Origin of the sequence: Kribbella qitaiheensis, from assembly GCF_042657745.1 — a bacterium.
Classification (GTDB): Bacteria; Actinomycetota; Actinomycetes; order Propionibacteriales; family Kribbellaceae; genus Kribbella; species Kribbella qitaiheensis.
Window position 1 is genome coordinate 110,733 of the sequence record NZ_JBHSKE010000021.1, and the last position, 57,671, is coordinate 168,403.

47 protein-coding genes (2 of these 47 cut by a window edge) are annotated in these 57,671 nt (G+C 68.5%); 34 read left to right on the plus strand and 13 right to left on the minus strand.

The window, feature by feature from the left end; all coding sequences use genetic code 11:
- Positions 1-557, minus strand: partial view of an ABC transporter ATP-binding protein gene (locus tag ACFPJ1_RS17535; protein ID WP_380105067.1) — the 5' portion only. It extends 343 nt beyond the left edge of the window; 557 of the gene's 900 nt are visible here — the first part of the coding sequence; its start codon is at positions 555-557; the stop codon falls past the left edge of the window.
- Positions 558-720: 163 nt separating this feature from the next.
- On the opposite strand from ACFPJ1_RS17535, the gene ACFPJ1_RS17540 reads away from it, so the two are divergent.
- Together ACFPJ1_RS17540 and ACFPJ1_RS17545 are read left to right on the plus strand one after the other, a co-directional pair.
- A complete protein-coding gene (locus ACFPJ1_RS17540) occupies positions 721-1,611 on the plus strand; it encodes a GNAT family N-acetyltransferase (RefSeq protein WP_380105069.1) in 891 nt (296 codons plus the stop codon).
- 84 nt (positions 1,612-1,695) lie between these two features.
- A complete protein-coding gene (locus ACFPJ1_RS17545; protein ID WP_380105071.1) occupies positions 1,696-2,583 on the plus strand; it encodes a GNAT family N-acetyltransferase in 888 nt (295 codons plus the stop codon).
- 71 nt (positions 2,584-2,654) lie between these two features.
- Here the strand turns inward: ACFPJ1_RS17545 and ACFPJ1_RS17550 are convergent, their stop codons facing one another.
- Together ACFPJ1_RS17550 and fabG are read right to left on the minus strand one after the other, a co-directional pair.
- Positions 2,655-3,110 (minus strand): MaoC family dehydratase, encoded by a 456-nt coding sequence (locus ACFPJ1_RS17550; protein WP_380105073.1) that lies wholly within the window; start codon positions 3,108-3,110, stop codon positions 2,655-2,657.
- Between the two features lie 21 nt (positions 3,111-3,131).
- Positions 3,132-3,890 (minus strand): 3-oxoacyl-ACP reductase FabG, encoded by a 759-nt coding sequence (fabG, locus tag ACFPJ1_RS17555; RefSeq protein ID WP_380105075.1) that lies wholly within the window; start codon positions 3,888-3,890, stop codon positions 3,132-3,134.
- A 222-nt stretch (positions 3,891-4,112) separates the two neighbouring features.
- On the opposite strand from fabG, the gene ACFPJ1_RS17560 reads away from it, so the two are divergent.
- From ACFPJ1_RS17560 to ACFPJ1_RS17575, 4 genes are read left to right on the plus strand one after another with little or no spacing between them, the layout of a single operon-like run.
- Positions 4,113-4,484 carry an acyl-CoA thioesterase gene (locus ACFPJ1_RS17560; protein WP_380105077.1) on the plus strand — a complete coding sequence of 124 codons (372 nt, stop codon included), beginning with the start codon at positions 4,113-4,115 and terminating at the stop codon, positions 4,482-4,484.
- A complete protein-coding gene (locus tag ACFPJ1_RS17565; RefSeq protein WP_380105079.1) occupies positions 4,481-4,903 on the plus strand; it encodes an acyl-CoA thioesterase in 423 nt (140 codons plus the stop codon). Before ACFPJ1_RS17560 ends, ACFPJ1_RS17565 begins: the two co-directional genes overlap by 4 nt.
- 13 nt (positions 4,904-4,916) lie before the next feature.
- On the plus strand, positions 4,917-5,336 hold the full coding sequence (locus tag ACFPJ1_RS17570; protein WP_380105081.1) for a globin: 420 nt from the start codon (positions 4,917-4,919) through the stop codon (positions 5,334-5,336).
- 21 nt (positions 5,337-5,357) lie between these two features.
- The gene (locus ACFPJ1_RS17575) at positions 5,358-5,789 is read left to right on the plus strand and encodes an OsmC family peroxiredoxin (RefSeq protein WP_132297577.1); all 432 of its coding nucleotides are present in this window, start codon (positions 5,358-5,360) and stop codon (positions 5,787-5,789) included.
- Between the two features lie 95 nt (positions 5,790-5,884).
- Here the strand turns inward: ACFPJ1_RS17575 and ACFPJ1_RS17580 are convergent, their stop codons facing one another.
- A complete protein-coding gene (locus ACFPJ1_RS17580) occupies positions 5,885-6,730 on the minus strand; it encodes a mechanosensitive ion channel family protein (RefSeq protein ID WP_380105084.1) in 846 nt (281 codons plus the stop codon).
- 79 nt (positions 6,731-6,809) lie between these two features.
- Between ACFPJ1_RS17580 and ACFPJ1_RS17585 the strand changes: the two genes are divergently transcribed.
- The gene (locus ACFPJ1_RS17585; RefSeq protein ID WP_380105085.1) at positions 6,810-7,805 is read left to right on the plus strand and encodes a hypothetical protein; all 996 of its coding nucleotides are present in this window, start codon (positions 6,810-6,812) and stop codon (positions 7,803-7,805) included.
- Here the strand turns inward: ACFPJ1_RS17585 and ACFPJ1_RS17590 are convergent.
- Positions 7,802-9,292, minus strand: coding sequence for a glycerophosphodiester phosphodiesterase (locus ACFPJ1_RS17590; protein WP_380105087.1), 1,491 nt, complete (start codon positions 9,290-9,292; stop codon positions 7,802-7,804). The two genes, ACFPJ1_RS17585 and ACFPJ1_RS17590, sit on opposite strands and share 4 nt — an antisense overlap.
- Positions 9,293-9,491: 199 nt before the next feature.
- Between ACFPJ1_RS17590 and malQ the strand changes: the two genes are divergently transcribed.
- From malQ to ACFPJ1_RS17620, 6 genes are all read left to right on the plus strand, one after another.
- The gene (gene malQ / locus ACFPJ1_RS17595) at positions 9,492-11,606 is read left to right on the plus strand and encodes a 4-alpha-glucanotransferase (RefSeq protein WP_380105089.1); all 2,115 of its coding nucleotides are present in this window, start codon (positions 9,492-9,494) and stop codon (positions 11,604-11,606) included.
- Positions 11,607-11,868: 262 nt separating this feature from the next.
- On the plus strand, positions 11,869-12,372 hold the full coding sequence (locus tag ACFPJ1_RS17600; RefSeq protein ID WP_380105090.1) for a hypothetical protein: 504 nt from the start codon (positions 11,869-11,871) through the stop codon (positions 12,370-12,372).
- Between the two features lie 402 nt (positions 12,373-12,774).
- Complete coding sequence (gene ctaJ, locus ACFPJ1_RS17605; RefSeq protein ID WP_380105092.1) at positions 12,775-13,056, plus strand: aa3-type cytochrome oxidase subunit CtaJ; 282 nt, start codon at positions 12,775-12,777, stop codon at positions 13,054-13,056.
- The gene (locus ACFPJ1_RS17610) at positions 13,043-13,441 is read left to right on the plus strand and encodes a DUF5130 family protein (protein ID WP_380105093.1); all 399 of its coding nucleotides are present in this window, start codon (positions 13,043-13,045) and stop codon (positions 13,439-13,441) included. Before ctaJ ends, ACFPJ1_RS17610 begins: the two co-directional genes overlap by 14 nt.
- A 103-nt stretch (positions 13,442-13,544) precedes the next feature.
- Positions 13,545-14,141, plus strand: a complete 597-nt coding sequence (locus ACFPJ1_RS17615) for a GNAT family N-acetyltransferase (RefSeq protein WP_380105095.1) — start codon at positions 13,545-13,547, stop codon at positions 14,139-14,141.
- 68 nt (positions 14,142-14,209) lie between these two features.
- A complete protein-coding gene (locus tag ACFPJ1_RS17620) occupies positions 14,210-14,836 on the plus strand; it encodes a response regulator transcription factor (RefSeq protein WP_380105097.1) in 627 nt (208 codons plus the stop codon).
- Here ACFPJ1_RS17620 and ACFPJ1_RS17625 read toward each other — a convergent pair.
- Together ACFPJ1_RS17625 and ACFPJ1_RS17630 are read right to left on the minus strand one after the other, a co-directional pair.
- Complete coding sequence (locus tag ACFPJ1_RS17625; protein ID WP_380105099.1) at positions 14,833-16,305, minus strand: dynamin family protein; 1,473 nt, start codon at positions 16,303-16,305, stop codon at positions 14,833-14,835. The two genes, ACFPJ1_RS17620 and ACFPJ1_RS17625, sit on opposite strands and share 4 nt — an antisense overlap.
- Positions 16,298-18,490: a dynamin family protein gene (locus tag ACFPJ1_RS17630; protein WP_380105101.1), complete on the minus strand. Its 2,193-nt coding sequence runs from the start codon at positions 18,488-18,490 to the stop codon at positions 16,298-16,300. The genes ACFPJ1_RS17625 and ACFPJ1_RS17630 overlap by 8 nt, the downstream gene beginning before the upstream one ends.
- Before the next feature lie 34 nt (positions 18,491-18,524).
- On the opposite strand from ACFPJ1_RS17630, the gene ACFPJ1_RS17635 reads away from it, so the two are divergent.
- Complete coding sequence (locus ACFPJ1_RS17635; protein WP_380105103.1) at positions 18,525-19,586, plus strand: hypothetical protein; 1,062 nt, start codon at positions 18,525-18,527, stop codon at positions 19,584-19,586.
- On the opposite strand, the gene ACFPJ1_RS17640 is transcribed toward ACFPJ1_RS17635, so the two are convergent.
- Entirely contained in the window at positions 19,583-21,151 is a 1,569-nt protein-coding gene (locus tag ACFPJ1_RS17640; protein ID WP_380105105.1) for a hypothetical protein, read from the minus strand. The genes ACFPJ1_RS17635 and ACFPJ1_RS17640 overlap by 4 nt on opposite strands.
- A gap of 198 nt (positions 21,152-21,349) precedes the next feature.
- Between ACFPJ1_RS17640 and ACFPJ1_RS17645 the strand changes: the two genes are divergently transcribed.
- The 19 genes from ACFPJ1_RS17645 to ACFPJ1_RS17735 all read left to right on the plus strand — a co-directional run bounded on the left by ACFPJ1_RS17645 (position 21,350) and on the right by ACFPJ1_RS17735 (position 46,878).
- Entirely contained in the window at positions 21,350-22,009 is a 660-nt protein-coding gene (locus tag ACFPJ1_RS17645; protein WP_132297541.1) for a Pvc16 family protein, read from the plus strand.
- On the plus strand, positions 22,006-24,069 hold the full coding sequence (locus ACFPJ1_RS17650; RefSeq protein ID WP_380105106.1) for an ATP-binding protein: 2,064 nt from the start codon (positions 22,006-22,008) through the stop codon (positions 24,067-24,069). Before ACFPJ1_RS17645 ends, ACFPJ1_RS17650 begins: the two co-directional genes overlap by 4 nt.
- A 28-nt stretch (positions 24,070-24,097) precedes the next feature.
- On the plus strand, positions 24,098-26,596 hold the full coding sequence (locus tag ACFPJ1_RS17655) for an Hsp70 family protein (protein WP_380105108.1): 2,499 nt from the start codon (positions 24,098-24,100) through the stop codon (positions 26,594-26,596).
- 208 nt (positions 26,597-26,804) lie between these two features.
- Positions 26,805-29,294 (plus strand): Hsp70 family protein, encoded by a 2,490-nt coding sequence (locus ACFPJ1_RS17660; RefSeq protein WP_380105109.1) that lies wholly within the window; start codon positions 26,805-26,807, stop codon positions 29,292-29,294.
- A gap of 137 nt (positions 29,295-29,431) precedes the next feature.
- On the plus strand, positions 29,432-33,355 hold the full coding sequence (locus tag ACFPJ1_RS17665; RefSeq protein ID WP_380105110.1) for a phage tail protein: 3,924 nt from the start codon (positions 29,432-29,434) through the stop codon (positions 33,353-33,355).
- A 1-nt stretch (position 33,356) separates the two neighbouring features.
- Complete coding sequence (locus ACFPJ1_RS17670) at positions 33,357-33,638, plus strand: hypothetical protein (protein WP_380105111.1); 282 nt, start codon at positions 33,357-33,359, stop codon at positions 33,636-33,638.
- Between the two features lie 334 nt (positions 33,639-33,972).
- The gene (locus ACFPJ1_RS17675) at positions 33,973-34,545 is read left to right on the plus strand and encodes an eCIS core domain-containing protein (RefSeq protein WP_380105112.1); all 573 of its coding nucleotides are present in this window, start codon (positions 33,973-33,975) and stop codon (positions 34,543-34,545) included.
- Positions 34,546-34,690: 145 nt separating this feature from the next.
- The gene (locus tag ACFPJ1_RS17680) at positions 34,691-35,311 is read left to right on the plus strand and encodes a hypothetical protein (RefSeq protein WP_380105114.1); all 621 of its coding nucleotides are present in this window, start codon (positions 34,691-34,693) and stop codon (positions 35,309-35,311) included.
- Positions 35,312-35,597: 286 nt separating this feature from the next.
- On the plus strand, positions 35,598-37,157 hold the full coding sequence (locus ACFPJ1_RS17685; RefSeq protein ID WP_380105115.1) for a phage tail sheath family protein: 1,560 nt from the start codon (positions 35,598-35,600) through the stop codon (positions 37,155-37,157).
- Positions 37,158-37,186: 29 nt separating this feature from the next.
- Positions 37,187-37,630, plus strand: coding sequence for a phage tail protein (locus ACFPJ1_RS17690; RefSeq protein ID WP_132193769.1), 444 nt, complete (start codon positions 37,187-37,189; stop codon positions 37,628-37,630).
- Positions 37,630-38,097 carry a hypothetical protein gene (locus ACFPJ1_RS17695; RefSeq protein WP_380105116.1) on the plus strand — a complete coding sequence of 156 codons (468 nt, stop codon included), beginning with the start codon at positions 37,630-37,632 and terminating at the stop codon, positions 38,095-38,097. The genes ACFPJ1_RS17690 and ACFPJ1_RS17695 overlap by 1 nt, the downstream gene beginning before the upstream one ends.
- Positions 38,094-38,252: a DUF6760 family protein gene (locus tag ACFPJ1_RS17700; RefSeq protein WP_199240151.1), complete on the plus strand. Its 159-nt coding sequence runs from the start codon at positions 38,094-38,096 to the stop codon at positions 38,250-38,252. The genes ACFPJ1_RS17695 and ACFPJ1_RS17700 overlap by 4 nt, the downstream gene beginning before the upstream one ends.
- A gap of 2,470 nt (positions 38,253-40,722) precedes the next feature.
- Positions 40,723-41,163, plus strand: coding sequence for a phage tail protein (locus tag ACFPJ1_RS17705; RefSeq protein ID WP_380105118.1), 441 nt, complete (start codon positions 40,723-40,725; stop codon positions 41,161-41,163).
- Positions 41,163-41,909: a CIS tube protein gene (locus ACFPJ1_RS17710; RefSeq protein WP_380105120.1), complete on the plus strand. Its 747-nt coding sequence runs from the start codon at positions 41,163-41,165 to the stop codon at positions 41,907-41,909. Before ACFPJ1_RS17705 ends, ACFPJ1_RS17710 begins: the two co-directional genes overlap by 1 nt.
- Entirely contained in the window at positions 41,909-43,660 is a 1,752-nt protein-coding gene (locus ACFPJ1_RS17715) for a VgrG-related protein (protein ID WP_380105122.1), read from the plus strand. Before ACFPJ1_RS17710 ends, ACFPJ1_RS17715 begins: the two co-directional genes overlap by 1 nt.
- A gap of 10 nt (positions 43,661-43,670) precedes the next feature.
- Complete coding sequence (locus tag ACFPJ1_RS17720; RefSeq protein WP_132193759.1) at positions 43,671-43,952, plus strand: PAAR domain-containing protein; 282 nt, start codon at positions 43,671-43,673, stop codon at positions 43,950-43,952.
- 1 nt (position 43,953) lies between these two features.
- Positions 43,954-44,388 (plus strand): GPW/gp25 family protein, encoded by a 435-nt coding sequence (locus ACFPJ1_RS17725; RefSeq protein ID WP_132297512.1) that lies wholly within the window; start codon positions 43,954-43,956, stop codon positions 44,386-44,388.
- 1 nt (position 44,389) lies between these two features.
- A complete protein-coding gene (locus tag ACFPJ1_RS17730; RefSeq protein ID WP_380105124.1) occupies positions 44,390-46,336 on the plus strand; it encodes a putative baseplate assembly protein in 1,947 nt (648 codons plus the stop codon).
- The gene (locus ACFPJ1_RS17735) at positions 46,336-46,878 is read left to right on the plus strand and encodes a phage tail protein (protein ID WP_380105126.1); all 543 of its coding nucleotides are present in this window, start codon (positions 46,336-46,338) and stop codon (positions 46,876-46,878) included. The genes ACFPJ1_RS17730 and ACFPJ1_RS17735 overlap by 1 nt, the downstream gene beginning before the upstream one ends.
- On the opposite strand, the gene ACFPJ1_RS17740 is transcribed toward ACFPJ1_RS17735, so the two are convergent.
- On the minus strand, positions 46,829-49,636 hold the full coding sequence (locus ACFPJ1_RS17740; protein WP_380105128.1) for a winged helix-turn-helix domain-containing protein: 2,808 nt from the start codon (positions 49,634-49,636) through the stop codon (positions 46,829-46,831). The two genes, ACFPJ1_RS17735 and ACFPJ1_RS17740, sit on opposite strands and share 50 nt — an antisense overlap.
- 44 nt (positions 49,637-49,680) lie before the next feature.
- Positions 49,681-51,732 (minus strand): NlpC/P60 family protein, encoded by a 2,052-nt coding sequence (locus ACFPJ1_RS17745; protein WP_380105129.1) that lies wholly within the window; start codon positions 51,730-51,732, stop codon positions 49,681-49,683.
- A 95-nt stretch (positions 51,733-51,827) separates the two neighbouring features.
- On the opposite strand from ACFPJ1_RS17745, the gene ACFPJ1_RS17750 reads away from it, so the two are divergent.
- The gene (locus ACFPJ1_RS17750) at positions 51,828-54,104 is read left to right on the plus strand and encodes an Hsp70 family protein (protein WP_380105131.1); all 2,277 of its coding nucleotides are present in this window, start codon (positions 51,828-51,830) and stop codon (positions 54,102-54,104) included.
- 49 nt (positions 54,105-54,153) lie between these two features.
- Here ACFPJ1_RS17750 and ACFPJ1_RS17755 read toward each other — a convergent pair whose 3' ends face one another.
- From ACFPJ1_RS17755 to pepN, 3 genes are all read right to left on the minus strand, one after another.
- Complete coding sequence (locus ACFPJ1_RS17755) at positions 54,154-54,846, minus strand: hypothetical protein (RefSeq protein WP_380105132.1); 693 nt, start codon at positions 54,844-54,846, stop codon at positions 54,154-54,156.
- A gap of 197 nt (positions 54,847-55,043) precedes the next feature.
- Entirely contained in the window at positions 55,044-55,535 is a 492-nt protein-coding gene (locus ACFPJ1_RS17760) for a hypothetical protein (RefSeq protein ID WP_380105134.1), read from the minus strand.
- Between the two features lie 35 nt (positions 55,536-55,570).
- A protein-coding gene (pepN, locus tag ACFPJ1_RS17765) for an aminopeptidase N (protein WP_380105136.1) crosses the window boundary here: on the minus strand, positions 55,571-57,671 show its 3' portion. 473 nt of this gene lie beyond the right edge of the window; the window shows 2,101 of its 2,574 coding nt (coding positions 474-2,574); the start codon falls outside the window, past its right edge; it ends in the stop codon at positions 55,571-55,573.

Genomic DNA, 57,671 nt, shown 5'->3' on the forward strand with positions numbered 1-57,671 from the left:
GGGATGCCGAACTCGGTGCCGATCCGCCGGACCAGCGTGAGCATTTCGTCCCGCCCGGCCGGGTCGAGGCCGTTGGTGGGCTCGTCGAGCAGTACGAGCTTGGGGTCGTGGGTGAGCGCCTGCGCCAGCTTCACCCGCTGCTTCATGCCGGTGGAGTAACCACCCATCGGGCGGTAGCGAGCCTCGTCCAGCCCGACGTGCCGCAGTACGTCGGCGGCGCGTTCACGGGCGGCGGTGGCGGGCAGGCCGGACATCTGGCCGAGGTGTACGACGAACTCGGTCGCCGACACGTCGGGCGGCAGGCAGTCGTGCTCGGGCATGTAGCCGACGAGCGCGCGGACCGCCTCGCCGCCGGTGACCACGTCGTGTCCCAGCACGATGGCACTTCCGGCGGTCGGGGCGATCAGTCCGAGCAGGATCTTCAGCAGGGTCGACTTGCCGGCGCCATTGGCTCCGACCAGTCCGGTCACGCCGGACCCCACCTCGACGGTCAGCTCGTCCAGGGCCGTCACACGCGGGTATCGCTTGGTCAACGATGCGGTCGCGATCACGGGCACCGGCCAACCCTAAGGCCCGAGGGTGTCTGGGCAGAATCACAGGCACCCCTCGGCTGTTGCGATCACGTCCCAACTGCCGCCGGTACCGCGAAACGCGGCGTGCGCGGGTGCCTGGCGGTAAATGCCTGGCGGGTGGTTGCGGGGGCTCGTTATCGTCCACGTCATGGAGATCAGGCCCGCGGTACCGGACGACGCCGAGGCGGTGTCCGCGCTGCGGCGCGCGACTTTCTCGTACTCCGTGATGTCCCCGGCGAGTACTCGTCACCTGATCGAGGTGCACTCGCCGGCCGAGAAGTTCCTCGGGCTGGTGGCGATCTCCGGCGGTGAGTTGGTGGCCTGGGGAGCGACTGGGCTGAACACCTGGACGAGCGAGGAAGGCCAGGCCGGCATCTCGATCTACGTGCACCCGGAGCACCGGCGACAGGGGATCGCGGACGCGCTGGCGAAGCCGTTGCACGACCACCTCGCCGAGATCGGCGCAGTACGGGTGCGGACGTTGGCCGAGCCGGGCGGGGTGGAGTTCGCGAAGCGGTTCGGGTACGACGGGACGCGGCAGATGCACTACTCCGGCGTCGATCCGCGGGTGTTGCCGGAGCGGCCGCCGGCCCCCGATGGGATCGAACTGGTCACGATGGACACCCTTGATGCGCGGCAGGCCTACACCGCCGACGCGGTGGCGACGCTGGACGAGCCGAGCGACTCGCCGGCCGACGCGATCGACTACGACGACTGGGTCCGCGAGGTGTGGGAGTCGCCGGCACTGGACAAGTCCCTGGGCGTGGCGGCGATGGCCGGCGACGAGGTGGCCGCGTTCTCGGCGATCGAGACCGACGGCGACCGGGCCTGGTCGGCGATGACCGGATCGATCCCGGCGTACCGCGGCCGAGGGCTCGCGAAGCTCGCCAAATGGGAAGCGCTGCGGCGTTGCGCCGACGCAGGGATCGTCGGCGCATTCACTTCCAACGACGACGAGAACGGTCCGATGCTTGCCGTGAACAACTGGCTCGGTTACCGCCGGGTGCAGACCCAGACCGGACTGTTGCGAACCCTCTGAACTACGTAACTTTTTTACCTTCTTCCCCCTGATCGCCCCCGGGGCCGCGTTATCTTCCACAGAACTCGGGTGGAAGGAGTGGGGATGGAGATCAGGCCCGCCGTCGTCGCGGATGCGGAATCCGCCGTCGCACTCTATGAACTCGTCGAGCCGTATCTGGTGTGCACAGTTGGGGGAGTGCGCTCCAGCATCAGCCTGGCCGGCGGATCGCGGGCGCGGGTCAGCCTGGCCGCTGTGCAGGACGGCGAGGTGATCGGGTGGAGTTCCGCCGCGCTGATCGCGGGATCCGATCCGGTCAGCGCGCAACTGCGGGTGCTGGTGCATCCGGAGCACCGGGGGCATGGCGCCGGGACCGAGTTGCTGGAGGCGACACACGCGCGGCTGAAGAACGCGGGCGCGCAGAGTGTGCGGGTGTTCGCGGATCCGAAGTCGGTGGACTGGGCATCACGCTGGGGTTATGTGCAGACCCGGCAGGTGTACTACGCGGGGATCGAGCCGCGGCTGGCTCCCGCGATGCCGGAGGTGCCGTCGGCGGTGCGGTTGATGCCGCTGGCCGAGGTGGATCCGCGGGGTGTCTACGAGGCCGATGAAGTTGCCCAGCGCACCAAACCGGGCGACGCGAAGATCACCAGCCGGCCGTACGACGACTGGCTGGCCGCGGTGTGGAAGGCGCCGGAGATGGTGCTCGACCTGAGTGTCGCGGCGCTGCACGGGGATCGGGTGATCGGGTTCACGCTAGGGAACGGGGATCACCACAAGATCTGGTCGCAGATGACCGCGACGATGCCGGAGTACCGGGGTCGTGGGCTGGCGAAGCTGGTCAAGTGCGCGGCGCTGCATCGAGCGGCCGACGCCGGGGTGGTCGGTGCCTACACCGCGAACTACGACGGCAACGAGCCGATGATCGCCGTCAACGAGTGGCTGGGCTACCACCGCACCACCACCCACTCGGTCCTCGTCTGCCCACTCTGACCCGTTACGTCCGAAGAAGTGGCGAGACGTCTCCGCAGTTCTTCGGACGCAAGGGACGTCAGCGGACGAGGTCAGCGGACTAGGAGTACTACGGTTTCGGCTACGCAGGCGGGTTTGGTGGAGTTTTCCAGTTCTATGACCCATTGGAGGGAGACCTGGACGCCGGCGGGGGTTTCCTGGGCGCCGGCGATGGAGGCGCTGGCTCGGACTCGGGAGCCGACCGGGACCGGGGCGGGGAAGCGGACCTTGTTGACGCCGTAGTTCAGCTTGGCGGTGACGCCCTTGATCGAGAAGAGTTCCTCGCCGAAGCGGGCGATCAGGCTCAGGGTGAGGTAGCCGTGCGCGATCGTCCCGCCGTACGGGCCCTTGGCGGCGCGGGCGACGTCGACGTGGATCCACTGGTGGTCACCGGTCGCCTCGGCGAACTGGTTCACCTGGTCCTGGGTGATCTCGAGCCACTCGGTCTCGCCGAGTTGGGTGCCGACCGCGTGGACGACCTCGTCGACCCCGGTGAAGGTTTGCGCCATGTCGGTCTCTCAGCTCCTAGCTCAGTTGCGGGGGCCGCCGGCGACGTACAGGACCTGGCCGGAGACGAAGCCGGCCTCCTCGCTGCAGAAGAACGACGCGGCGGCGGCGATGTCCTCGGGCTTGCCGGTCCGGTTCACCGGGATGGTGGCCGCGGTGGCCTTCTTGAACTCCTCGAAGTCGACGCCGACCCGGGCCGCGGTGGCCGCTGTCATGTCGGTCTCGATGAAGCCCGGCGCGATCGCGTTCGCGGTGACGCCGAACTTGCCCAGCTCGATCGCCAGGGTCTTCGCGAGACCCTGCAGACCGGCCTTGGCGGAGGCGTAGTTGGCCTGGCCGCGGTTGCCGAGCGCCGAGGTGGAGGAGAGGAAGACCATCCGCCCGTACGCCGCCTCGACCATGTGCGCCTGGCAGGCCTTCGACATGAGGAAGCTGCCGCGCAGGTGCACCGACATCACGGTGTCCCAGTCGTCCTCGGTCATCTTGAACAGCAGGTTGTCGCGCAGCACGCCCGCGTTGTTCACCAGGATCGTCGGCGCGCCTAGCTCGGCCACGACCCGCTCCACGGCGGCGGTGACCTGGTCGGACTTGCTCACGTCACACCCGACCGCGACGGCCTTGCCACCCGCGGAGGTGATCGCCTCGACGGTGCCGGCGCAGGCCGCCTCGTCCAGGTCCAGTACCGCGACCGCGTTGCCGTCGGCGGCGAGCCGCTGCGCCACGGCGGCGCCGATCCCCCGGGCTGCCCCGGTGACGATCGCCACCCTCTGCTGCTCGCTCATCCGCCGAACTCCTTCGCTGCCTCGGTCCACTGCCTTTAACCCACTGCTGCAGGGCAAGTCCTACCACCGCGCCCGGCGGACGCGTCCGGGATGCAGACTACCCACGCCTCGTCGGACACGCTGTGGCACGGATGCGATGATCGCCGTGTGCATGATCACAACGATGATCACAGCGAGCCCCACAACCGACACGTCTATCACTGTCCGCTCCGCTGGGGCGACATGGACGCGCTCGGCCATGTGAACAACGGCCGGTATGTCGACTATCTGCAGGACGCCCGGGTGGACTTCCTTTTCCGCACCGCCAAGGAACTCGGCGCCGACGACCTGGAGACGGGACTGCTGGTGGCCCGGCACGAGGTGCAGTACCGCGCCCCGCTGGTCTTCCGGGCCGAGCCGGTCCGGATCGAGCTGTGGATCAGCGAGATCAAGGCCGCCTCGTTCACCGTCGACTACGAGATCCTCGACGCCGAACCGCGCCGGACGTACGTCGAGGCGCGGACCCGGCTGGTCCCGTTCGACTTCGCCGCGAACCGGTTGCGCCGGATCTCCCCGGTGGAGCGCGAGGCCCTGTCGAAGCTGGTGGGCTCATGAGCTTCACCCATCCGGTCCTCGTCCGCTGGTCGGACATCGACTCCTACGACCACGTGAACAACGTCCGCTACTTCGACTACCTGCAGGAGGCCCGGATCCTGTTCCTGGCCGAGGTGGTCGGCACCGGCGCGGGCGACTACTTCACGGAGTACCCGTGTGTGCTGGTCAGCCAGACCGTCGACTACCTGCGCCCCATCCTGCTCCGGCACCCGCCGTACGACGTGGACGTGTGGGTCGAGGCGATCGGTACCACGTCGTACACGCTGGGCTCGCGGATCGTCGACCGGGGCGGGGAGGCCGAGATCGTCTACGCCAAGGCGGTCTCGGTGATCGTCGCGGTGGACGGCGAGACGCAGGTCAAGCGGCCGCTGGGCGAGACCGAGCGGGCAGCCCTCGGTCGGCACGTTTCGGCGGGTTGAGACACTGGGAGCGATGAGCGAGCCACAGAGTTTCTACGACGCCGTCGGGGGAGCCGACACCTTCCACCGATTGGTGGCCGCGTTCTACCGCGGTGTCGCCGCCGACCCGGAGTTGCGCGCGCTGTACCCGGAGGAGGACCTCGGCCCGGCCGAGGAGCGCTTCCGGATGTTCCTGGTGCAGTACTGGGGCGGGCCGCGGACCTATTCCGAGCAGCGCGGGCACCCCCGGCTGCGGATGCGGCACAACCCGTTCGCTGTCACCCCGAGCGCACGGGACCGCTGGCTGGGACACATGCGAGCCGCCCTCGACGAGATCAAGCTGGAGCCGGACCGTGACCAGGAGATCTGGACGTACATGGTGATGGCGGCACACAGCATGGTGAACACCGACGAACCGCAGTACCCGGGCGCGATCGACGTGTCCGGCAACTGAGCCTTAGGAGAGACAACGAGCATGGCCGCTACCCGCACCGCCAAGGCCCACTGGGAAGGTTCGCTGCTGGAGGGGGCCGGTCAGGTCAACCTCGAGTCGTCGGGCCTCGGCACCTTCGACGTGACCTGGGCCGCCCGGTCCCAGGACAAGGCCGGGGGCAAGACCAGCCCGGAGGAGCTGATCGCCGCCGCGCACTCGACCTGCTTCTCGATGGCGCTGGCGCACGCGCTGGCCGGCGCCGGCCACGCGCCGGAGTCGATCGACACCACCGCCGACGTGACCTTCCAGCCGGGTGAGGGCATCACCGGCATCGTGTTGTCGGTGAACGGCAAGGTCGCCGGCCTGACCGCGGACGAGTTCGCCCAGTTCGCCGAGGAGGCCAAGAAGAACTGCCCGGTCTCCCAGGCGCTGACCGGCACCACGATCACCCTGGACGTCACCTTCACCGCCTGACGTTCCGCCGTACTGCGAACCGGCGCCGGCCCCACTCCATCGCGGAGCGAGGCCGGCGTCGTCGTGTCTGGGGGTGAGTGACCTGGCTGCACGGGTCAGGCGTCTGGTTCGTGGCCTCGGGAGCCTGCGCTGGGCGGCGGCGCGGCAGTGCTGTTGGCGTCCACCGGGCGGGTCTCGCGCGATTCGGTGGGCTGCTGCTCCAGGTGGGGCGGGTTGTCGGCTGCCTCGGCGGCGCTGCCGACGCCGGTGGACGTGGTGGTGGGCGCGTCGGGGTCGCGGGTGGTCAGGTTGCCGACCCGGAGCACCTCGCCGTTGCGGACGTACCAGGTGGTGCCGTCCTCGCCGCGCAGCCGGGTGACGCGCAGGCCGACCGCCTCGACCACGCCGGTGGCCTTCTCCATGTCGATCAGGTCGCCGACGCCGTACTGGTCCTCGAAGATCATGAAGACGCCGGCCAGGAAGTCCTTCACCAGCGTCTGGGCGCCGAAGCCGAGGACCACGCCGATGATGCTCGCGGACGCGACGACCGGCACGATGTTGAAGCCGAGCTCGGCCATCACCATCACCACCAGTATCGCGGTCAGCACGATCGTGACGGTGCTGCAGAGCAATGACGCGATGGTCTCCGCCCGCTGGGTCCGGCGTTCGCTGAGCAGGGTCTGCTCGACGAATTCCTGACCGCGCTTGGACTTGGCCAGCACCCCGGCGACAGCGCCGTTGCCGGGCGGCCGGGCGAACCGGCGGATGGCCTTGTGCAGGACCCAGCGGAGCACGAAGAAGGCGACGATCAGACCGAGGATCCGGGCCGGGACCGTGATGATCTGGTCGGTCACTTCGAGCTTGCCGTCGTTCCCTCTGCGGATGAACGTCGGGAAGCTCTGGGGCACGGAAAGCAGGGGGTGACTGAGCAGGGACACGGGGTAACTGAGCAGAATAGGCATCTCGCCGCCCTACTGTAGTGATCACCGCCAGGATCGCCGCATCCCCAGACCCCGGAAAGCGCGAGGAGGAGAAACGGTCATGCCGAGCCGGCTCGATGACGAGCTGACGAGGCTGGTGAGCGCGGGTGTGCTGCGTCAGTACCAGGCCGACGCGCTGCGATCCGCCGCTGCTGCGGACTTCGACTCCGCTCCCGCCTCCACGCAAGGGTTTTCCGAGCTGACCACCCCCAGGACCTCACGGCAGCCACCCACCGCGACGCACTCGTCGGCCTTGACCGAGGTGCTCGGCTACATCGGTGGTGCCTTGCTGCTCGGCGCTGTGGCCCTTCTCACGGTCGCGAACTGGGGCGAGATGGGCCGAGCGGCCCGGATCAGCACCGGAACCAGCGCCGCCGTCATCCTGCTCGGTGTCGCTGTGGTCCTCGCGTTGCTACGCAGGGGTGAACAACTCAGCTCCGCGCTGGCCTCGCTCGGCTGCTGCGTCGCCGGTTTCGCCGTGTACGTCGCGGTCGAGGGCGTGACGGGTCGTGTCGTCGGAGTAGCCGTGGCGCTGGCCATCGCCGCGCTGGGAGTCTGGTGGCTCGGCGGCTCATCGTTGCTAGTGGCAACGTTCGGGATCCTCGCGGTCGGCGTCCTGGTGATCACCGCGGATCTGCTCACGCCTGCCGGTCAGACGACCACCAACGCGGCCGGCATCGCCGGCACCGGGTTCATCCTGGTGGCGTTCGTGATGGCGATCCTCGGCCTGGTCCGGGATCAGGTGACCGCTTGGTCCCTCGCGGGCGCCGCGATGTTCAGTTCCTCGATCTGCTGGCTGATCCAGGACCGCGGTGAGGTGATGGCCCTTGTCGTCGGCACCGCGGGACCCGCGGCGCTGCTCGTCGCGTACGGCCGCCGCCACGCCTCGGCGTACGCGGTGGTCGGGTGCTCCATCCTGCTGGTCATCTGGCCGACCGCGCTCTACCAGTTGACCGACAACATGGCCGGGGTGGCGATCGGGCTCGTGGTGGCGAGCGCGGTGCTGCTGGTCGCAGTACTGCTGCTGAGCCGCCGCCAACGACGGGTTCCTGGCTAGAGGGTCGACACCTTGAGGCCGCGCAGGGCCAGGACGCCGTCGGTGGAGCCTCGGCCGATGTGCAGGTAGCCGCCGCGGTACGCCCTGTCGATGACGATCACTTTGGGCGGGACCTTGGCGGACTGGTCCAGCCGGGTCCAAGTGAGGTGGGTGGGCGTGACCTCGAGCCGTAAGGACAGCCATTCGCCCCGGAACGGCGCGGCGGTCTTCGTGGTGGCCAGCCTGATCCCTGCGGCCTTGCCCTTGCGGTGCGCGTACAGGCCGAGTTCCCCGTCGGCCTGCAGGATCGCGTGGTAGCCGTTGCCGGTGCCGAGGTGGTGCTCGTAGTACGCGTCGTCCTGATGACCGAAGGCCAGGGTGAGGTTGGCGGTCGGGTCCGCCGGCAAGGTGGCGTAGGACGCCTGAAACTCCACCGAGTAGCTCGGCGCGGTGATCGGGCCGAGGTTGCCGAGGGTGAGGAAGTGCTGTGTCTTCTGGGCGCCGAGGAGGATGGTGCCGTCCTTGCCCCACCCGACCGCGAACCGGTCGTCGTACGGATCGCGGGTGAGCTCGCCGGGCACGACAGCGCCGGTGGCCCATTGGTCGGTGACGTCGACCTTGGTCTTGCCGAGCAGGTAGCCGATGTTCGAGGTGACCGCGCCGGGCATGCCGAGCGCCTTGTAGTGGGTCACGTCCGCGCGCCTGTGCAGGGGATACGGCCAGACCGGTAGGCCTGTGGCCATGGCGGCATCGGCGAGTTCGGGCGCGAGGTACCCGCCCGGGCCGGAGTTCGGCACCACGATGGCGTCGGTGCCCGGCGACAACTTGCTCGCCACCGTCCGGATCGCGTCGACCGTCATCTCGGTCGGCGTGGTGAAGTAGGCGAACACGCCCAGCCCGGCGCCCTTGGCCTCGGTGATCCGCTTGCTCTTGAAGTAGGTCTTCAGCATCACCGACGTCTCGAGCCCGTACTTGGCGATCATCGACATCATCGGCCCGTGCGCCCGGTCGTCCTTGGCCTCGACGCAGAGGATCACCCGGCCGCCGAAGGTTCGCAGTACGTCCTCGAACAGGGGCACCTTCGCTTTGTTCTGCCAGGCCGGGCCGAGCCGGGGGATGTCGAGCCACCCGTCCCGTACGGCGTCGTACGTCGTGGTGCGCAGGTTGCCGGTCAGGGTGGTGGTCCGGTCGAGGGTGAGGTCGTGCAGGCAGACGAGCACGTTGTCGGAGGTGATGCCGACGCTGATCTCCATCGCCTGCGCACCCCAGGCGACCGCCGCCTGGTACGACTCCATGCTGTGCTCGGGGAACACGTCGCCGGCGCCACGGTGGCCGACGAGGTAGCTGTCGCCGCGGTCCGCGACCCAGTGCGTGAGGTTGTAGTCGCCGGTCGCCGAGGTGCTCTTCGCGGACGGGCCCTCGCAGCCGCTGGCGGCGGCCGAGCCCACTGCGAGTGCGCCGAGCCACCCCAGGGTGGTGCGCCTGGTGATCCCGTGCGGCCTCTCCATCCATACCCCCTCTGCTGGCGCGACTGCCCCTTCGCTCACCGAAGGGTAAAGGCTCCCGTCCATCGGACGGCAGCCGCGCTTCGCGTTCGGGCTTTTGAAGGGACTGGGTGTGCTTGGATGCCTCCGCGCGGTGACGGGTTGTGGGTGTACGGCGCGCGCCGTTCGGTGGCTCGGCCCGGGATACGGCAGACTCGCACGCGTGACTGCTCCCACTCCGGCCCTTGTAGAGCTTGCCGTCGCGCATGGAGTGGCGACCGAGTACTGGGACTGGCAGGGGAAACACGTACTGGTCTCCAGCGAGGTCGTCTCCGCCGTACTGGCTGCGCTCGGTGTCGACGCCTCCACTCCCGAGCGAGCCGCCGATGCGCTGGCGGAGTACCAGCTGGCGCGCTGGCGGCGTACGTTGCCCGCCACTGTGGTGATGCGCGAGGGCTGGACGCCGTGGTTCGCCGTACACCTGCCACACGGTTCCACGGCCGAGGTGTGGGTCGACCTGGAGGACGGTGGCCAGCGCCGCGACATCCCGCAGCAGGACCACTGGGTCGAGCCCGAGTGGGTGGACGGCGTACAGATCGGCGAGGCGACCTTCCAGCTGCCCGGGGACCTGCCGCTCGGCTACCACCGGCTGTGCGCACGGATCGGCAGCAACCCGGAGATCTCGGTCAGCACGCTGATCGTCACCCCGCAGCGGCTCGAACCGCAGAAGCTGCACCGGACCTGGGGCTGGGTCCTCCAGCTGTACTCCGTGCGCTCCCGCAGGTCGTGGGGGATCGGGGACCTGCACGACCTCGCCGATCTGGCCGCCTGGTCCGCGAACGACCTCGGCGCCGGCTTCGTGCTGGTGAACCCGCTGCACGCCGCGGAGACCGCCGGGCGGATGGAGCCGTCGCCGTACCTGCCGGCCTCCCGCCGGTTCGCGAACCCGCTGTACCTGCGGATCGAGGACATCGACGAGTACGGCGACCTCGCGCCCGCCGAGCGCGACCGGGTCCGGGCCCTCGGCCTGCAGACCCGCGTGCTGAACGAGGACGCGACCGCGCTCGACCGGGACGGCGTCTGGGCCGCCAAGCGCGAAGCCCTGCAACTGCTCTTCGGCGTCCGCCCGTCGATCGGACGGATCGCGGAGTACGGCGCGTACTGCGACCGCGAGGGGCAGGGGCTGATCGACTTCGCCACCTGGGCCGCGATCTCGGACCTGCACGGGCCGGAGTGGAGCAAGTGGCCGGAGGAGCTGCAGGACCCGGCCGCGCCGGATGTCGTTGCCTTCCGCAATGAAAACCCGGACGCGGTGGAGTTCCACTGCTGGCTGCAGTGGCAGCTCGACGAGCAGCTCGCCCGGACCCAGGCGCGGGCCAAGTCGGCCGGGATGTCGCTCGGGATCGTGCACGACCTCGCGGTCGGCGTACACCCTGACGGCGCGGATGCGTGGGCTCTGCAGCGGGTGCTGGCCGCCGGCATCCACGTGGGTGCTCCGCCGGACGCGTTCAACCAGCAGGGCCAGGACTGGTCGCAGCCGCCTTGGCGCCCGGATGCTCTGGCTGCTACCGGCTATGCGCCGTGGCGGGACCTGGTCCGCGCGGTGATCCGGCACGGCGGTGGCCTGCGGATCGACCACATCCTCGGGTTGTTCCGGCTCTGGTGGGTCACCTCGCCCGAGCGGCCGACCGAGGGCACGTACGTGCGGTACGACCACGAGGCGCTGATCGGGATCCTCGTGCTCGAGGCGTCCCGGGCCGGCGTGGTTGTGGTGGGGGAGGACCTCGGCACGGTCGAGCCGTGGGTGCGGGACTACCTGACCGAGCGCGGCGTACTGGGTACTTCGGTGCTGTGGTTCGAGCGGGACGCGGACGGGAATCCGCTGCCGCCCGAGCGGTGGCGTGAGCTTTGTCTGGCCACGGTGACCACGCATGACCTGCCGCCGACCGCGGGCTATCTGGCTGGGGATCACGTGGAGCTCCGAGACCGGCTCGGACTGCTGACCCGGCCGGTGGCTGAGGAACTGGCCGTGGACGAGGCCGAGCGGGACTCGTGGCTCAACGCACTGCGCGAGCGGCACCTGCTTGGCAACGCGGACGGGGACGTCGAGCGCATCGTCGAAGCCCTGCATCGGTATGTGGCCCACACCCCGGCCAAGTTGGTCGGCGTCTCCCTGACCGATGCCGTGGGAGAGCGGCGGACGCAGAACCAGCCGGGAACGACCGACGAGTACCCGAACTGGCGGATCCCGCTGGGCGGGCCGGACGGTGGGGTGCTGATCGAGGACCTGCCCAACAACCAGCGGCTCCGACGCTTGATCGGGAGCTTGTCGAGCTAGCTTTGTGTAAGCGAGTGCTCACGAACCGTTGACAATAGATTTGAACGGTTGTTATCTATTGTGGACGAAGGTGCCTTCCTTTCTTTCCCCACCGCCCCACTTCACGGGAACCCCGGTCGAGGAGCCGGGCCGACTGCCCTCGGTCCGGCTCCCTCGCCGCCCCTTGTCTGCACCCTCGTCCGGTGATGTTCACGTTTCGTCAATAACTTTCCTGGGCAATCCCCTCCTTGAAACCGTCCGCCCCGAGTTTCAAGGAGTTCCCATGAAATCCTTCGTACGTCGCGTCGTCGTGCCCATCGTCGCCGTGCTCGTCGGGTTGCTGCCCGGCGTGATCGCGGTCGAGCAGGCCTCCGCGCTCACCAAGATGACCCACTCGCAGGCCGCCTCGATCTTCCGCGCGGCCGGCATCACCTGGTCGTCCACCGGCGGTTGCTCCGACTGGAACGTCTCCACCTGCACCTCGTTCACGAACATCAACGACAGCACGGTGTACGGCGCCCGGACCCTGAAGCAGGCGAGCGGCTGCGCCGTGAACATCACCGGCGGCACCGAGGTCGGCCACGCCAGCGGCACCTACAGCCACCGCAACGGCTACAAGGTCGACATCTCCGTCTACACCTGCGTCAGCAACTACATCCGCAACACGTTCACCCGCATCGCCAACCGCGGCGACGGCGCCCAGCAGTGGCGCTCCGGCGCCGGCAACATCTACGCCAACGAAGGCAACCACTGGGACATCACCTACTACAACTGCGGCGGCTGCTGACCCGTCCGCCCACCCCGCGCCCGCCTCCGGCAATCTCCGGCGGCGGGCGCGGGGGCCGCGCAGTTCGTGGTGCGGGTGTGTTGGCCCCGGCGCCGCGGTGTTTTGAAGATGAAGCGCGTTCCGGCAATTGCTGGGGATGGGCGAGAGCTGCGTACGCACTGACAGGAAGTACTGCGTTCCCACTGCGCAGCAACCGAAGCGGTACGCGTGGAGATTGACGCCGCGAGCAACGTCTTCCTGTCGTTCGGTACGGCGGGCCCTGTGCAGAAGCCCGTGGTGGACTTCTCGCAAGGCGAGCCAGCCGCCTGACCACCTCGCGGCGGGCTGATCACTACCCGAGCCGGTGACGGAGGAGTGACGTCGGAGTCTGCGTGGGGAGGTGCACCAGCTAGGGTTCTGGGTGTGATCACTCTGCTTTCCGGCCACACCTTGCTGGTGTTCGTCGGCATCCCTGCGCTGGTCGTCGTGGTGGTGGCGCTGCTCGTCTTCGCGTCGTCGATCGCGAGTGGTCCGCGCTACCGTCCGGGCCTGTCCTGGTGGGCTCCGCCGGTCTGGATCGGCGGGCCGGACGTCAACGCCAAGCCGGACCCGGCCAAGCTGCCCGAGCTCCCCGGCGGCCCCAACTCCGCGATCGCCTCCACCGGCGTCGCCCGCACGACCGGAGGCGCAAGTGCCAGCTGGTGACGCATTCACCCCGGAGCAGCTGTATGACCTCGAGCGCGCGGTCCGGTATGCCGAGGAGGTGTCCGGCCTGCACTTCTCCGTGTACGTCGGCGGTGCCGACTCCGAGACCCGCCCGTTCGCGGTCGAGCTGCTGAACGAGCTGGAAGACCCGGACGGCAGTGTCCTGGTGTACGTCGACCCGGCCGGCCGCCGGCTGGAGATCGTCACCGGCGCCACCGCCAAGCGTCAGCTGTCGGATCACGCGGCCGGTCTCGCGGCGCTCAGCATGCAGACCTCGTTCGCCACGGGCGACCTGACCGGCGGCCTGGTCACCGGCGTCCAGCAACTGGGCGACCACGCACACCAGGCCCCGCTGCTGCACGCCAACGAACCCCACAAGCAGTAGGACCGCTCCGCCTTCGCCCGCTCCCGCTCAACTGCCGGAGCGGGCGAACTGCTGTCCGGATAAATCGCGAGAAGCCCGAAACCAAGTCGGGTAGAAAGGCCGGGTGGAAACAGCTGTGGGCTTGAAGCCGACGCGGATCGAAGTCGACGAGCTCGTACTGCGCCCGCTGGTCGCGGGGGACGAGGCCGCGGTGGCGGTAGCTATGGCGGACCCGGACATCCTCCGGTGGACCGCGGGTTCTGCCGTAGTGCGGACGCCGGCTGATCAGCGGGCGGTGAAGTGGCTCGAGTCGCGGATCGACGGGTGGTCGCGGAACAACGCCGTGTTCGCGGTCGCGGACGCGGCGACCGACGTACTCCTGGGTTCTGTCACGCTCCGCGACGTGAACCGGGTCCCGGACCAGGCGGTCGTCGCCTACTGGGTGAGTCCCGTGGCGAGAGGGCGGCGGCTCGCGGCGCGGGCGCTGGACGCGGCGGCCCGGTGGGCGTTCACCTCACCAGGCGACGGCGGCCTCGGGCTGCATCGGTTGTCGCTCGACCACGCCCTCGTCAACGTCGGCTCCTGCCGCGTTGCGACCCGGGCCGGCTTCCTGCTCGAAGGCACGATGCGCGACTACTACGTCGAGGCCGACGGCAGGCGCCATGACTCGCACCTGCATGCCCGCCTCGCCACCGACCCCCGACCCGCGGAGCGTTTGTAGAGCGGGTGTGGAACAGCTGTTGACCGGGGTGCGGGACGGTGAGTGCTCGACCTTGGGAGGGGTTCCGGATGAGCGCGCCGATCTTGACCTATGTCCACGGCAGTGACCCGATCTCGCGGGCGGGAGTGATCAGCCAGTTGCGGTCCCGGCCCGAGATCCGGCTGGTCCACGAGATGGAGGTGGACGAGGCCGCGGTCGCGGTCGTCGTCACCGATGTGCTCGACGACAACACCGCCCGGACGATGCGAGCGCTGCGCCGCGGCGACCTGCCCCGGCTGCTGCTGGTCGCGACGGTGCTCGACGAGGCCGCGCTGGTGGTGGCCGCGGAGATCGGCGTCGGCGGGTTGCTGCGCCGGATCGATGCCACCCCGGAGGCGCTGGTCCGCACGATCGCGCGGGTGGCCGCGGGGGACGGCGAGATCCCGTCCGATCTGCTGGGCCGGCTGATGGAACAACTCGGCCGCCTGCAACGCCAGGTGCTGGCCCCGCGCGGCCTCACCTTCACGGGGCTCAGCCCTCGCGAGGTCGACGTACTGCGGTTGGTCGCGGACGGCCTCGACACCGGTGAGATCGCCGAAGAACTCAACTACAGCGAGCGGACCGTGAAGAACGTGCTGCACGAACTCACCACGCGGCTCCAGCTCCGCAACCGCTCACACGCGGTCGCCTACGCGGTCCGCGAAGGTCTCATCTAGTGCCCTGTGTCGGCTAGGAGTCCCTCGAGAGTTCGGGTGGCGACTCTCGCGGCCAGCTGGCCGGGGCGGCTGGTCAGCGGATGGGTCGCGAACGCCTGCCAGGACGTTAGCGCTGCCAAAGCAGCCTCGCGTACTTCGTCCGCCGAGGCGTCCGCGCCCAGTCCCAGCCGCGCGCTCGGGTCATGACCCGAACCACCGAGCAGGCGATCGAGTTGTTCGACCCGCTCCGGCTTGAGGGTGATCCCACCGGACCTCAGCTCGGACAGCAGCCGGATCTCCTGGAACTCGTGCGCCCCGGCACTGATCTCTTCCACCCGCGCCTGCAGTTCGGTGGCGGCGTCGAAGTCTCCCGAGCGCAGGAGATCCGCCAGCGCCGCCACCGCAGAGTACGACTTGAGCACCCGGCTCCGGGTCTCGAACTGACGAACCAGGATCGTCCGCAGCCGGTTCAGCCCACTTCGCTCGGTGAGTTCGGTGCTCAGCTCGGACGAGTTGGTCGCGGTACCGCTGCGGATCAGCTCGACGCTCAACCGCACGCCGTACAGTCCGAGCCGTCCTAGCAAGTGCTCGCGTTCGAGCTCGGTGACCGGGAGTCCGGTCGGTGTCGAGGTGAACCGGTCGGCGGTCAGCAGCAGTTCGGCGACCTCTTCGCCCGGTGCCCGGGCGATGGTCGCCAGCAACGCGTACTCCGCCTCGCGCAGGGTGGTCGCCGTGTGGCCGAGTAACCCGTTGACCGGCACGATCACGGGGCACAACCGATGCAGTCTCGGCTCGGCCTCGTAGCGTTTGGCGACCCGCTCGGCGACCTCCATCGAGTCGAGCCGGCAAGAGCCGATCTCGTCGGCCCGGGACAGGACGCCGATCGCGTTCATCGGCGTACCGTGCGCTAGTTCGTCGTCGTGGAAGGATTCCAGGAACCGGATGTCGCTGGAGTGGGTGTGCCGGAGCAGGTACAGGATCGCGTCCGCGACCGGGACCCGGCCGTCGTCCGCGGCCAGCACACGCTGGGTCCGGGCTGACACGTCGGCCGAGATCGACGCGATGCCGGGGGTGTCGAGGATGGTCAGCTCCCGCAGCCTGCTGGTCGGCCAGCCGATCTCCAGGTGGTCGACGTCTGCCGGTCGCAACCCGCCGAGGTCGACCTGCAGGGCGCCGCCGTCGCGGTCGTAGGGGCGTTCGCGGGGTTTGCCCTCGAGCGGGAACAAGGTCGCGTGCGGCCGGTCGTCGAGGGAGTACCAGGTGACGATCTTGGTGCACTCGCCGGCGTCGGTCGGGGCCAGCTCCTCACCGAGCAAGGCGTTCAGCAGCGTGGATTTGCCGGCCTTCACCTTGCCGGCGATCGCCAGCCGGAGCGGGCCGGTCAGGCGGGCGTGGATCTCGGCGAGCTGCTCGCGGTCGTCGTCGGTCCGGGCCGCCTTCCTGGCCTGGTCGAGGACGGCGAGGATCGCGCCGGACAGGTCGTCAGTCATCGTCGTCCACCTGGTCGTCGTCGATCATCTGGTGAGCTGCCGCGCCGACACCGATCCCGGCGGCCGCACCGATCGCGGGGCGGGCGCCGGCCATCGCCACCTCGCGAAGGCCGGAGCGGAGTGAGCGCAGGCGATCGCCTTCGGCGGCGAGTTCGGCGGCCCGCGCGGACTGTGCGGCGGGTGGCAGTTTGGCGGTCCGGTCGGCGGCGGTCAGGGCGGCTGCGGCGGACCGGTGGATCAGGCCTGCCCGTTCCTGGAAGTCGTCGCGGAGCTGGCGCTGGGTCTTGCGGAGACTGTCGCGGGTGTCCTTGTTCATCACGAACGCGACCTCGTCGACGTACCGGCGGACGGCGCCCTTGGCCTGTTGCTGGCGGTAGGTGCGCTGGCGCTTGCGTTCGTCCTTGAGCAGCTTGCCGCCGATGCCCGCGCCGAGGGTGGCCGCGACGCCGGCGACCGCGATCACCGGCAGGAACAGCGAGCCGAGGCTGAAGACGATCATCGGGACGAAGATCCCGGTCCGGCCGGCCATCATCAGCGAGGCGAGCCGGCCGCCGGGCATCGACAGGGTGCTGACCGAGGCCAGCTCGAGCTGCTCCAGGTCCGTGCTGAACTGGGACAGCTCGACCTCGACCTCGGTCCCCGCCTCCAGGTCGAAGGCTTCGGCGACGCGCTCGCCGAGGTCGCGTGCGCGTTCGATCAGTAGGTCCCGGTTCGCTACTCCGGCCACGGCCACCTGGCGGCGCAACCAGACCTCGGTGTCGCCCCAGGTCTCGTTCGGGTCGCCCTGGTCGATGATCGTCTCGACGTCCCGCATCACCGTGCGCAGCCGGCTTTGCAGGTCGTGCTCGACATCGGCGACGAGGTCGGCGATTCCGTCGGACAAGGTCTGCTGCCAGGTCGCGCCAGCCGCGGTGAGACCGGCCGCCTGGTCACGAGCCTTGGTGAGCTTGGAGAGCACCTCCGGGCGGCTCTGCGGTTTGGTGAGTACCACGCGCTCGGCGTCGGACTCCTGCGCGAGTTGCGTGGCGACGAAGTCGACCTCCTGCGCGATCGTGGCCGCTGCGCGCGTAGTACCCGGTACTACGACTGCTGTGGCCAGGAACTCCACGAGTGGGGCGAATCCCGACTCCTCGTTGAGCTCTGGGCGCTGAGCTGCGCGCAGGCGGAGGAACGAAGACACCGGGATGATCGGCAGGTCTATTCCGGCTGCGGCGAGGTGTGATGTGTTCAGCTCGACTATGCGTCGCCACTGGCCATACAGGTCGGTCTTGGTGATCACCACGGCGGCTGCAGGGCAACGGGAGACTGCTGTCTGAAGGAACTCGAGCTCGGGGGCCGTCAGCTCCTGGGCAGCATCTGTGACGAACAGGATCGCGTCCGCCGCGGACAGCGCGGCCAAGGTGAGCTGGCCGTGGACGGAGTCGAGACCACCGACACCTGGGGTGTCCAGCAGGCTCAACCCCGACCGGAGCATGCGGTGCGGGACTTCGACCGTGACGGACTGCAGACGGCCTTCTTCGGCTCCTTCGCTGGATTCGGACACCAGTTGCGCGATCTGGTTGAGGGGCGCCGGGAAGCCAACGGGGTCCTGTCCGGGGATCCCTTGCCGGTAGGCGGTCAGGCCGGGGCGGTCGCCGTACCGGACGAGCGTCGGCACAGCCGTCACGATGTCGGCGTCGACTGGGCAGACGGCGGTCTGCAGCAGCGCGTTCACCAGGGTGCTCTTGCCGCGCTTGAACTCGCCGACCACCACAGCTGTCACCGTCCGCGAGTCGAGCTTCTTCTTCGCCGAGTCCAGCCGGGCCGCAAGGTCCGGTCGCTTCCTCTCCTGGGTCAAGGTCTTGCCTTGGTCGATGGCGGCAATGAGTTGCCCCACGTTGGTCTGTGGTCTTGGCCGTGGGGGAGCGGGTGCCGGCGGCGCCTCGACGACGGGTTCCGGCGCGGGCTCGACCACCGGAGCCGGCTCGGCGACAGGTGCGGGCTCGGGCTCGGGCTCGGGTACTGGCTCGGGCTCGGGCGCGGCGACGGGTACTGGCTCGGCGACGGGCGCGGGTTCGGCTTCGGGCGCGGGCTCAGTTGCTGGTTTTGTGGGTTCTGGGTCGGTCCAGGCCAGGTAGTGGTTGCAGGACGCGCAGAACATGGCGTCGTCGGGGTTCGAGCGTCCGCAGTTGCCGCAGTTGATCATCTGGTCTCCGATCCGCCACAGTGGGGCTGGGGAGGTGGGGACCATCGAGGATGTCTGCACGGCGTGCGGGGAACGCAACCCGGCCGGCTCGGCCTTCTGCTTGTACTGCGGGGTCTACCTGGGCTGGGACGAGGCGAGCACTGCCGACCAGCCGGCCACGCGCCAAGCCGTTCCGTCCGCCGAGACCTCTGCCTACTCATCGCAGAACCCGACCCAGCCGCAGAGCGTCCAGGGGCAACTCGCCGCCCAGGGCCAGCAGCCCACCGTCCAGGCCCAACCGGTCGCCGGCTGGCGGTCCAGCGATCCGCCCTGTCCCCAGTGCGGCCAACCCAACGCCGTAACGCTCAGGTTCTGCAGTAAGTGCGGCACTGCGTTGCGGCCCACCCAACCGGTGAGTCAGGTGCAGAGAGCGGCGGTCCCCCAGACCTGGTGGCAGCGCTTCAGGGACCCGACCGATCGCCGCGCCCGTCGCGAGTACCGCCGCAGCCTGCCACCGCTCTATCGCTGGCGCCGGGTGATCATCGCCGTCGGCCTGCTGGTCGCAGTACTGGTGTTGTTGTCGCTGATCGGGAAGGACCCGGTGGGCTGGGCCAAGGACAAGTTCTACGCCGTTCGTGGCACCCTCGTGGTCGCTGATCCGGTCGACTACGCAGGAAGTCCGCCGGAGTCTGTTGCCAAGGGGTACGATCCCGCCGCGCTCGGGTCCGCCGCCGTGGACGATGCCTGGGCCACGGCTTGGACTCCACTTGCTCCGCTCGACGGCTGTCCTGGCAAAGCCGCAGCCAAGGGCTTGGTGAGTTTGACCTTCAAGGATCCCGTCCGCGTTCGGCGGCTGGATGTGCGCGCTGGGCTGCCGGCTGACAACGCCAAGCGCACACTGCAGTTCCGGCCGAGCGTGCTGCTTGTGATGTACGAGGGCCGCTGTAGCGAGTTGCAACTGAAGGACATCAGCGATCTCCAGCAGCTCAAGCTCGACACCGGCGTGCCTGTCAAGCAACTGCTGGTCGCGGTCGGTGCGACCTATCCGGGCCGTACTGATGCCGCCGAGAACCTGACAGCGCTGACCAGCCTGGCTGTACTGTCTCGTCCCCGCTAGCTGGGGGCCACGGCAGGTTCGTAGAGCAAGCATTGCGTGGGGTGCACCTCCTGCACCTTCTCGGACTGACAGGTGGCTACCGCTTGGTCCCGCGAGGCGGTTGGCCCCAGGTAGACCACCCAGACGTCAGCCAGTCGCGTCTTCTTGTCGGCCATGGTCAGCCCCTGGTATTGGCCTGTGGCGTGCAGCACCTTCGCGTCGACTCCGTCGCCCTTCAGTTTCGCGGCCAGCTCCTTGGCCGTCCGTTCGGCGTTCCCCGTCGCTCCCGGCAGAAGTTCGAGGACGGCAATCCAGCCGCCCGGCGTGAACGATGGGGCATCTGGTCCGACGGTGACAGACGGCTGGCCGGACTGCGTTGGGCCTGAGGTGGGAGGTGTTGAGCTGCTGGCCCCGGCAGGCGACTCACTTGTGGGTCCACTCGACGGCGTTCCGCTCGAGGGCGCACCGCTGCTTGGCTGGCCGGAAGTCGGTGTGACCACCGCTTTGGCCGTTGTTGCGCAGACTACGGAGGAGAGCGGGCCTTCGAGTTTGCCGTTGATCGCACTCAACGTGAAGCAGTACTTAACGCCGGCGTCGAGCCCGCTGACGTTCATGGCAGTCATCTTCACGTCGACGCCCCGGTCCGTCTTGTTGATATGCCCGCCCTGATCGACGTGGTGGAGCGCGTAGGAGTCGATGTTGGTCAGAGGAGTCCAGACGAGTGCGATGGCACCGGGACCGGCCGGTGCGGCCGTGAGCACAGGTTTGGCAGGCAGCGTCGTCCCGTCGCCCGCCGGGGTGGTCGCAGGACCGCCGCGAGTCAGGGCGAATGCCAGTACGCCGATCAACGCGACCCCCACCACCGTGGCGGCCATCACCACGCCGCGGGACAGGATCGGCTTCTGGGTAAAGGCTCCATCGGCAGTCGGCCGGCCCGGATCGGCACCTGCGACCTCCGGTGTACCCAGTGGACGAGGCGGATCGGGCTCGCCCACCACCTTGAACGGCAGTCTGTTGTTCGAGCCGCGCAGTACGGGCTTGCGGGTGCGGGCCTTGATCCGCGCCGTCACTGTGGCGCCCAGCGGGACGTCGACCACCTCCGGGCGGATCAGGAACCCGAGCGCCTGGTCCGGGTCGGACGCCACGATCCGCAGCCGGGCCGGGGCGTTGCCCCAGTTGCTGAACTGGATCGTGTGCAGCCCCCGCCAGCGGCCGGACGAGGTGACCGGGGTCAGCTTGGCCTGCAGGCCGAAGACCTGGCCGATCTCCAGCTGGCCTTCCACCACCGCGCTGCTCGACGGGTCGACCTGCGACTTCGCCCGGATCCCGAACGGCACCGTGCCACCCGGACCGGTCGGCCCGGCCGGCGGGCTGAACACAACCGTGGCCGTCTCCTGCTGCTGGGGATAGACGGACAGCACCGGCGGCGTCACCTCGGCCCACGGGATCGGCTGCTCGCCGACGACGTCCAGGGTGTAGCTCTCGACGATCGTGCCCGGGTTGAGGACGGTGAACTCCGCCCGAGCCTGCCCGCCGGGCTCGACGGTCAACTGCGTCGTCTCCAGCCGCAGTACTGGGTCCGTCACTCGGCCCTCCCCCCACTCAGCCGTCCGGCTCGATCGCCGGTGTCGGTCTCAGGCTAAGCCCGTAGTGCGTACCTCGTGGAGGGCCAGCCGCCTGCCTGCTGGTGCAGCCCCGTTTGCCCGATAGGGCAGTCGACAGTGCCCCAGGCTCGACCCTCGCCCGCTCCGGGCCCGCGCGGCCCGGGCAGAACACTCGTTCACGTGATCCAAGAGGTGGACTCGGCGCTGCAGGCTCTGATCCAGCGCGAGGCGATCGGTGCGCGGGACGTCGAGGTGGTGTTCGACGCCCCTACCAAGGATTGGTCGAGCCGGCGTAACGCTCCCACGATCGACGTCTACCTCTACGACATCCGCGAGGACCTCCGCCGCCGCGAGCGCGGCCTGCTGAACGAGTATGACGACGACCAGCGGATCACAGCGCGGCACCTGCCACCCCGCTACTTCAAGCTGTCCTACCTGGTGACGGCCTGGACCCAGCGGCCCGAAGACGAGCACCGGCTGCTTTCCGGCCTGCTCTCCTGCTTCCTGCGGCACGACGCGCTGCCCACAGACCTGCTCACCGGCCCCCTGGCCGAGCTGGGCCTCTCGGTGCCGGTCTCGATCGCGCTGCCGCCGCCGGAGGACCGCTCCTTCGCCGATGTCTGGTCCGCACTCGGCGGAGAGCTCAAACCGTCCCTGGACCTGGTGATCTGCGCACCGACCCCGACCGGTCGCGTCTACGAGGCGGCCACGCTGGTGGATCAGCCGCCGCGGGTGTCGATGGGTGGCACGGATGGCTGGCCGCCGCGCGAAGAGGCAGGCCGTACTGCCAACAAGCCGCAGCGCCCCAATCCCCGGCGGCCGCGCAAGAGGACCGGGTGACTACCCACGGGCTGGACTATCTCCTGGCGCGCCTGGGCCTGGTCGAGGACCGGATCCGGGCACTGGTGGCTCAGCGCCGTGCGGACGATCCCGCGATGGACGACCCGTTCCGCGGCCTGTACGTCAACGACGAACTCGTCGACCGGCTGCTCAGCGGCGAGGCGCACACCGCGGTCGTGGACCAGGCCGCGGCCGCCGGACTCGAACGCTCAGCCGACGAATTAATTGCTGAGGGCAACGTCATTCGGCTGCGCCGGCTGGCCGCCGTCGCCGGGCTGTCGGAGCTGGACACCGAGCTGCTGGTGATCGCGCTGCTGCCTGATCTCGACAGCAGGTTCGAACGGCTCTACGGCTACCTCAACGACGACGTGACCCGGCGGCGTCCGAGCGTGGGACTCGCGCTGGAACTCGCCGGTGCCTCGTCGATGTCGTCGGTTGCCCGCGGCCGGCTGATGGCGAGCGGGCCGCTGGTGGATCGTGGCCTGCTGATCGTGGAGGACCCGGAGCGGCCTTTCCTGACTCGCGCGATCCGGGTACCGGACCGGGTGGCCGCGCACCTGCTCGGGGACGACCTGCCCGATCACCGGCTGGTGCCGATGCTGGCGGAGCTGACGCCGTACAAGACCGACGCGAGCGCGGACCTCGGTCGGACCCTGGCGGCCGGCGTACGGCTGGTTCATGTGCGCGAGCACGAGGCAGGCACCGGGCAGTCCATCGCGGCGGCGGCTTTGGCGGCCGCGGGGCGGGATGTCGTCGCGATCGACCTGACCCTGATGGCGCGCGACGCCGATCCGCTCGGCCTGGCCGTGATCGCCGGGCGTGAGGCGTTGCTGCAGGACGCGGGGCTGGTCGTCGGGCCGGTGGAAGCTCTGGCCGAGGCGTCGCTGGAGTCGCTGCACCGGCTGAGCCGCTGGGAAGTGCCCGTGCTGTTCATCGGCACGACGACCTGGGACCCGCGGTGGAGTCCGGAGACCCCGCTGACGGTGGACGCGCCCGTACTCGGCGCGCATGACCGGATCGAGCTCTGGCGCGAACACCTGAGCGAGTCGGAGCTCGATCCCGAGATCCTGGCGGCCCACCTCGCGCTGGGCCCCGGTCAGGTGCGGAACGTCTTCAAGACGGCGGCCGCATCGGCCCTGCTGGCGGGCGCTGCGATCACCGCAGACGACCTGCGCCGCGGAGTACGGGCTCAGAACGCGGCCGGACTCGAGCGGCTGGCCCGAAGGATCGAGCCGGAGGTCGGGTGGGCTGACCTTGTCCTTGCTCCTGCTGTACTGCGTGCGCTGCAGGGGTTGGCAGCTCGGGCGCGGCACCGGGACACCGTGTTGACCGACTGGCGAATGCGGCGCGGCGGGGGGCGCGGCCGGGGCGTGACCGCCTTGTTCGCGGGCGATTCCGGCACCGGCAAGACGATGTCGGCCGAGGTGATCGCGACCGAGCTCGGGCTCGACCTGTACACGGTCAACCTGGCGACCGTGGTGGACAAGTACGTCGGGGAGACCGAGAAGAACCTGGAGCGGATCTTCAGCGAGGCCGGCGGCGTCAACGCCGTGCTGTTCTTCGACGAGGCAGACGCGATCTTCGGCAAGCGCAGCGATGTCCGCGACGCGCACGACCGGTACGCCAACATCGAGAGCGCCTACCTGCTGCAGCGGTTGGAGAGCTTCGACGGGCTGGCGATCCTGGCGACCAACCTACGGGCCAACATCGACGACGCCTTCACCCGGCGGCTCGACGCCATCATCGACTTCCCCGCGCCGACCCCGGACCTGCGGCTCCGGCTCTGGCAACAGTGTCTGGCGCCACCGCTGCCGCTCGGGGACGACCTGGAGCTGGAGTTCTGCGCGCAGTCCTTCGAACTGGCCGGCGGCAACATCCGGTCGGCTTCGGTGAGCGCTGCCTACCTAGCCGCCGAGTCCGGCCAGCCGGTACGGATGGTGGATCTCATCACGGCGGTCGGCCAGGAGTACCGCAAACTCGGCCGGCTGGTCCTGGAACGCGAGTTCGGTCAGTATTTCCCGCTGCTGGACGGACAAATGCCGGGGATGCGCGCAAACTGACTGCTACAGGACTCCGGGGGGACTGACGATGGGATACCGACTCGGCGTCGACCTCGGGACCACGTTCACGGCCGCGGCGACGTACGACCTGGGCAGCGGCAAGCCGCCGTCGATGCTCGGGCTGGGGAATCGCGCCCTGCAGATCCCGTCGGTGTTGTTCCTCCAGGAGGACGGCCAGTTCCTGATCGGCGAGGCGGCCGAGCGCAAGGGGTCCATCGATCCCGCGCGGGTGGTGCGGGAGTTCAAGCGGCGGATGGGTGATCCGGTTCCGTTGCTGGTGGCGGGTACGCCGTTCTCGCCGCAGGCGTTGACCGCGCGGCTGCTGGCGTGGGTGGTCGCGGCCGCCACCGAGCGGCTGGGGTCGGCGCCGGACGAGGTGGTGCTGACCTTCCCGGCGAACTGGGGTGAGTACAAGCGGGACCTGCTCGACCAGGTCATCACGATGGCGGACGTCGGACCGGCCAGGACCTGTCCGGAGCCACAGGCTGCCGCCGTCCAGTACGCGGCGCGGGCCCAACTCGACCCCGGCGCCCGGGTCGTGGTGTACGACCTGGGGGGCGGCACCTTCGATGTATGTGTGCTGGAGAAGACCGGGGCCGGTTTCACGATCCTGGGCAGTCCGGACGGTGTCGAGCACCTCGGCGGGGTGGATTTCGACGAGGCCGTCTTCCAGCACGTGGTGGGATCGCTGGGCCCGGCGGTTACCGACCTCGATCTGACGACGCCGGAGGCCAAGGTGGCGCTGACCCGGCTGCGCCGCGACTGCGTCGAGGCCAAGGAGGCGCTGTCCGCCGACGTCGACACGGTCATCCCGGTGACTCTGCCCGGCCACATCACGTCGGTGCGGCTGACCCGGTCCGAACTGGAGAACCTGATCGGCCCGTCGATGCAGGACACCGTCGAGGCCACCAGCCGCGCACTGCGCGTGGCCGGCATCTCCAGCGACGAGCTCACCGCGATCGTCCTGGTCGGTGGCAGCTCCCGGATCCCGCTGGTCAGCCATCTGCTGCAGAGCACCTTCGGTACGGCGACCGCCCTCGACACCCACCCCAAGCACGACATCGCCCTCGGCGCCGTCCTGTACACCTCGTCCGAGGCCGCGGTGGAGCAGCCGTCTCCGGTACGACGCGACGGGCAGGCGGCGCGGGACGCCCGTGCCCTGGCGGACGCACGAGTCTTGCGCGAGGTCCTGCCTCCTGTCGCTCAGCCCGACCCAACCGCGGCCGACACCCAGCCGATCCCGACCGATCAGGCCGAGACCCAGCCGATCCCCAGCCAGGCCGACACTCAGTCGATCCCCGCCCAGGCGGATACCCAGCAGATCCCCGCTGCCACGACGTTGCTGGGGACCGGGCCTGCCGGCGCCGGACCTTCCGGCCCTGGCGCGGACCAGGGCAACCCGTGGTGGCGGAACCGCTGGTTGGCGATCGGCCTCGCCGCGGCCGCAGTACTGGCAGTGGTAGTCGTCGGCGCCCTTGCCCTGCGAGACGACGCTCCTGACGAGGCCCAGCAAGGCCCGTCGACGCCAGCCCCGAGCCCGGGGCAGTCATCCGTAACGAGCGCGCCTACGTCCGCCCCGACGTCTGCACCGACATCCGCCCCGACCCGTGTCGTCCCCGGCGCCCCGGGTATCTATGGCGTGGCGGTCAGCAGCGACGGGCGCCGGATCTACGCCAGCAACGCTGACCTGAACACCCTGTCGGTGGTCGACATCGGCGGCGGCAAACTCGCCGGACCCCCGATCGCGGTGGGCAGCCAACCGCGAGGGGTGGCCGTACTGCCGGACGGCACCCGCGCGTACGTCGTCGCCGCCGATCCGGGCACCGTGACCGTGATCGACACCGCGACACTCGCGAAGATCGGCCGCCCGATCAAGGTCGGCAGGATGCCGCTCGCGATCGCCGTCCATCCGACGGCCGCTCGGGCCTACGTCACCAACACCGGATCGGACAGCGTGTCCGTCATCGACACGGCGGAGAGCAGGATCATCGCCACCATCCCCGTCGGGGACAATCCGTTGCAGGTGACGCTCTCGCCGGCTCGCGGCCGCGCCTATGTCGCGAACTACGGGTCGAACAACATCTCCGTGATCGACACCAACACGAACCGGATAGTCGGCAAACCGATCGCGGTACTCGCGAAACCTCATGCGCTGGCGCTCAACCCGGACGGCACCCGGCTGTACGTCACCCACATCGAGTCGAACGAGGTGTCCGTGATCGACACGTCGTCGGGATCCGTCATCGGACCGTCGATCACGCTGCCCGCGAATGCCTGGGACATCGCGGTCAGTCCGGACGGCCGACGGCTCTACGGCACGCTCCACGACCGCAACCAGGTCGTGGTCATCGACACGTCGACGCTCCACCCGTTCGCCCCGCCGATCTCTGTCGGCAAGAACCCGACCGACATCGCCAAGAGCGCCGACGGGAAACACCTGTACGTCGGCAACAACAAGGCCGGCACGATCTCAGTGATCAACACCACCTCCAACCGCGTCGAGACCACCATCTCCGTCCCGAAATAGGGCGGCAGCATTCGCTCGGCCTCGGCCGCCTGGTGCCGGAACGCGAGTTCGGCGGGCATTTCCCGCTGCTGGACGGACACGTGCTGGAGCTACGAATGAATTGATTTCGCCGTGAATCATTGACCCGGTGATCGGGCGATAACCCAGCGACTCGATGTGCCGATGAGGACTACAGTCGAATGACTGTCTAGCCGGGGTGGGCGGAGACATGGGCTATCGACTGGCTGTCGACATGGGTACGACATTTACGGCTGCTGCTGCGGTCGAAACCGGGCATGAGAACCCGTCGATGCACGAGCTGGGGAATCGCGCCGTGCAGATCCCGTCCGTGCTCTATCTGCAGGAGGACGGGCAATTCCTCGTGGGGGAGGCTGCCGAGCGTCGCGGCGCGACGGATCCCTCCCGGGTGGTGCGCGAGTTCAAACGCAGGATCGGTGATCGGGTGCCGCTGTTGATCGCCGGTACGCCGTTCACTGCCCAGGTCTTGTCGGCCAGGTTGTTGTCGTGGGTGGTCGCCTCGGCAACCGAGCGGCTCGGCGCTCCGCCGGATGAGGTCGTGCTGACCTATCCGGCGGGCTGGGGCGTCCACAAGCGCAGGCTGGTCGATGAGGTGATTGCGCTGGCCGACGTCGGCGCGACCCTGACCTGTCCGGAGCCGGTGGCGGCCGCGATTCACTACTCGACGGAGTCGCACCTGGAACCGGGCAGCCGGGTGGCGGTCTACGACCTCGGCGGCGGCACGTTCGACGTGTGTGTGGTGGAGAAGACCGAGTCCGGGTTCACGATCCTCGGTACGCCGGACGGCGTCGAGCAGCTGGGCGGGGTCGACTTCGACGAGAAGGTCTTCCAGCACGTGTTCGAGGCGTTGGGCCCGTTCGTCGACGAACTGGATCTGGACAGCCCGGAAGGCGTCGCCGCCCTGACCCGATTGCGGCGGGAGTGTGTGGAGGCGAAGGAGTCCCTGTCGACTGATGTTGTCACGGTGATCCCGGTAGCGTTGCCGGGCCGCAGTACGTCGGTCCGGCTGACGCGAGCCGAGTTCGAGACGCTGATCGCACCAGATCTCGACAGGACCCTGGAGGCTACCGCTCGGGCGTTGCATGCGTCCGGTACGACTGCCGAGCAACTGACCGCGATCGTGCTGGTCGGTGGCAGTTCCCGGATCCCACTCGTGAGTCAGCTGCTCCAGGCGAGGTTCCTGATCCAGCCTGCGGTCAACACCCATCCGAAGTACGACGTCGCGCTGGGAGCCGCGGAGTACCAGGTCGCGCCGGCGCGACCGATCGGCGCTGAGCAGCCGGCTGCGTCGCTGCCTGTCGCCTGGCCGATGGAGATCGATGAGGCGGATCAGGTCGCCGATTCGGTGAGTCGGGGCGGCCGGATCGCAAGGCTTCGGCCGCTCGAATGGGTCGCCGGCCTGTCGGAGCGCACCCGGCGCCTCTCCGCAGTTGCCGCGGCCGCGATCGCGGTCGCCGTGGTCACAGTCGTCGCCGTCCTTTTCGCCACACAGGATGGGGCGTCGACTGCTACCGACCCACGAGATACCGCGTCGCCGACGCCGGCTCCGACCAGCTCAGTGCCGCTGCCAGCAGGCGCAGCCCTCTTCGGCATGGCAATCAGCCCCGATGGCCAACGTGTCTATGTCAGTCATCAAAGGTCGAACCTGGTCTCGGTCGTCGATGTGCGCACGAAGGCCGTGGTCGGCCAGATCAAGGTCGGCCGCCAGCCGCTCGGGGTTGCCGTCAGTGACCGCGATGGTCACATCTACGCGGTGAACTCCGGATCGGGCACCGTCACCAAGATCGACGAAGCCACGCTCGCTCCGATGGGTTCGCCGATCGGGGTGGGAACGCAGCCGCAATCGATCGTGACGAGGCCGGGCAGGAGCATCGCCTACGTGACGAACGTCGGGGATGACACGGTTTCTGTCGTCGATCTCGAGAACGAGAAGGTCATCAAGACGATTCGGGTCGGTGACAGACCCCTGAATCTGGCCATCGGTGCGAGTGGCCGCCGGGTGTATGTCGCGAACGCCGGCTCCGCCACCGTCTCGGTGATCAACACCGCGACGAACCAGATCTCCGGCACGATCCCAGTGCGTGCGAAGCCTCACGACATCGCGGTCAGCTCGGAGACCCAACGGCTGTACCTGACGCACAACGGATCGAACGTCATCTCGGTGATCGACACCACCAACTGGGAGCCCACGGGCGTTCAGATCAAGCTCGCGGCAGAGCCGTTCGACCTGGTCCTGAGCGGGCGCGGGCAGAGGCTGTATGCGACGTTGAACAAGTCCGGCCTGATTGCTGTGGTCGACACCCGCACGACACCCCGCGTCGGCGTACCGATTCCGGTGGGCGACGAGCCGGCCGGCATCGCCATCAGCGAGGACGGGGAGCGCCTGTACGTCACCAATAACGACTCGGGGACCGTCTCGGTCATCAACACTGCGGATAACGAGCCCGTCGGTCAACCGATCGAGGTATCGCCTTCGCCGTCGGACGCGCCGCAGACCGATCCGCCACCGACCAGACGCAAGACCGCACCGCCCCCAGCCACCCGGCGGACGTCCGCTCCACACACCTCGCCGGAGACTACGACGGAACCTCCGCCCGACACACCGACGAGCCCTTCGCCCACTCCCACTCCGTCACGGGCCATCACGCCGACGTTCACCCCGCCGATCACGATCGGATGACCCTGACGATGGCTCGTTCCCGGCCACCCGGTCGCTGACCGCGAGCGGTGCCGTTGCGCCTTCGGGCAGAGAAGACTGCCCTCGAAGATGCCTGAGTGCAGCAGGTGCGGCGATCGCGTACCGATCACGCTTCGAGGATGGCCGCCGCACGCCAGACGGGCTCCTCTGTGAAGACCGAGGTCAGTGACGCTCTTGCCGACGGCAAGCGCCGGGCCGCGGCGGTCCCCGCACGCAGCGACGCTCGTCCGCGCGGCTTGATGGCGTTGCAGCGTTCAGCGGGGAACGCGGCCGTCAACGCGCTGCTCGCTGCGAAGCTCAGGTCGCCGGGCGGGGACGCTGTCGGTGACATCGATGCGGCGCTGCGAGAGGTCCGGCGCGATGAGCCGGCGGTCGACACTGTGGAGAAGGGGCTGAAGGCAGCCAAGGCGGCTGGCGTGCCGGTTGATCTGGAAGGGCCCAAGCCACCTGCGTCGGCGCTGGCCGTGACGACGACCGGCTTCGGACCTGGAGCGGTTGCGCCGAAGAAGCCCGTGCCGCCGCCGAAGCCGGTACCTAAGGTCAGCCCGCTGGGCAAGGCGGGCGCGAAGGCTGCCAAGCCTGGCAAGTCGGGCGGCGGCGGCGCCGGTACTGCGGGCCCGGCGGTCGCGGGTGGTGCTGCCGGCGGGGGCGGTGCGGCCGCGCCGGAGATGGCTCCGCTGTCTGCCGATCAACTCTTGCAGCCGCCCGTCGCGCCGACCGGAGTACGGCCTGAAGAGGATGCCGCGTTCACCCAGGTGACGGGGAACGTGAAGGGCTTCGCCAAGGCCAAGCGGGCGCATCCGCCGGCGGCGTCGAAGGCCAAGGAGGCCCAGGACGCCGCGCTCGCCCCGACCGACGATCTCACCGGCCAGGCCAAGGCAGCCAAGGCCGACACGATGGACGCCCAGCAGGCGGGGACCTTCGACAAGAAGGCCTTCATCACGGCGGTGAAGACGGCCATCGAGGCGAAGTCGCCGAAGACCCTGAAGGAAGCCGACGACTACAAGGAGTCCGGCAAGGCGGGCGAGGTCAAGGGCGAGATCAAGGGCATGGTCGGCCAGGGCAAGGAGGGTCAGGCCAAGGACATCGAGACCGCGACCGAGGCACCGCCGGACATGTCGAAGGGCGTCGCGAAGCCGGTCACGCCGATGGAGACCGAGCAACCCGGCCAGGTTGCCGCGATCCCGGCGGCCGGGGCCGCTCCTAAGGTGGCGCCGCCCGAGCAGACCAACCTGGAGGCCGGCAAGCACGAGGCTAATCAGGAGATGGCCGAGGCTGAGGTTACGGATCAGCAGTTGGCGCAGTCGAACGAGCCGCAGTTCCAGGGCGCGCTCGCCGACAAGCAGACTGCCGCCGCCCACGCTGACACCGCTCCGGCCGAGTTCCGCGCCCAGGAGCAGCAGGTCATCCAGCAGAACAAGACCGAGGCGGCCGCCGAGACGAAGACCGGGGTCGCCGGACTACAAGGTGCCAAGGGAGCCGCGCTCGCCAAACTGGTTGCTGCCAAGGGCAAGACCAAGTCGAAGGACGAGGCGAAACGCGCCGAGGTCACCACCAAGATCCAGAGCATCTTCGCCGCCGCCGAGACCGACGTGAAGAAGATCCTGGACGGCATCGACCCGCAGGTGGACGCCGAATTCGAGCAAGGGGAGAAGAAGGCCCGGACCGCTTTCGAGACGTACGTGGCGGCCAAGATGTCGGCGTACAAGAAGGACCGGTACGGCGGCTGGCTCGGTGGGCTGCGCTGGGCCAAGGACAAGCTGTTCGGGATGCCGTCGAAGGTGAACGAGTTCTACGAGGCCGGGCGGGAGATCTACCTCCAGCAGATGAACGTGGTGATCTCCAAGGTCGCCGACATCGTCGGCGGCGAACTGACCAGAGCGAAGACTCGGATCGCGACCGGCCGGGGTGAGATCGCGACGTACGTGAAGAGCCTGCCGACGGACCTTCAGAAGGTCGGCTCCGAGGCGTCGAAGGAGATCGGCGAGAAGTTCTCGGAGCTGGAGAGCGACGTCGACTCCAAGCAGGACGCGCTGGTGGACACGCTCGCGACGAAGTACAGCGAGGCACGCAAGGGCCTGGACGAGCGGATCGAGGAGCTGCAGGCCGAGAACAAGGGCCTGGTGGACAAGGCGATCGGCGCGATCAAGGCCGTGATCAACACCATCCGCGAGCTCGTCTCGATGCTGAAGAACGTGCTCGCCCGGGTGGCCGGCGTGGTCGGCGACATCGTCAAGAACCCGGTCGGCTTCCTGTCGAACCTGATCGACGGGGTCAAGGGCGGCATCCTCAAGTTCAAGGACAACATCCTCGACCACCTGCGCAAGGGGTTGATGAGCTGGCTGTTCGGGGCGCTGGCCGAGGGCGGCGTACAGCTGCCCGACAAGTTCGACATCAAGGGCATCCTGCAGTTGCTGCTGTCGCTGTTCGGCCTCACCTGGGCCAACATCCGCAACCGGCTGGTGAAGAACATCGGCGAGCCGGCGATGGCGGCGATGGAGAAGGGCGTCGAGATCTTCCAGAAACTCCGCAGCGAAGGCATCGCGGGGCTGTGGCAGATGCTGATGGAGAAGCTCGGCGACATCAAGGAGATGATCCTCGAGCAGGTGAAGGACTTCGTCATCACGAAGATCATCACCGCCGGCATCACCTGGCTGATCGGCCTGCTCAACCCGGCCGCAGCGTTCATCAAGGCCTGCAAGCTGATCTACGACGTGGTGATGTTCTTCGTGAACAACGCCGGCCGGATCATGAAGTTCGTCAACACCGTGATCGACTCGGTCGCCGACATCGTCCGCGGCAACGTCTCCGGAGTAGTCAACAAGATCAACGACGTCCTCGGCCAGATGGTCCCCATCATCATCGGCTTCCTCGCCAGCGTCATAGGCCTAGGCGGCATCGGCCAGAAGATCCGCGAGATCGTAGAAAAGCTCCAAAAACCAGTAAACAAAGCCCTCGACTTCGTAATCAAAACCGGCCTCAAGTTGGCCGGCCCCATCATCCGAGGCCTCAAAGGCATCGGCAAGAAGGTCAAGTCCAAGATCGCCGCCGGCAAGGCGTACGTCAAAGGCAAGGTCGAAGCCGGCAAGGCCTACGTCAAGGGGAAGATCGCCTCCGCCAAGGACAAACTCACCGGCAAGCACGAGGATGACCGGCGAACACCCGCCCAGAAGCAGGAAGCGGTGGATGCAGCCATTCGCGATGTTGAGGGTGCCATGTCCCGTCCAGATGCGGACCGAACGAAAGTAGCGGCGGCCCTGCCCGCGATCCGAAAGCGGCATGGACTCAAGGAACTGAAGCTTGTCGACAGCAGCACGCCGTCTAAGTATCACGCACATGCCGTCCTGAACCCGACCAAGGACAGCAAAGACACGACCGGTGGCATGACGGTGGAGCAGGCGGTCAGAGCGCTGCGGCGAGGGGCCACTGAGGTCACCGTCCGCAATCGAGAAGAGGGGCTCCGCGTAGTGCGGGAGGCGTACCCGAATGCACTCGAGCGGCCTGGGGCCAACGTCGGATCTGCGTACGAGTCTGGGGACGTGGGCCGATCCATCGCCTCCTACCGCGAGGACCGTCAACGCTTGTTGCTTTATCACGTCGATGCCGCGAAATATCGAGTCGCCGAGATCATGCCGGCCATTGATGCTGAGATTGTAGGCAAGGACAAGGCAATCGCGGCGGCCAGGCAGGCACAGGACTACATCGTCGCGGAGATCGAGAGCCGGCAGGCTCGCTCCCCGAGGGTGAACCCCGGCGTGCGAGTCGACTACTCCCAGCAGTTGGCCAAGTTGACCGCACAGATCGCTGAGCTCGAGGGGCACAGACGCGGATTGGAGGCAAGTAAGCGAGCGTTTAGCCGCAACCTGGCCACATACCAAGCTCGAGAAGCGGAGGGCATGCTGTATGGACATGAGACCGTCGCGTCCGGTCACCCGCATCGCACGGCTCCGCATATCAACGTCGAGGGCTCGACGATCGTCGTGCGCAACGGCATAGAAGCACGGGAGTCGATCAGCGTGACCATCTACTTCGGGGCTACCTGACATGGGCGAGAAGTCTCGGCGGGAGACGGAAGTGCGAAGGCGGGCGGCGGAAGGCCGCGCCGCCTACGGCACCAGAAAGCTGGAAGGGGACGATCTGTTCGTCGCCGCGTCCGTGCAGCCATCCGGTGAGCAGTTCCTCGTCACGGTCGACTTCTATCGAGCGGTCGGTGCATTCGGCGATTCCATTCGAGAGGAATTCCAGTTGTTTCCTGACGTTGACATGGCCTTAGACCATCTCTCCGCCGTCAGTGGCATCCCGGTGTCCGACCTCAAGACTGACTAGGGGTTCAGGCATGCCCACGGAGCTGCGGCGGGTATGAGAAGTCCGGAGGGCCTGCCCTTTCGGGCAGCGGAGGGTGCCCGGCGATCGAGGGCGAGGCGTTGTTCGGCTGGCATCGGGGTGGGACCTTGGGAGTCAGGGAACTTCAGGAGGGCTCGTGATGCGTGACCACAGTTTTGACTCGGAGGAAGCGGCCCTACGGCCTAAGGGTGGGCGGGTTAAGGAGCAGGTTTCGGATCACGTGGGGAAGGCTGCGGCTGAAGGGCGTACCGATGTGCTGGGTGGGCCCGGGATGTTGGGGTTGCAGCGGGCTGTGGGGAATAGCGGGGTGACGGCGATGGTCGAGGAGGAGAGGTCGCCGGTGCATGACGTGGTTTCGGGTGGGGGGCGGCCGTTGGAGGCTGAAGTTCGGGGGGAGATGGAGGGGCGGCTGGGGCATGACTTCTCGGATGTGCGGGTGCATGACGATGGGGCTGCGCATGAGTCGGCTAAGGCTGTGAATGCGCATGCGTACACCGTGGGGAGCAATGTGGTGTTCCAGCGGGATAAGTACGACCCGGGTTCGGATGCCGGCAAGGTGATGTTGGCGCATGAGTTGACGCATGTGGTGCAGCAGCGGAGTGGGCCGGTGGATGGGTCTTCGGCTCCCGGTGGGATCAAGGTGAGTGATCCTTCCGACCGGTTCGAGCGCGAGGCTGCTTCTACTGCGGAGCGTGCGATGGCGGCTCCTGCTCCCGCCCCATCGCTCGTGGCTGCTGCTGCGGCTCCCGTCCAGCGTGATGTGGATGAGGCTGCCGCGCCGCCTGTGCAGCGGGATGAGGCACCGGCCGAGGAGGAGAAGGAGGAAGAAGCCGTTCAGGGCGCCTTCGTCCAGCGCGATGAGGAAGAAGTTCAAGAGGAAGAGTCCTGAGTTCACGCCTACAACCCCAGTGAGCTGGCACTCAGTCGTGGATTGGCGGTGTTGGCAATCGGTTTCCCGCACCCAAATCCACGATTCGGCGAGCAGACCGGCGCTTGTGTGGACAGCGGCGGGGGCCAGCGGGTGCACTTGGTACATGTATGTGCGCAAGCGGCCTGGAGGTACGGCGGCGCGGAAGGCGTCGGGGGTTGTGGCGCGGGCGGTCACCGGCGGCACGCAGTACGAGCGGGTGTTGGCGTTGCAGCAGACGGTGGGGAATCGCGCGGTGTCGATGGCACTGCGTGGTGGGCCGGTGAGTGTGAATCTGCATGGGGAGACCAAGGGCAACTACGACGGCGGTACGAGCGTCGTGAGCAAGCCGAAGGTCGTGCGGGCGAAGGGGTGTGACTGCCCGGACGAGGATCCTTGTCTGCGGGCTACTGGGACGATTGCGGTGACGTACCACGTGGATGTGGACATCCGGATGCCACCAGTGCCGGACGGGCTGAGTGAGTGCCAGGAGCGGCGGGCGAGGTCGTTCCTCCGGGACGTGCTCGGGCCGCATGAGCAGGACCATGCGCGGCGGCTGCGGACGTACAACGGGACCACGCGCCGGCCGTACTCGATCACAGGCTGTGGAAAGGCCGGCCTGGAGACCGAGATGTCGACCAAGCTGCAGGAGATGCACGACACCGAGGCCGCCGACCGCGCCACCGCAGCCGATAATCACTCGGCCGCCATCGATCCCTTCGTACGGCCCATCGATCTCGACTGCTGAGCCCTCACCGGAGCGAGCTTCGGACACGAAGCGGAGGTTCGGATACCAAGGTGGGGGTTCGGACACGCTATTTCCTGCTCACGTCCCCAGTTCCTGTTCACGGTCCCGTGTTCTGGCCTGTCGCTTGCCCGGCTTGCCTGCTTGCCCCGCTTGTCGCGCTTGCCCTACTGGCACTACGAGGTTCCCCTTCGGGCAATTAGGAGTGCCCTGGTCTGCGTCCGGTCGGTCGGGCACGGGGGCAGGTGGGGGCTTCAGGCTGGAGCAAACCTGATCGAGGAGGGGCAGCATGCCGACGTACCTGTCACCAGGTGTGTATGTGGAGGAAGTCGAATCGGGCGCACGCCCGCTCGAGGGTGTCGGTACGGCGGTGGCCGCGTTTGTCGGGCTCGCCGAGGACGGCCCCTTCAACCAGGCGACGTTGATCAGCAACTGGACGGCGTTCACGGATACCTTCGGCGGATTCGTCGCCGGGTCGTACATGGCGCAGGCGGTGTACGGATACTTCCTGAACGGCGGCGGCAACTGTTACGTCGTACGGATCGGCGGTGGAGCTGATTCCAGCGACGGCAATGGCAAGGGTGCTCGCGGACGCAAGGAGTTGCCGGCCGGACCGCAGGCGATGCTCGGGCGGTTCCGGGTGGTGGCGATCGACGCGGAGCAGGCGCCGGGGGAGTTGAGCGTCGAGATCACCGACGCCGGCGGGGAGAACCCGTCCGAGGACATGTTCAAGATCGTGGTGAAGCAGAACGGCAACCAGGTCGAGGAGTTCGACCGGCTCACCGTGTCCCGGGGCAAGACCAATGTCGCCACCGTGGTGAACGCGCAGTCCAAGCTGATCAAGATCGAGGAGGTCACGGGCGCGGCACTCGAGAAGCCCGCGCTCGGGGAGGTCGCGCTGGCCGTACCGCCGCCGGCGCCCGCAGTACCGTCGCCGCGGCTGAGCGCCGAGGACTACGTCGGCGACGTGTCCGACCGGACCGGGTTCGGCGGGCTGGAGGCGGTCGACGAGATCACCATGCTCTGCGTGCCTGACTTGATGAGCGCGTATCAGCAGGGCGCGATCGACCTCGAGACGGTTCAGGCGGTCCAGCTGGCGATGCTCGCGCACTGCGAGCTGATGGGTGACCGGATCGCGATCCTCGACTCGCCGCCGGGGCTGAACGCCCAGCAGGTGAAGGAATGGCTGGTCGACAAGGCGGGCTACGACTCGGCGTTCGGCGCGCTCTACTTCCCGTGGATCAAGACTGCCGACCCGTCCACCGGGCAGCTCGGCTTCATGCCGCCGTCCGGGCACATGGCCGGGATCTGGGGTCGCAACGACGACACCCGCGGCGTCCACAAAGCGCCGGCTAACGAGATCATCCGGGGCGCGGTCAGCCTCGAGGTACAGATCACCAAGGCGGAACACGATCTTCTCAACCCGGTCGGCATCAACGTACTGCGGACCTTCCCGGGCCGGGGCAACCGTGTCTGGGGGGCGCGGACCCTGTCGTCCGATCCGGCCTGGCGCTACCTGAACGTCCGGCGGCTGTTCAACTACCTGGAAGAGTCCATCCTCGCCGGCACCAACTGGGTCGTGTTCGAGCCGAACGACGAGGCGCTGTGGGCCCGGGTACGGCGGACCATCTCCGCGTTCCTGGTGAACGAGTGGCGCAACGGCGCACTGTTCGGCCAGACCCCGGACGACGCGTTCTTCGTCAAGTGCGACGCCGAGACGAACCCGTCCGAAGGGATCGACGCCGGCCAGGTGGTCTGTGAGATCGGGGTCGCGCCGGTCAAGCCGGCCGAGTTCATCATCTTCCGCCTGTCCCAGTACTCCGGCGGCACCAGCCTGGTCAGCGAGTGACCTCCACGCAGCGAGAAAGGTAACCAGTCATGCCACTTCCGGACATGGACTCCGGTGTCGGTCACTCCTTCGGGCTGGAGTTCGACGGCATCCAGATCAAGAGCATCACCGAGATCAGCGGCCTGAAGATGGAACAGGACGTGATCGAGCTCAAGGAGAACGGTGCCGACGGCAAGTATGTGATCAAGAAGCTGCCCGGCCGCTGGAAGGCACCGGAGATCACCCTGACCCGCGGTCTGTCGTCGGACACGAGTTTCGACAAGTGGATCAAGGATTCCCAGTTCGGCAAGATGGGTGCGGTCCGCAAGGGCGGTGCGATCATCGTGTACGACTACGAGGGCGCGCCGCTGAAGCGGTACAAGCTCACCAACGCCTGGCCGAAGAGCCTCGAGATCGGCACCATGAAGGCCGGCGACACCTCGGTGATGACCGAGAAGCTGGTCGTCACCTGCGAGCGGCTCGAGGTGGAGTGATGCGCCGCACCACGTCCGGCACGCTCGACCAGGCCCCGGAGTACGCGCAACCGGCCGGACCTGCGGACCTCGCGGCCGCGCCCGCCGCGCGCGACACCTTGCGGACCGAGTTTCCGTTCGTGTTGCCTCGTGGGTACGTCGACTCGGCGGGCGTGGTGCATCGCGACGGGGTGATGCGGCTGGCGACGGCACGGGACGAGCTGGTGCCGTTACGGGACGATCGGGTGCGCGAGAACCCGGCGTACCTGACGGTCGTCCTGCTCGGCCGGGTCGTCACCCGGCTCGGCAGTCACACCGACATCCATGCCGGGGTGATCGAGGACCTGTTCGCGGCGGATCTGGCGTTCCTGCAGGACCTGTACCGACGGGTGAACCAGGAAGGGCACACCAGGGCCGGGGTGAACTGTCCCGAGTGCGGTCACGCGTTCGCGGTCGACCTGGCCGGTGGTCGCCTGGGGGAATCGTGACGTACGCGCCCGACCAGCTGTACTCCGAGGTCGCGTACGTCGCCTACCACTTCCACTGGTCCCGCGAGGAGATCCTCGACCTCGAGCACCCCGAACGCCGCCGTTTCGTCGACGAGATCGCTTCGCTGAACACCCGCATCCAGTCCGGGAGGTGACCCATGCGCTGGCCCTTCCACCGCAACACGACGCCTTCGCCGGACACCGGGGTGGGCGCTGGTGTAGGTGGCGGCGAGTCTGGCGCCGGGTCGGCTGAAGTGCGGGCTGGGTGGCGAGAGCTTCCGCCGTTGCAGCGGTCGACCGAGGATCTCGTACCGATCGCGCCGGCGGCTTCGTTTCGCGAGTCGCTGGCCGCGCATCAGGACCCACGCTTCTTGGCGCCGCTCGGTCATTCGCTCGTTGTCGACGCGCCGGCCGGTGAGGTCAGTGGATACGCGACACCTGTGTCGGAGGTTGCGCACAGGGTGAGCTTTCCGCATCCGCCGAGTGCAGACATCTCCGGTACTGCAACCGGCAGGGCGCCGGTCGGTCTGCAACGAGCTGTCGACGGAGGTTCCTCGTCGTCCGTCCCGCGTGCGTTTTCGTTGCCAGCTGCAACCACATTCGCTGCCTCGGAACTCCCGGCGGTAGAACCACGTCCGGTCCCGGCGACTGCCGTCCCGGCGACTCCGGTCCCGGCGACTCCCGTCCCGGCGACTCCGGCCCCGGTGACTTCGGTGCCGGCGAGTTCCCTGCCGGTGGTCCAAACCTCGCCCGACCCGGTGCCGTCGACGTCTGTGCCGACCGTGCCATCCGTCCCATCAGCGCCGCCCGCGCCGTCCGCGCCGGTGGTCTCGAGGTCGGTCGAGTCACACGATCACAGCCATCACGACCACAGCCAGCACGAGCAGACAGAACACGACCACACCCAACACGAGCACGTGGCTGATGAGCAGACGCTTGCTGGGCAAGGGGGCGAGGTGGTGGGGGCACCGGTGCAGGAGATGCCGCTGGTTGGGTTGTCGGAGCCGCTTGGGCAATCGCCGTTCGTGTCTGCGCTCGGTGGTCCGGAGCCAGGACCTAGCGTTCAGCGGGCAGCTGAGGCCGAGCCAGTGGTGAAGCAGGCACCAGGGGCTGAGCTCGTGGTGCACCGGGTGGCGGAGGTTGGGCCGGTGGCGCAGCGGGCTGTGGAGGTTCAGCGAGAGGTGCCGGAGGCGTCGGTAAACGTCAACTCGATGCCGGTGGCGCACCGGTGGTTGCAGCCCGAGTTCGCGGTGCAGCGGGCGGCGGAGTCCGGTGGAGTGGTATCCGGTGGATTGGTGTCGGGCGGGAACGTGGCTGGCGGGAATGTAGCCGGCGGGAACCTCTCTGGCGGCGAATCCGGGGATGGGGCAGCGGTGACCGCGCATGCGATGCCTGTTCCTGTGGTGCCGGACAGTGTGGCTGATGCGGCGGTCGCGCAGAGGGCGGTAGACGGAGTACTGCCTGTCCATCATGTGCAGCGGACGGTGGGCGGCGAGCCGGTTGCGCCGGCGGTACAGCGCTCAAGTGTGGACGAGCCGTCGCGCGGAACGCGTAGCGAGGTTGGGCTTGTGGGGCAGCGTGAGATGGCAGTGCAGAGGGCTGTCGAGGCAGAGTCGGCGGGGCGGGAAGCTGCTGCCGATGGGCATCCGACTCGCATCGCGGGGATTGGCCCGGTCGTGCAGGGGGTCGGCGAGGGTGCGGACGGAGTGCAACGGGCAGCCGGGGGCAGTGCCCAGGTGCAACGCGCTGTCGAAGGCGCAAACGGGCTGGCTGGGCCGACCGAGCGGGGTCGTGTTGAGGCGGTGCAGCGGAGCATCGTTGGTGGGGGCGCAGCGGCCGCACACGGTCCGGGGGCCGAACGGGTTGTGCAGCGGGCTGTTGAGGTCGGGCCGGTGGTGGCGCGGGAAGTAGCAGGGACGGCTGAACTGTTGTGGCCGCCTCCAGGTGGAGTGGATGAGGGGGAGACGGCGCCGTTGTCCAGTGCGGTCCCTTTGACCGTGCCGGAGGTGCAGCGGCCGGTGAGTGTTCCGGTGGGGAGCACGCCCCCGGCAGTTCAGCGGGTTGTTTACGGACACCCTGGTCTTGGCTCACCAGCCAGGCCTCCACGAGCTGCACCCCAAGCGCCTTCAGTACAAACCGCGCCTGCAGCACAAGCAGCACCAGCAGCGCAAGTACCGGCCTCGGTTGGGCAGGGAAGTGCGGACGGGGAAGTGCTCTCCTGGACTTTGGGGGACAGCTTTCACGCGGGGGAACCCGTAGAGCCCGCAGTACAGCGGGCTGAGGTTGTTCGGTCGGTGTCCCTGCAGCAGATGTTCAGTGGGCATGCCATGACGGCACCAGCAGAGGCGGACCACGCAGTACAGCGGGATGAAGCACCGCAGGAAGCACCCGCGGTCCAGACGGCGGAACCAGCACCAGCACCAGCGGCGGCACCAGTACCAGCACCAGCGGCGGGTCCCGCTGCAGGCGGGGCGAAGACGGTGAGTGCGGCCGAGGTGGAGGAGTTGGCGAAACGGTTGTACGAGCCGTTGACGGCGAAACTACGGGCCGAGCTCTGGCTGGATCGTGAACGCGCCGGGCGGGTGACTGACAGATGGTAGGACCGACTGCAGTGGGGGTGGCGGGATGAATCCGCAGTATCCGGAACCGGCGGTGAGTGTCTGCTTCGGGGTGACCATCGACGACAAGCGGCTGGGTGCGTTCAACAGCTGTGAGGGGCTCGGGCTGGAGGTTGTGGTGGAGCAGCGCGAGGAGGGCGGGCAGAACGGGTTCATCTGGCAGCTTCCGACCCGGATCAAGTACACGAACATCAAGCTGACCCGGCCGCTGTGCCAGGACACCACCGAGGTGATGGCCTGGCTGGCCAGCATGACGTCGGGGGTGAAACCGTCGACCGGAAGCATCACGGCGATGACGGCCGCCCTCAAGCCGGTGGCGCAGTGGAAGCTGGCCGGCGTGATCCCGGTGAAGTGGAGCGGGCCCGGGCTGAACCTGGACTCGCCGAAGGTGGCGATGGAGACGCTGGAGATCGCGCATCACGGTTTCACCGCGGAGAGGGTCGCGTGATGACCAATCCGATCGCGCTCAAGGCCTCGGGCGGCGCCGGCAGTTCGGCGCCGGCGGAGGACAAGAAGTCGCTGCAGAAGGCGAAGCTGAAGCTGTTCGATCCGACCACCAAGGGTGGTCCGCTGGGCCAGGATCGCGGCGAGATCCCGTTCCAGTTCAACCCGAAGGAGGTGACGATCCAGAAGTCCGCCAAGTGGGAGCGGAAGCCGGCCAAGAAGGCGAAGTCGGCCGGGTCGGTGGAGTTCAACGGCGCCGAGCCGTGCAAGCTCACCGTCGAGATGTTCTTCGATGCCTCCGGCAACCAGGACGGCAGCGTGGTGGCGGCGGTCGAGAAGCTGTTCAGCTGCTGCGTGCCGACCGAGGACAGCCGGGGCAAGGACAAGCCGACGCCGCCGCTGGTCATGTTGCAGTGGGGCAAGATCGCCAGCTTCCCGGCCTTCGTCACCTCGGTGAACGTGAAGTACACGCTGTTCAGCTCCGACGGCATCCCGATCCGCGCGGTCTGCAGTGTCGCGATGGAGGAGATGCCGAACGAGCCGTGGCGGCAGAACCCGACCTCCGGCGGCCAGTCCGTTCGCCGGTCGCACCGGACGATCGACGGTGACACGCTCGCCTCGCTGGCCTACGCGGAGTACGGCGATCCGGGCATGTGGCGCACGATCGCGAAGTACAACGGGATCGACGATCCGATCCGGCTGCCGAGTGGCTCGGTGGTCGTGTTCCCGGCGGCCGAGGAGCTGGTCTGATGTCGATCGTCAACAGCTGCCTGATCGAGATCAACTCCTCGCCGCTGCCGGAGGATGTGGTTAACCTGTTGAGCACGATCTACGTGGACGACAGCCAGCGGTTGCCGGATCTGTTCGAGATCAGGTTCCGCGACGGCGACCACGTCGTACTGGCGAAGACCGGCGCGAAGATCGGCGCCGCGGTACGGATCTCGGTGCTGCCCAGTACCAGTCAGACCGCCGTCCTGTTGATGGCCGGCGAGATCACCGCGCTGGAGGCCGAGTTCGACACCGGCGGGTCGTTCACGGTGATCCGGGGCTACGACCCGGCCCATCGACTGTTCCGGGGACGCGGGACCGGCAGCTACCTGCAGATGACGGCGTCGGACATCGCGCAGAAGGTGTCGCAGCGAGCCGGTTTCACCAACGGCACGATCAAGTCGACGACCACCGTGTTCGAGCACGTGTCACAAGCAGGTACGAGCGACTGGGAGTTGCTGGACGCGCTGGCCGCGGATGCCGGCTACGAGGTCTCGGTCCGCGACGGCAAGTTCAACTTCGGTCCACCGGAGACGGCATCCGCCGCACCCAACGGCGAAGAGAACCCGCTCGTTCTCAAGCTCGGCACGGACCTGCTCAGGTTCCGTGCCGTGCTCACCTCGGCCGGACAGGTCAAGGAGGTCGAGGTCCGCGGTTGGGACACGTCGACCAAGCAAGCACTCACGACCAGGCGCCCGGCCGAGACCAGGAGCGCCGAACTGCCGCAGGCGAGTCCGGCCGATTTCGCGCATGCCTTCGGCGACAAGGTGTACGTCGCGACCGACGTACCGCACCGGACCCAGGCCGAGGTGGATGCGGCCGCCGCCGCGATCGCGGAGGGGATCGCGGGGGCGTTCGCCGAGTTCACCGGGGTCGCCCAGGGGAACCCGGCCCTGAAAGCCGGCGTGGCGATCACCGTTGACAACCTGGGCGCGCCCTTCGACGGTAAGTACACCGTGACCACGACCAGGCACCGGATCGACCCGACGACGGGCTACACGACGTCGTTCGCGGTCACCGGCGCCCACGACCGCAGCCTGCTCGGCCTGACCGGCTCGACGGGAGCCCAGCGGGCGCCGACGGGAGTCGTCATCGGCCAGGTCAGCGACAACAACGACCCCGAGAAACTCGGCCGGGTGAAGGTGACGCTTCCGTGGCTGTCGGACGACTACGTGAGCGCCTGGGCCCGGACCGTCCACGCTGGTGCGGGCAAGGACCGCGGCACGCTGATCATCCCCGAGGTCGGTGACGAGGTACTGGTCGTCTTCGAGCAGGGCGACCTGAGAAGGCCTTATGTCCTCGGCGGTCTCTACAACGGCGTCGACAAACCGGACGCCAACGGCATCGACCCGATCGACTCCGGCTCGGGCGCGGTCAACCGGCGATCGATCGTGTCGAGGAAGGGCCATCGCATCGACCTGCTCGACCAGGACGGCCAGCAGGAAGGCATCACGCTGGCCACCGGCGACGGCAAGCTCAGCGTGACGGTCGACTCGACCAGTACGACGATCACCGTGCACGCCGACGGGACGGTGAAGATCGAGGGCAGCAAGGGCATCGTGATCGACGCGGCCGCCGCCAAACTCGAACTCAAGGGTGGCGAGGTCGCGGTCACCGCGACCGGCAACCTGCAGCTCAAAGGCGCCAACACGACCGTCGAAGGTAGCGCCAACACCGAGGTCAAGGGCGGCGCGATGTGCTCCGTCTCGGCCGCCCTGGTCAAGATCAACTGAGGAGGCAGCCATGCCCGCAGCAGCCCGGGTCGGCGACCCGACCGGACATCCGGGGGTGATCGGCCCACCCGGCGTACCGACCGTGCTGATCGCCGGGATGCCCGCGGCGACGGTCGGGACGCCGCACATCTGCTCGTTCCCACCGCCGGCGGTGCATCCGCCGACCGTGATCGCGCCGCCCGGTTGCCCGACCGTGCTGATCGGTGGCATGCCGGCCGCGCGGATGGGCGATCTGGCCGCTTGCGGTGCGCCGATCGTGATGGGCGCACCGACCGTCATGATCGGAGGCTGAGATGAGTACCGACTTCATCGGCGCCGGCTGGGCCTTCCCGGTCAGCACGGACGCCACCGGCGGGGTCGCACTGGTCACCCGGGAACGCGAGATCGAGCAGGCGATCCGCCTCATCCTCGGCACCGCCAGGGGCGAGCGGCCGATGCGGCCCGAGTTCGGCTGCCGGATCCACGACCACGTCTTCGGGCCGGCGAACGCGGCCACCGCGGGTCAGATCGCGTACGACGTCCGGGAAGCGCTGGAACGCTGGGAGCCGCGGATCTCGGTCGAGGACGTCGGCGTCGGCTACGACCGGATCGAACAGGGCCGGGTGCTGGTCGACATCGGCTACGTCATCCTCGGCACCAACGATCCACGCAACCTGGTCTTCCCGTTCTACACGATCCCGGACGAAGAGATCGCCGGTACGACGCTGCCGGCCGAGCTGGGGGTCTGAGATGCTGCCGGCGCCGAACCTGGACGACAGGACCTTCCAAGGGCTGGTGGACGAAGCTAAACGGCTGGTCCAACGGCGTTGCCCCGAATGGACCGACCACAACGTCTCGGACCCGGGGGTCACGCTGATCGAGGCTTTCGCCCAGATGGTCGACCAGCTGATCTACCGGCTCAACCGGGTCCCGGACCTGAACTACGTCAAGTTCCTCGAGCTGATCGGGGTGGAACTACGTCCGCCGGCCGCCGCCCGTGGTGGGGTGACGTTCTGGTTGTCCGCGCCCCAGCCGCAGCGGGTCCTGGTCCGGGCCGGTACGGAGATCGCGACGCCGCGCACAGACATCCACGAGCCGATCGTCTTCACGACGACCCAGGATCTGGAGGTCATCCCGTGCTCGTTCGCCCACGCCGGTGCCATGCCGGTCGACGGACCGCCGGTAGACATGACCACGGCCATGTCAGGCAGGGAAGGGTTTCCTTGTTTTTCGGAGCATCCGACCCCTGGCGACGCGTTGCTGATCGGCCTCAGTGAGGCGGTCCCGTCCTGCGCGGTGACGATCAGGTTGACCTGCCCCGTCTCCGGTAGCGGCGTCGATCCGCGGCATCCACCTCTGGTCTGGGAAGCGTGGACCGGGTCCGGCTGGACCGAATGCGATCTTGACAAGGACGACACCGGTGGACTGAACAAGGCCGGCGATGTGGTTGTCCACGTCCCGCCGCAGCACGAGACCTCGATCGTTGCCCGCCAGCGGGCCGGCTGGATCCGGTGCCGGTTGCTCCCGGTCGACGAGGGCCGGCCGACGTACAAGAATTCGCCACGGATCCTGTCTGCCTCCGCCTTCACCATCGGGGGCACGGTCCGGATGATGCACGCGGAGGTGATCCGGCACGAGCTGCTCGGCCGCTCCGACGGGACGCCCGCGCAGCGGTTCGCGCTGAAGCGGCATCCGGTGGTGCCGTCCGAGGAACCCTGCACGGTCGAGGTGACCGATGAGGACGGGGTCGAGACCTGGGAGCCGGTGACGAGCTTCGCCGACTCGACCGAGAGAGATCGACACTTCCGGATCGACGCGTTCTCCGGTGGTGTCCAGTTCGGCCCCGCGGTACGGACTGCCGACGGGCGACTTCAGCAGTACGGAGCAACGCCCCCCTCGGGCACCAGCATCGCGATCTCCTCGTACCGGACCGGCGGCGGCCGGCGCGGGAACGTCGCCCGCGGCCAGGTCCGGGTGCTGAAGACGAGCGTCCCGTACGTCGCCCGGGTCGAGAACCGCGCGCCGGCCATCGGTGGAGCGGATGCGGAGACTCTGGACGAGGCCAAGGTCCGCGGGCCGATGCTGCTCAGGTCGCGGGGCCGCGCCGTCACCGTGGAGGACTTCGAGGAGCTCGCTCGCGAGGTCGCACCGGATGCGGCCCGGGTGCACTGCGTCCCGGCGACGGAGGCTGCCGACGCTGGTGGGATCCGCGTCCTCGTCGTACCGCACGTGTCGGGTGATGTCGTTGGACGGATCCGCCGGAACGACCTGATCCCTCCCGAGGGAACGCTGGAGCGGATCACCCAGACCCTGGACGAGCGTCGCCTGGTCGGCACGAGATTGCTGGTGGCGCCGCCGGAGTACGTCGGGCTGACGGCGGTGGTCGACGTGAGCGCGCGGTCCAGATTCCAGCCGGAGGAAGTGAAGGAGGGCGTGCTGAAGGCCCTGTACGACCTGCTGCACCCGTTGACGGGCGGCCCCGATGGGACCGGCTGGCCGTTCGGGAGATCGGTGCAGTCGCACGAGGTCCACGCCGCACTGGCACGGATCCCGGGAGTCGACATGGCCCAGGAGATCAGCGTGGCGCTGTTCCCCGCGGACCCGGTCACCGGACGGCGGTCGGCACCCGTGCAGCGGCTGGACCTGCCGGCCACGGCACTCGTCTTCTCCTACGAGCACCAAGTGCGGGTGCGCTGATGCGCGGGGCACTGGGAGAGCTGCCGAGCCCGCACCCGTTCGGGGAGTCGCTACCGGCGATCTACCGCACGGACCAGTTCACCCAGCAGTTGTGTGCGAGCTTCGACGACGTGCTCGCGCCGGTGATCAGCGCGCTCGACAACCTGCCCGCGTACTTGGACCTCAGCACTGCGCCCGAGGACATGCTGCCCTGGCTGGCGCATTGGATCGGGCTGGCGGTGGATCGCGGTGACGACCCTGTTCGGCAGCGGGAGCTGCTGCGGTCGACCAGCGAACTGCACGGCCGGCAAGGGACGCGGCTCGGCATCGAGTTGGCGATCAGCGCAGTACTGGGCGTGCGGACGGAGGTGGTCGAGACCGGTGGTGCCAGCTGGTCCGTCGACCCCAACGACCCGTTGCCGGGAGAGGCGCGGCCCGCGGTCGTAGTACAGGTGTTTCCGGTGGCGGGGCAGGAGATCGACGAGGAACGGTTGAAGGAAGCGGTGGCGGCACTCAAGCCTGCACACGTGATCCATCGCGTACAGGTCGTACCCGCGGACTGACGGGACCTGCCAGCTCTGCACAGATCCGGGCGTGCTCCCGGCGGGTAGCCGCTGCAGCGGTCGGATCGCCTTGCTCCTCTTGCAAATCGGCCAGGAGAAGCCAGGAGGAGTCCCGCAGCGGGTCGAGGTCGACCGCACGATGTGCCGCTCGCAGTGCCTGGGCATCGGTGGCCAGACCAGCAACCTGTACTGCGGCGTCGGCCGCGGCCAGGCGGTAGCGATCCCGCTCGGCCAACACCCACTCCGCGGCGCCTACCTCGGGCAGCAACTCGCCTGCGTACAGGTCGAGCACTCCCGACCAGTCCGCCAGCGTGCCGGATCGCCTGGCTCGCCGAAGCCTGGTCTCGAATTCGGCGAGATCGATCCAGGTGCCGGAGAGAACCAGTCGATAGGCATCGCCGTTGCGCTGGACAGCCTGGTCGCCCAGTCCGGCTGCGGCCAGGCTCTGCCGCACGTTGGACGCGGCCACCTGCAGCCGATGGGGACCGGCCTCGGCAGGCGCGTCCGGCCACAACGCGTCGATCAGCCGCTCGCGGTGGAGATCCTTGCCCTGGTGGATGGCCAGCAACAGCAGCAGCGCTCGCGCCCTCGGACGCAAGGGCGGCCAGACGACCGGCTTTCCGTTCAGGACCACCTCGAACCCACCAAGAGTCCGCAGCACACAACCGCTTCGCTCGGGTGCGGTGCTCGGCGGGACAGCGGGTGCGACGTCGTTCGTGCTGTTGCCCTCGTCGGCCAGCTGGCGGGCGTGGTCGAGGAGTTGGTAGGCGCCGGTCACGGCCGCTGAGCGGATGAGGGCTTCCGCCCCTTTCAGCTGGACAGCCGTGTCCGGATGTCGAAGCCTCGCCATCGCGACGGCCCCGAGGGTCAAGGCCCAGGCCTGGAGCGCGCGGGCCTCGAGGCCCGCGGCCGCCGTCGCTGCCCGCCGGAGCCACTCGATCGCGCCCTCGTTCTGGCCGGCCTTCAGTTGCGCCGTCCCGATGAAGATTGCCATCAGCAACGACCCCCAGCGGTCGCCGTCCCGGGTGCAGTCCTCGACCAGCGAGGCGCAACCGTCCGGCCGCCAGTCCTCGGGTCGCGTCGCCAACAGGACAGCGGCCTGCAACCCGCGGGCGATCCGGGCCAGCCAGGGGAGTTCCTCCAGCTCGGCCGAGAGCGCGATCTCTTCCAGCGGCACTTCCGCGTGCGACCAGTTCCCCACCGCGAGGTCCGTGACGACGACAGCGATCGCGGCCCACAACCGCCCCGCCTGTCGCATCGCGGGGTCCGCCGCCACTGGCATCAAACTCTCCCGGGCCAGGTCGAACCGTCCACCCAGCAAGGCGATCGTCCCTGCCGCCAGTGGATCGCCCGGAGCCGCCTGCAGGCCAGGACCCAGTCCGGGCAACCGTCTGGTCGCTTGTCGGATCACCTGCCCAGTACGCCGTACGGGTGTTGCTTGCGCGGGTGGTTGCGTCATCCAGACCTCAGCCTGCGCACGTTCGTCAGCGCAGCGGGCCTGGAACTCGGGGTCGTCCAGCAGCGCCTCTGCATCCCGATAGGCAGCGGCAGCGGCATCGACCGCACCGGACCGGAACAGCCGTCTGGCCCGGGCCAACGCGAGCCAGGGATCGTCGTCCGGCAGGCCCGACCGGGTGACCCAGTCGTGCGCGACCGTGTTTCCTTGCTGCAGCAACCGCGCCACCGAAGCCCAGTCATCAGCCAGTGCGTGTGCTCGCATCGCCTCGCGCGGATGCCCGGCCTTCTCCAGCAGGTCCCCGCTGCGCGAGTGGATCTCCCGCGACGCCGCCGCACCCAACTCGTCGATCAGCAAGCCTTCCAAGTGCGTCTGCAGCACCTGGTGATACCTGTACGTCGAGCCGTCGTCCGTGGAGGTCGTGAAGAACTGCAGCGTCTCCAGCTCCTCCAGCACCGCCGCACTGCCGGTCTGCTCCAGCAACTCATCACAGAGCGGCCCGGTGAGTCGGCCGAGCGCACTGGTGATCAGCAGGAACTTCCGCCGCTCAGGAGCCAACCCGGCGAGCACATTGCGAGTCAGGTAGGCGCGCACCAACCGCGACCGGCCACCGAGCTCGGTCGCGGCCCGGATCCGCTCAGTGCTGGACTTGCCCATCGTGGCCAGGTGGAACAGCTGCAACCCGGCAGCCCACCCGCCCGTACGACGGGTCAGCGCGGCCGCCGCTTCAGGCGACAGGGGCTGCCGATACACCGACCGGAACAACTCCTCGACCTCCCAGGAGCGGAAGCGCAGATCGTCGCTGTCCAGCTCCAGCAGGTCCCCGGACACGATCAGCCGCGGTGTGTTCAAGGCAAGTGGCCGCCGTGATCCGAGCAGCAACCGCAGATGCCGTGGCCGGAACTCGAGGAACCGCTCCAGCGCTGCTTCGGCCGGGCTGCCGGCCAGCTCGTGGACGTCGTCGACGATCAGCTGGGCAGGCGAAGGCACGCCGCCTTCGGTGGCGACGATGAGCTGGTCGACTGTGGTGGAAGGAGCCAGTGCGTTCGGCAGCACCACCGACAGAGCCTCGGTCACGTGCTGGACGAGAGCATCCTCGGATCGGTCTTCTGGTCTGGCCCGGTACCAGGCAGTCGGCCGGAGCGGAGTAGCGGCAACCTGCCCGAGCAGCGTTGTCTTGCCCGAGCCGGCCGGTGCCAGCAGCAGACAGACGCTGGGGCCCGATTCGTCGAGCAGCGGACGTTCCAAGCGGTCGCGGGACAGGCCGGATGGCTCCGGTCGACGGACCTTCTCCCTGAACACCACTGAACCCACTGCAAGCCCCCCGGCGTGACAGACGTCAGGATTCAGTGTGAAGCACCATCGGGGGTCCCGCCCAGCCCATCAGGCCCATCGATTCCACCGACTCCTTGGTCCAGGCCGTCGAGGCCGGCCGCCGTGCCGCCCACTCCGTCGCCCGCGCCTGCCCCGAGTTCGCCGCCCAGTCCGCTCTTCAGCGGATCGGAACCGAACTGCACCTCGAGCCCGTCACCGAGGCCGTCGCCGTCCGAGTCGAGCATCGTCGGCTTCGTCCCCAGCGACAGTTCCGTGTTGTCGGACAGGCCGTCGAGGTCGGTGTCCGCGCTCTTCGGATTGAGGCCCGCCTTGGTCTCGTACGTGTCCGTCAGCCCGTCGTGGTCGGTGTCCACCACCCCGTTCCGGATCACCTCGGCGAACTGGCCCTGGCCGCCGACTCCGGCGACGCCCGGGATCTTGCCGGGGTCGCTGCCCGCGGAGACCTCGAACGGATCGGACAGCCCGTCCTTGTCGGTGTCCGCGACCAACGGGTCGGTGTGCGACTTGATCGCCTCGAACGCGTCCGGCAACCCGTCCTTGTCCGTGTCGGCCGAGGCCGGATCGGTCCCGGCGAGCTTCTCGAAGGCATCGGTGAGGCCGTCTTTGTCGGTGTCCGGGGGAGCCGTCATCGCCGTACCGAGGTCGATCTGGTCGTACGGGTTGGTTGCGGCAAGGGTCGCGACCGGCATCGAGCTGGCGGCCGGGTTCGCGAGTGGCGCCGGCGACGAGTCCAGCCCGGGGATCACCCCGGCGTAGTTGAACCGGTTGTGTGCGGTGAACTCGCCCACGCCGTACTTCGTGCCCTTGGCCTCGATCGTCCGCCCATCGCCAAGGCTGATCGCGACGTGCGCCCTCGAAGGCCGGCCGCCACCTGGAGTGGGCTCGTTCGAGAAGTAGAACAGCAGCGCGCCCTTGGTGTGCATCGCTTGGTCGACCGGGATCAGCGCGTCCTGCTTCTTCAGATCCAGGTACTGGTACATCGCGCCGTCCGGGATCTCCACCCCGGCCTGGTGCGCGGCCCACTTGGTCAGCTCGGAGCAGTCGAACTTCTCCGGATCCGGATCGCTCAGGTTGGCACGGACTCCGAAGACGTACTGATCGCCCTTCTGTGCCAGGGCTTCATCGACGAACCGCCCCACCTTGGTGTTCCCACCGGGTGCCGCCGCGGGCGCACCAGCAGCCTGCAGCGTCTGTACTACGGGTTGCGGGGCGACGGTCTGTACAGCGGGTTGCATGGCGACGGTCTGCGTCGTACCGGCCGGCTGCGTCGCGGGGATCACCCCGTCGCCGCTGTCGGCGTGCTGCGGATCCGATCCGTACTGCACCTCGATCTGGTCCGACAGCCCGTCGTTGTCGCTGTCCCACTTCAGCGGATCGCTGCCGAGCGTCGCCTCGGTGCTGTCCGACAAGCTGTCCAGATCGCTGTCGGCCAGCTTCGGATTCGAATGGCTGACGGCGATCTCGTACCCGTCGGCGAGCCCGTCGTGGTCGGTGTCGGCCAGCTTCAACCCGGTCCCGGCGGACCGCTCGAACGCATCCGTCAGACCATCGCGGTCGGTGTCCAGTTGCATCCCGACCGTCTGTCCGGCATCGATCCGGTCGTACGACGTGGCCAGCAGTCCGGCCGGCTGCAGGGGACCGTTCGCGGACGGTAGGGGAGGAGGCAGTTGCGAGCCGTAGCCGCCGACTCCACGGCCGTCGCCCTGCACACCGGTGACGGCTTCCACCTTGTCCAGATAGGTGCGGTAGTCGGCCGCGGTGCCCTTGTTGGAGTCATGGGTGGTCGTCCACGGCCGCATGTCCTTGCCGTGGTGCGAGATGTCGTACGCCGCCCTGGCGTTGTTCAGCGGGTCGTTCAGATCGCCGTACTTCGTGCCGCGGCTGCCGTCGGAGGCGACGTTGATCTGCCACAGCCCCATGGAGTGCTCGCCCCGGTCGTTGAGCGCGCCCGTCCGGCCACCCGATTCGGCCATGGCGATAGCGGTCCACGTCGTCGCCTGCTGCGGCGTGAACCCCGCGGACAGTGCGGCGTTGTAGATCTCCCCGATCGACAATTTGGCCATCAGAACCCCCTGTTCCGATCCTGCCTTCATTCTAGTGCCCTGCACTGAGTACTTGCCCTACGCTGAGTGAACCGTCGGGCTATCCGGGGTGGGGAATGGGCTATCGGCTGGGCGTAGATCTGGGGACGACTTTCACTGCCGCCGCGATGCGCAACGGCGGTCCGCCAAGCATGCTCGGACTCGGCAACCGCGCGCTGCAGATCCCGTCCGTGCTCTACCTGCAGGAGGACGGACAGTTCCTGGTCGGCGAGGCCGCCGAGCGCCGTGGCGCCACCGACCCGGCCCGGGTGGTCCGGGAGTTCAAGCGGCGCATCGGCGACCCGATCCCGTTGATGGTGGCCGGTACACCGTTCTCGGCGCAGGCCTTGTCCGCCCGGCTGCTGACTTCGGTGGTCGCGACCGCCACCGAGCGCCGGGGCGCGGCACCGGACGAGATCGTGCTGACCTACCCCGCCAACTGGGGCGCGTACAAACGCGAACTCGTCGACCAGGTGATCTCGCTCGCCGACGTCGGGCCCACCATCACCTGCCCCGAGCCGCAGGCCGCCGCGATCCAGTACGCCGCGCGGGCGCAGCTCCAGCCCGGCGACCGGGTAGCCGTCTACGACCTCGGCGGCGGCACCTTCGACGTGTGTGTGCTGGAGAAGACCGGTAGCGGATTCACCATCCTCGGCACTCCCGAAGGCATCGAGCAGCTCGGCGGCATCGACTTCGACGAAGCGGTCTTCCAACACGTCGTCGGTGCGCTCGGCCCGGCCCTGGAGCAGCTCGATCTCGACAGCCCGGAGGGGCGGGCCGCTCTGACGAGGCTGCGCCGGGAGTGCGTCGAGGCGAAGGAAGCCTTGTCGGTCGACGTGGACACGGTGATCCCGGTGACGCTGCCGGGTCGCAGTACGTCGGTGCGCCTCACACGTGCCGAGTTGGAGACCTTGATCGCCCCCGCGCTCGAGCAGACCGTCGAGGCGACCGGCCGGGCTCTGCGCGCGGCCGGGACAGCGAGCGAACAGCTGACCGCGATCGTCCTGGTCGGCGGTAGCTCCCGGATCCCGCTGGTCAGCCATCTGCTGCAGTCCCGCTTCGCCACGCCGACGGCGCTGGACACCCACCCCAAGCACGACATCGCCCTGGGCGCGGTGCAGTTCTCGGACGTGGCCGAAGCAACGACCGCGCCGCTGGCAGCAGTCGGCTCGACGACCGGCACAGCAGCCGGTACCGCGCCCGGCCTGCTCCCGAAGCCGGCCAGGCAGCCGCTGTCGGCCCAGGCCAAGCGCCGCATCGCCGTGGCGGCCGGAGGGTTGGCACTGGTCGCGATCGGCGCCGTGGTGGGAGTGCAACTGCTCACCGGCGATCCCTCCGGTGCCGCCGCGACGAGCGGGGGCCAGCCGCCACCGACCATGTCGGCTCCGGCGAGCGTGACGGCGACCTCGGCTCCGACCACGGCACCCCCCGCGCTGAAGGTTCTGCCGGTCGCGCCGGTTCCACTGAGCGCCTCCGAGCTGGTCATCCCGTTGAAGACCCCGGAGGGCGAGCGGCTATTTCTCGCTGATGCGACGGACCCCGACAAGCAGACCAAGCTCAGCAACGGGCCGGGCACCGACTCTGGGCCTGCCCTGTCGCCCGATCGGCGGTCGATGATCTACATGCACGCGACGGCGCCGGCCAAGGGCATCCCGTGGGTCTCCGGGACGGATGGCAGCGGAGCGCGGCCGTTGTTCCAGAAGCTGCCCACCCAGTGCGCGGATGGCATCACCCGGCCGGCCTGGAACGCCAAGGACCCGACGCAGCTCGTCCTGGCCTGCTTCGTGGGCAAGACCACCGGGTTGTACCTGGTCAACACCGACGGCAAGGTCCTCCGCACCCTCTTCACCGCCAGCGGAGAAGGCGTCGGGGTCAGCGATCCCGCTGTCTCCCCGGACGGTACCCGGGTCGTCTTCCAGGGCCAGCGGATTCCCGGCATCGGGACGTTCGTGATGGCGATGGCCGGCAAGGACAAGCCGGTCCAGTTGACGTCCGGCGCCGATGCCGATCCGGTCTGGTCGCCGACCGCGCCCGGAGTCGTCGCCTACCGGCACGCGATCACGGCGAATTCGTGGGCGATCGTCCTGGTGAACGCGGACCGGGCGGCGGTTCCCTGTGCCGGGCTGGTTCGGTCCAACGAACTAGGCGGCGGCAATCAATGTCAGGTGACCGACGGCAGCACGCTTGACCAGGATCCGACCTGGTCGCCGACGGGGGATCAGATCGCCTTCAAGCGCAACGTCGATGCGGGGACCGGCATCTACGTCACGGCAGCCAGCGGCAAGGGCGACGCCAGGCCGATCTGGTCGAACAGCCCGGGCAGCCAGAATGCACCGGCCTGGACGACCCGCTGAGGCGAACCCGGTACGGCGGACCCGCTGCGTGCGGACCCGGTTCGGCGGATCAGCCGAGTGAGCTGGCGGGTTCGTAGGTCGGGCAGGCCGCGTTCGTGTAGGCCTGCTGCGTCTTCGGTGCGAGGCAGAGGTCTAGAGCACCCTCGGACGTCGAGCTGGGGCCGAGGTAGACGACCCAGGCATCGCTGACCGCTACTCCGCTGCTGCTCGCCAGCCCTGGGTATTGTCCCTTCGCCCACAAAGCCTTGGCCGGTACGCCTTCTGCGATCAGCTTGGCCGCCAGGTTCTTGGCCAGCGTGTCCGCCTCCAGACCGGCGTCGGTCGGGTAGGTGTCGAGGACGGCGATCCACTGGCCGCGCTTGAAGACAGGTGACACCGGGCCGGTGTTCGGCGGGGCCGCGGACTTCGTGGTCGGTGGAGGCTTCCGGTCGGCCTTGGCGGTGCTGGCCGCCGGCGCCGGTTTCGCGCTCTGCTTCGGCGGCGCCGAGACGGGGGTCGAGGCCGCGGGCAGGGGTGGCAGGGTCTCGTCAGCCGGAGGGGACGAGGACGTGCCGTTGGTGATGATGAAAGCAAAAGTCGCGACCATCGCGGCACCCGCGACGATCGCGGCTCCGACCGCGCTGTGGGACCTGTTCGATTTCTTCCGCGCCGCACGGGCGGCCGCGCGACCCTCGGGAATGTGCTCGGGCCGGCTTGCGTGCGAGGCCCGGTTGGGTGCTCTCCGGTGATCGACGGGTGTCACGACAAAGGCCCTCCCCAAAGTCCTCTGAGCGGATATCGCGGTCAGCATAAGCCGATCCGGCAATAAAGTGAGCGCTCTTCAGGTGACGGGAATCCCTTGTGAAACAATTGATTGCGCACCGGAGGCGGGTTGCGACTATCCGCTGCCAAGCAGTCGTTTGAATATCACTGCGGGCATTTGCGCAGACACGTTCCGAATTAGGTTCCGGACGGAATGCCTTCGGTTCGTGGCGTCGGCCGGGTGTCGAGACAGTCGTCGAGCCAGGACTCGACGTCGACCTCGGCGTTCAGGATGTGGTTCACGTACGCCGCCCGCTCGTGGCTGAGCACCTCCAGCTCCCAGACGCAGGGCGCGACGCCGATCGGCGCCGGGCGCAGATCGTCCACGTCGATACCGCTGAAGATGCTCAGCCGCGACTGGAAGTCCTTCGCCCAGCTCTGCACGACCAGGTAGATCCCGTCGTCACCGAGGTGCAGGATCACCACGGCCAGGCCGAGCGCGCCCATCGCGTCGTCGAACTCCAGCTGGCGGGCGGCGGCGGCCCGCGCCAGCCCCACCATCTGGTCGTCCCAGGATCGTCCTCGTGCGGTGATCACGTACGGCTTCACCAGCCGGCCCGGGAACCGCCAGGGCATCAACGGAGTGACCGGCCGAGGTCGGTAGGCCTCGGCCAGTCCCGTCAGAGCCACCGCGGAACGGCCCGCTAACGAGGGATCCGAGCCCATCAGCCGACCGCGTCGCGCCGCTGAGCCTCCAGGGCACGCTCGAGATCGGCGCGCGCCTCCCCGACGTACCGGAGGGTCGGGGCGTCGACTGCCTCGGCCTCGCTGTCGAGCCAGCCGGTCAGCGCCTCCAGAGTGGCGGCCTCGGGCAGGTTGCGTGGGGACAGGTAGACGAGCACGTTCTCGCCCATCGAGGAACCGAGCCGGGTGTAGACGTCCTTGGCGGCGCTCAGGTACTTGCCGACGTACGGGCGGAGCAGCTCCTCCTGGCCCGGCTGCTGGAAGCCCAGGATGGTGCGGAACTGCGTCTCGTTCGGGGTGTCCTCGGACTCCACCGCGATTCGCCAGGCGTCGGCCTTGGCCTCGGCGGTCGGCCGGGCCGCGCGCGCCTGGGCGGCCCGCTCCTGCCCGGTGATGGTGGTGTCGTGGGTGAGCTCGTCCTCGATCGCGTCCGCGTCGACTCGGCCCAGCCGTGCCAGTGCCACGATCAGCGTCCAGCGCAGGTCGGTGTCGACCACCAGGCCCGGCGGTAGGCCGTTGCCCTCGAGCCAGCCGGTCAGTCGGTCCGCACCCGTGTCGGAGAAGACGCCGGCGATGTACGCCCTGGCGAAGGCGAGCTGGTGGTCGCTGCCCGCCTCGGCGTCGGCGAGCAGGTCGGCCAGCGTCTGCTCGTACGACGCGCGCAGCTCGGCGCGGTTCTCCGGCGCCGCGTAGCTGTTGATCGCGGAGGTGGCCTGCCCGAGCAGCGCGCGGACCGCCGTCAGGTCGGTCTCGGCACGGATGCCCTTCAGCACGATCCCGACGTACTGGCTGGCCGGCATCTCGGAGTCGCGGGTCATGTCCCACGCCGCACCCCAGGCCAGCGCGCGGGCGAGCGAGTCCTTCAGTTGGTCGATCGAGTCGACCAGGGTCTCGCGGGACCGCTCGTCCAGCCGGATCTTGGCGTAGGTGAGGTCGTCGTCGTTCAGCAGCACCAGGTCGGGCTGGGTCGCGCCGACCAGTTCGGCGAGCTCGGTGCGCGGGCCGTCGATGTCGACCTCGAACCGCTCGGTCCGGACCAGGCCGTCATCGGTCTTGCGGTACAGGCCGACCGCGAGCCGGTGCGGCCGCAGCGTCGGGAAGGCCGGCGCCGCGGTCTGCTCGATCGCGAAGTTGGTGAACGCGCCGGCGACGTCGACGCTGAAGTCGGTCCGCAGCGTGTTCACCCCGGCGGTCCGCAGCCAGCGCTCGGTCCAGTCGTCCAGGTCGCGCCCGGACGCCTTCTCCAGCGGCTTCAGCAGGTCGGTCAGCTCGGTGTTGCCGAACGCGTGGTCGGCGAAGTACTCCTTCAGCGCACTGATGAAGGTGTCCTCACCGACGAACGCGACCAGTTGGCGCAGCGTGGACGCGCCCTTGGCGTAGGTGATGCCGTCGAAGTTCACCTCGACCGCGTGGAAGTCGACCATGTCCGCGGCGATCGGGTGCGTCGAGGGCAGCTGGTCCTGCCGGTAGGCCCAGTTCTTCCGCGCGTTGCAGAAGGTGGTCCAGGCGTCCGGGTACTTCGTCGTCGCGACCGCCTGGGCCCAGTGGCTGGCCCATTCGGCGAAGGACTCGTTCAGCCACAGGTCGTCCCACCAGGTCATCGTGACCAGGTCGCCGAACCACATGTGGGCGAGCTCGTGCAGCACGGTGTTCGCCCGCGACTCCAGCTCCGCGTGGGTGGTGCGGCTGCGGAACAGGTACTCGTCCCGCAGCGTCACGCAGCCCGCGTTCTCCATCGCGCCCATGTTGTACTCCGGCACGAAGGCCTGGTCGTACTTGGCGAACGGGTACGGCGTACCGAAGGCGCGCTCGAACAGCTCGAAGCCCTGCTTGGTCACCTCGAACAGGTCCTCGGTGTCCAGCGCGTCCTTCAGCGACGGCCGGCAGAGCAGGGACAGCGGGTAGCTGCCGTTCGGCCCGTCGTAGGAGTCGGTGACCACGTGGTACGGGCCGGCGACGACGGCGGTGATGTACGTCGAGATCGGCTGCGTCGGCGCGAACTCCCAGCGGGCCAGGTCCTCGCCGTTCTCACCCTTGTACGGCGTGGGCTCGGGGGTCGGGGCGTTCGAGATGACCACCCAG

Excerpts from the sequence above, each read along its gene's own strand:
- ACFPJ1_RS17540 (WP_380105069.1), top strand. The coding sequence starts at position 721 with ATGGAGATCAGGCCCGCGGTACCGGACGACGCCGAGGCGGTGTCCGCG.
- ACFPJ1_RS17545 (WP_380105071.1), top strand. The coding sequence starts at position 1,696 with ATGGAGATCAGGCCCGCCGTCGTCGCGGATGCGGAATCCGCCGTCGCA.
- ACFPJ1_RS17550 (WP_380105073.1), bottom strand. The coding sequence starts at position 3,110 with ATGGCGCAAACCTTCACCGGGGTCGACGAGGTCGTCCACGCGGTCGGC.
- fabG (WP_380105075.1), bottom strand. The coding sequence starts at position 3,890 with ATGAGCGAGCAGCAGAGGGTGGCGATCGTCACCGGGGCAGCCCGGGGG.
- ACFPJ1_RS17560 (WP_380105077.1), top strand. The coding sequence starts at position 4,113 with ATGGACGCGCTCGGCCATGTGAACAACGGCCGGTATGTCGACTATCTG.
- ACFPJ1_RS17565 (WP_380105079.1), top strand. The coding sequence starts at position 4,481 with ATGAGCTTCACCCATCCGGTCCTCGTCCGCTGGTCGGACATCGACTCC.
- ACFPJ1_RS17570 (WP_380105081.1), top strand. The coding sequence starts at position 4,917 with ATGAGCGAGCCACAGAGTTTCTACGACGCCGTCGGGGGAGCCGACACC.
- ACFPJ1_RS17575 (WP_132297577.1), top strand. The coding sequence starts at position 5,358 with ATGGCCGCTACCCGCACCGCCAAGGCCCACTGGGAAGGTTCGCTGCTG.
- ACFPJ1_RS17580 (WP_380105084.1), bottom strand. The coding sequence starts at position 6,730 with ATGCCTATTCTGCTCAGTTACCCCGTGTCCCTGCTCAGTCACCCCCTG.
- ACFPJ1_RS17585 (WP_380105085.1), top strand. The coding sequence starts at position 6,810 with ATGCCGAGCCGGCTCGATGACGAGCTGACGAGGCTGGTGAGCGCGGGT.
- ACFPJ1_RS17590 (WP_380105087.1), bottom strand. The coding sequence starts at position 9,292 with ATGGAGAGGCCGCACGGGATCACCAGGCGCACCACCCTGGGGTGGCTC.
- ACFPJ1_RS17600 (WP_380105090.1), top strand. The coding sequence starts at position 11,869 with ATGAAATCCTTCGTACGTCGCGTCGTCGTGCCCATCGTCGCCGTGCTC.
- ACFPJ1_RS17620 (WP_380105097.1), top strand. The coding sequence starts at position 14,210 with ATGAGCGCGCCGATCTTGACCTATGTCCACGGCAGTGACCCGATCTCG.
- ACFPJ1_RS17625 (WP_380105099.1), bottom strand. The coding sequence starts at position 16,305 with ATGACTGACGACCTGTCCGGCGCGATCCTCGCCGTCCTCGACCAGGCC.
- ACFPJ1_RS17630 (WP_380105101.1), bottom strand. The coding sequence starts at position 18,490 with ATGATCAACTGCGGCAACTGCGGACGCTCGAACCCCGACGACGCCATG.
- ACFPJ1_RS17655 (WP_380105108.1), top strand. The coding sequence starts at position 24,098 with ATGGGATACCGACTCGGCGTCGACCTCGGGACCACGTTCACGGCCGCG.
- ACFPJ1_RS17660 (WP_380105109.1), top strand. The coding sequence starts at position 26,805 with ATGGGCTATCGACTGGCTGTCGACATGGGTACGACATTTACGGCTGCT.
- ACFPJ1_RS17665 (WP_380105110.1), top strand. The coding sequence starts at position 29,432 with ATGGCCGCCGCACGCCAGACGGGCTCCTCTGTGAAGACCGAGGTCAGT.
- ACFPJ1_RS17670 (WP_380105111.1), top strand. The coding sequence starts at position 33,357 with ATGGGCGAGAAGTCTCGGCGGGAGACGGAAGTGCGAAGGCGGGCGGCG.
- ACFPJ1_RS17675 (WP_380105112.1), top strand. The coding sequence starts at position 33,973 with ATGGTCGAGGAGGAGAGGTCGCCGGTGCATGACGTGGTTTCGGGTGGG.
- ACFPJ1_RS17680 (WP_380105114.1), top strand. The coding sequence starts at position 34,691 with ATGTATGTGCGCAAGCGGCCTGGAGGTACGGCGGCGCGGAAGGCGTCG.
- ACFPJ1_RS17685 (WP_380105115.1), top strand. The coding sequence starts at position 35,598 with ATGCCGACGTACCTGTCACCAGGTGTGTATGTGGAGGAAGTCGAATCG.
- ACFPJ1_RS17690 (WP_132193769.1), top strand. The coding sequence starts at position 37,187 with ATGCCACTTCCGGACATGGACTCCGGTGTCGGTCACTCCTTCGGGCTG.
- ACFPJ1_RS17695 (WP_380105116.1), top strand. The coding sequence starts at position 37,630 with ATGCGCCGCACCACGTCCGGCACGCTCGACCAGGCCCCGGAGTACGCG.
- ACFPJ1_RS17705 (WP_380105118.1), top strand. The coding sequence starts at position 40,723 with ATGAATCCGCAGTATCCGGAACCGGCGGTGAGTGTCTGCTTCGGGGTG.
- ACFPJ1_RS17710 (WP_380105120.1), top strand. The coding sequence starts at position 41,163 with ATGACCAATCCGATCGCGCTCAAGGCCTCGGGCGGCGCCGGCAGTTCG.
- ACFPJ1_RS17715 (WP_380105122.1), top strand. The coding sequence starts at position 41,909 with ATGTCGATCGTCAACAGCTGCCTGATCGAGATCAACTCCTCGCCGCTG.
- ACFPJ1_RS17720 (WP_132193759.1), top strand. The coding sequence starts at position 43,671 with ATGCCCGCAGCAGCCCGGGTCGGCGACCCGACCGGACATCCGGGGGTG.
- ACFPJ1_RS17725 (WP_132297512.1), top strand. The coding sequence starts at position 43,954 with ATGAGTACCGACTTCATCGGCGCCGGCTGGGCCTTCCCGGTCAGCACG.
- ACFPJ1_RS17730 (WP_380105124.1), top strand. The coding sequence starts at position 44,390 with ATGCTGCCGGCGCCGAACCTGGACGACAGGACCTTCCAAGGGCTGGTG.
- ACFPJ1_RS17735 (WP_380105126.1), top strand. The coding sequence starts at position 46,336 with ATGCGCGGGGCACTGGGAGAGCTGCCGAGCCCGCACCCGTTCGGGGAG.
- ACFPJ1_RS17745 (WP_380105129.1), bottom strand. The coding sequence starts at position 51,732 with ATGGCCAAATTGTCGATCGGGGAGATCTACAACGCCGCACTGTCCGCG.
- ACFPJ1_RS17750 (WP_380105131.1), top strand. The coding sequence starts at position 51,828 with ATGGGCTATCGGCTGGGCGTAGATCTGGGGACGACTTTCACTGCCGCC.